Origin of the sequence: Chryseobacterium lathyri (genome assembly GCF_019970085.1) — a bacterium.
Classification (GTDB): Bacteria; Bacteroidota; Bacteroidia; order Flavobacteriales; family Weeksellaceae; genus Chryseobacterium; species Chryseobacterium lathyri.
Window position 1 is genome coordinate 288,357 of the sequence record NZ_JAHXYG010000006.1, and the last position, 57,671, is coordinate 346,027.

Sequence of the window (57,671 nt, forward strand, 5' to 3'; positions counted from 1 at the left end):
CTATTATTACGGTTTGGATAGATCTGATCTTACATATCAAATTATTTTCTCCTATCATGATCAGTATTATTGTTCTGTATATTGCCTATTCATTCAAATTTCTGAACAATTTTGGAAAATACGGAGATTTCACTTACGGTATTTATATCTTCCACTTTCCTATTATCAGGGTATTTGCTACGCTTGGACTGTTTGCCAACTACAATCCTTTTTTCATGAGCTTTTTGTGTATGCTGGTCGTTATCGGAGTAGGAATTGCATCGTGGCATCTTTATGAGAAAAAATTTTTATAATTTTACCCCAGTAAAAATGCAAATGAAAGACCTGGTCTCCATCATCACTCCCTGTTACAATTCTGCCGAATTCATCGAAGAAACGATACAATCTGTTCTAAACCAGACCTATGACAATTGGGAATGGCTGATCACCGATGACCTTTCCAAAGATAATACCGTAGAAATCATAAGAAAATACAATGATCCCAGGATAAAATTACAGGTCCTGGAGAAAAACGGCGGTGCCGGAAATGCCAGAAATAACAGCCTGGAAAGAGCCACTGGGCGATATATTGCTTTTCTGGATTCTGATGATTTCTGGTATCCTGAATATCTGGAAACGATGACAGATTATATGCAGGAAAATAATGCAGAACTGGTCTACTGCAATTATTCAAGATGTAATGAGCAGTTACAGCCTGTTTTAAAAGATTTCCTGGCAGATAAGGTGGTAACCTTCTCCAATCTTCTGAAAACCTGCAGACTGGCCCCGGTTTCTACCATGTACGATACCAAAAGGGTTGGGAAATTCTTATTTCCTATAAAAAGCAAGCGTGAAGATCACGTGATGTGGCTAAACCTATTAAAGGTAATTCCTGAAGGAATGCCTATCAATAAGACACTGGCAAAATACAGGATGCGTGAGAACAGTGTTTCCCGAAAGAAAAAAAACATCATCAAGGATCAGTATCTGGTCTACAAAGACTTTATGGGGTTTTCTACTGTAAAATCCTTTTATTATACGGCCAATTGGGCCATAAACGGATTTCTGAAATATTCTAAAATTTTCAATTAATGGAATATTCAAAAGAGTTTAAAGCTGCCTTAAGTGCTTTTTCCAGCATAGAAAAAGACCGGCTTATTTTCAGATTGCTGAAAAAAGATAAGCTTTTATCTAAAAAACTGTATTTTGAACTGATCGATCAGGAAACTACGGATGATAAGAGAAATGCGATGGAAGAGAATGTTGCAGAACAGGTTCTTCTGGCCTCAAAATATGTTGGAAACGCCAAATATTTTCTTACTATTATCCGAAAGCTGAGTGCAGAAATAACAGAGCACATCAAAATTACAACGGATAAATTCGGGGAAGTTTCTCTGAATCTTTTGCTGGTGAACAGAATTCTGGATTCCAACAGTGATTTCAGCAGACAGCGATTTGATAATGTGTACAAGCTCTACATTTATATCATTAATAAAGTGTTTAAGGCATTAGTATTAACAAAAAAGCTGGACGAAGATTACTGGATGGAAATTGATGAGCTCCTGAGAGAAACACGAAATAAAATCTCTGAAAATCATTATTTGCAGAAACTTTGCATCAATAATGGTCTGGATATTAACTGGCTTGAATCTGATAATATTCCGGAAAACATAGAGCAGATCATGAAAGACACAAAAAGTCAGGGATTTTTACGATAATATCTTCTGCAGGATAAGATTTGTGGCATCAGGCTTTTCTTTTATAAATTTTCTTGCATTTCCGGACATTTCCTGTAACTCTTCTTCATTATTAAGAAGAAACAATACAAAATCCGCTGCTGCATATTCTTCTGAAAAAGACTTTCCTCCGCCGGCTGCAATCAGATCGTCTGCCTCAGGATTCTTTTTATAATGATCCCCAAAAATCACAGGAGTCCCAAACGTAGCTGCTTCCAGAATATTATGCAGACCTGCATCATGAAAGCCTCCGCCTACCACCGCCACATCTGCATAAGAATATAGTTTTGACAACAAACCAATGCTGTCGATGATTAAAATCTGATGTCTGGAAACGGAAGGCTCCGTATTTCGTATTTCGCTATATAATAGGGCTTCGGGGAAAATATTCTTTAAATGCTCCACTCTTTTCAGATCATGGGGAGCAATAATCAGTTTCAAATCAGCATTCATTCTGAAAACTGTGGCAGCAATCTTTTCTTCAGCCTGCCACGAGCTTCCGAATACAACAGATTGATGCTCTCCTATAAAATCTGCAATAAATTCAACATGATTATCTCTTGCCCGGAGTTGTTTTACCCTGTCAAACCTTGTATCTCCTGCGACTGAAGAATTGACCAATCCAATACTCTTAGCTAATGCATAAGAAAAGGTGGTCTGATGAAAAAACCAGTCTACCTCTTTTTTGAGCTGCTTTACAAACCATTTTCCATAAGATGTAAAGAAAGCCTGGCTTTCATAAAACAAGGCAGAAATTACATAAATCTTAGCTCCATGCTCTTTAAGCTCTGCCAGGAGATGATACCAGTAGTCATATTTAACCGTAAAAAACAATTCTGTATCAAACCGGGAAATAAACTCTTTTACCTTACTTTTTTTATCAAAAGGAAGATAGCAGACTACATCTGCGATATGTTTCTTTTTTACAACATTTTCGTAGCCTGAAGGGGAAAAAAAAGTGATAAGAATCTTATGCTCCGGAAATTTTTCTTTCAACTTTTCCAAAACAGGAAGCCCCTGCTCATATTCGCCGAGACTGGCCGCATGCATCCAGATCACCTTGTCTGAGGGCGAAAATGCAGCTTTTACTTTGTGTAAAGACTGCTTTCTTCCTTCAACTCCTTTTTTAGTTTTATCATTAAACAAAGAGAAAACTTTCATTCCGAAAATGAGCAGGCTGACAAATATGTTGTATAAGAAAGACATTTAATTATTTTTCAATTTCAATTCGGTCGTTATGGGTAGATGGGCTGGAGATAACAAGAAACTCCACTTCATCCTGAGATTCGTTGGAAATAAAATGCTCTGATTTAGGTTGAATAGAAATACTTTCTCCCGTCTTAACAGAAAACTTTTCATTATTGATATACAATACAGCTTCCCCTTTTAAAATGTAAAAAACCTGTTCTGCCATTTCATGGAAATGCAGTTTTTCAGCAGTTCCGGCAGGCATTTTTTCCTGCTTTACGGAAAGATTTCGGGAATCATTCAGGATCCAGCTGTCACAGCCGTTTCCCCAGGTATAGTGTACTGAATTATCTTTAGAATATATCATTTGAATATCGCTACAAAAATAAAAACCACGATCAGGCTTCCTATTACCGATAAAATAGCTGTAGATAATGGAACTCTAGGCTTCACGCTTTCATCAAAGGAATAACGGAACATATAATCCTGACTATTCATAAAAATAAACATTATTAATACAAATAGCCATCTTATAAAAACTTCCATGATCAGGAATTGAGCATCCTTATTCTGGTCTGTGATTTCTACAGGAAAATTAGCGGTTTCCGGATGTCTTAAGGTATATACAAACATAAAATAGAAAGCCGTTCCCAGAATCGGTGTTAAAAAAGAAAAGGCTTTGTTTCCAAAATTATCAGCCTTTCCGTCAAAATCGAAATGTACCGGAATTCGTTTAGGAAGGGTTTTGTAATGTTTCAGGGTAAACCACCAGAAAAAAATCACCAATCCGAAATTAAAAATATCAAAAGCTGTGAAAATAATATTCTCCATTCAGACCGTATTTAGGGTTAGAGTACGTTTTTGATCACTCTCAGCTTATGGGTATGCTTATTCATTTCTTTGTTAAAGATGCCGGTAGAATCCAGGATATCTATTCTCACTTTTCCCGAAGCATGAATAATCTTCTGATTCTCAAGCATAATCCCCACGTGAATAATTTTACCTTCAGGGTTTTCAAAAAATGCTAAATCACCTGGCTGGCTTTCTTCAACGAAAGTTAAAGGGACACCTACTTCTGCCTGCTGATAAGTATCTCTAGGCAATTTAATATCATGGATCTTGTATACCAGCTGTGTAAAACCGGAACAGTCTACTGCAAAAAAACTCTTTCCGCCCCACAGGTAAGGAACGTTAAGGAATTCTCTGGCAGCTAAAGCTATACTCTCACGAAGATCGTGACTTCTTCTTGAAGCCACCGCAGGAAATTCTACTTCGGAACCCATTGACAGAAGGGTTTTTCCGTCATTCATTAACACTGAGGAAAAATCTTCAGTCACCACGGTAACCTTTCTTTTTGCCAACTCTTCCTCTGTTACAGGTTTCAGCTGTTTGGTATCCATCCATCCTTCATAGCCATCATAATGCATTTTTATTCTGGTCCAGTTTTTATTCACTTCCAGAATATCAGCGCTTTCCCCAAACAGTATTTCCGTAACAATTTCCGCTTTGTCAGAATTCTCTGCACGAACCGGTGCTACAGTAACATTACAAATTCCTTTATTCATTCATTCTAAATTAAAAGATTCAATGATTTAAAAATTAAAGAATTAGATTCCGTAAAATCTTTTATTTTTTTAATTTTTAAATCTTTTGCCTATTTTCTTCTCAGAAAATTCACTCCGTCACGCAAAGGTAAAATAAGATTTTCAAAATCATCGTCTTTTGCAATCAAATCATTGAGTTCCTTGATAACCTGTGTAGATCTCTGTTTCGGATTTTCCTCCAGCACTTTTCCGTACCATAAAACGTTATCAAACATCACTACCGAACCTGTTTTTGTTCTGGGCTTGATCAGCCTGAAGTATTCCGCATAATTTTCTTTATCAGCATCTATGAAAACAAGGTCAAAAACCTCATCAGTATCTCTTAAAAATTCTTTGGCATCCTGAAGCTTAAAATCGATCTGTCCGGCATATTCACTTTCTTCAAAATATTTTTTTGGAAGGTAAGCAAGATCTTCGTTCACATCCAGTGTGGTAATTTTCCCATCTTTGGCGAGTCCTGCTGTCAGGCATAGTGTCGCATATCCTGTAAAGGTTCCTATTTCCAGCACATTCTTAGGCTGTATCATTTGAGAAATAATAGTTAAAAGTCTTCCCTGCTGATATCCTGATATCATATGCGGCTGTGTAGTTTTCTGATAGGTCTCTCTTCTCAGTTTTTTCAGAATTTCAGGTTCCGAGGAAGCATGCGTTTCCAGATACCTGTCCATTTCAGGATTTTTTTCTTCAAAAAAGCTCATACTGCAATTCTTTTTTATGTTATTCAAAAGTACTTAAATATAAAGAAAAAATTATTATTGGTCGGCATTTTTCATCCGTTTCTCCGTAAAAAGCCCATTGAAAATACCGTGAAAATACGGATATGTTTGCCTGAAAGATAGTAATACATTTGCACAGAACAAAGGGTAAAAACACTAAGACAAAACAATGAATGCAGGAGGAAAACTAATTAACACAGAGAATCAGAAGACCGCAAGGCCAAATGGCAGTGCGGGTTCTTCGTCCAAAAAAACTAAGACAGAAATATCCAACTCATTTTTTCAACGAATTATTTCATTATTGAAAAAAGAAGAATTAATTTAATTAAAAAAAATCCCGAATGACTTCGGGATTTTTTTATGGGTATGTATGTTCAATTACTTCTTAGGAGCAATATCCATTAATTTCATGAATTCATCCAGCTTAGGCATAATGATGATTTCCGTTCTTCTGTTTTCCGCTCTTCCTGAAACACTCATATTGGTTGCTTTAGGATTGTATTCGGAACGTCCTCCCGCAGTAATTCTTGCTGGATCTACTCCGAACTGCGTCTGAAGAACCTTCGCAATTGCTGTACCTCTCAATGCAGAAAGATCCCAGTTATCTCTTGGCAGATTAGGTGAGCTTAATGGTGCATTATCTGTATTACCTTCAATCAATACAGAATATTTATCATAATCATTAATTACCTTAGCTACTTTTCCTAATACTTCCTGAGCAGCAGGCAGTACGTTATAATCTCCTGTTTTGTATAGCATTTTATCAGAAAGCGAGATCATTACCACTCCTTTCAACACTTTCACCTGTACGTCATCATCCGCTACATTATCAAGAGATCTTTTAAGCTTGTTGGACAGTGCCATATTCAGACTGTCATTTTTAGCATTGTTTGAAATCAGCTGTTTGATATATGAATTGGAAGCATTGATCTCCCCAACCAGTTTATCAATATTAGCTGAACTTTTTCCTGTATTTGAAAGACATGCATCCAGAGATGATTTCAAAGCATCATGCTGGCTTTTTAAAAGATTATTCTCACCTGACAATGCAGAATTCTGAGACTTTAAATCCTGGATCTCTCTTTGTCTTTCACCGATATTTTCAATACACTGCTTATAATTGGAGCTTAATGCATCATACTGCTTTTTACTGACACAAGAGGTCAATCCCAACGCCATTACAGTTACTCCTAAAATTTTAATAATCTTCATATGTAATCATTTTTAGACGAATCAAAGTTAGGAAAATTGAATTGAATTTTATGGATTATCTTTGCATAAAAGAAATCTTCAACATACCCTTTGGAAAAATTTAGTTTTAAAAATCAGCTTGAAAACCTTGTCAGAAATCCGGAAACTCACAGCTATCTTCTGGCTGTAAGCGGAGGTGCCGATTCTATAGTCCTGGCCTCTCTTTTTAAGGGTTTGGGGCTTAATTTCCAGATAGCTCATATCAACTATAAACTTCGGGGTGAAGATTCTGATCTGGATCAAAAAACGGTTCTGGATTTTTGTGAGAAAAATCATATTCGTTTTCACCTGTATGAAGTTTCGGAAAAAGATAATAAACCGGAAAATTCTATCCAGCTTTGGGCGAGAGAAATCCGCTACCGCTTTTTCAGGGAAATTCAGGAGCAGGAAAACCTTGAATTTCTTGTTACCGCCCATCATCTGAATGACCAGCTGGAAACTTTCATCATCAATCTTTCTAAAGCTTCTGGCATCAGTGGGCTGAGTGGTATTCCAGCAAATAAAAACAAGATAATCCGGCCTCTTCTTAACTTTTCAAAAAAAGAAATTTATGGGTACGCTGAGGAAAACAGAATTGACTTCCGGGAAGATCTCTCTAATAAAAAAAGTGATTATTTAAGAAACAAAATCAGAAATGAGATCACTCCCAAGCTTTTGGAAATCAATGAGCACTTTCTGGAAAATTTCAGAAAAAGCTCTTCTTATCTGAACCAAACCAGAGATTTTGTAGAAAAACGGATCGAGGAAATCGAAAATAAACTTACGGTATTTAACTCTGAGCACAAAATCTTATCCAAAGAAAAGCTGGATCAGGAAAGTGCTTTCGTACAGTTTGAGATTTTAAAGAAATACGGATTCGACAAGGAAGAAGAAATCTCCAAAATTTTTACAGCGGAAAACGGCAGTTCTTTTTTTTCAAAAGATTATCAGCTTATGATCAGCCGCGATGAATTAATTTTCATCAGTAAAAACCAAAGGCAAGAAACCAAAGATGAAATTATTTTGGTGGAAAATTTTGATTTTTCTGAAATCCAAATGGATATCAGTCTTGAAGATACAATTGAAAACATTGACGGAATCAATAACGGTTTTGAATGGGATTTTGATGCCGCAAAACTTCAGTTTCCATTACGTTTAAGAAAACAGCAGGATGGTGACGAGTTTTATCCGGCGGATTTTTCAGGCAAAAAGAAAGTTTCTAAGTTTTTTAGGGACGAAAAATTATCTATTTTAGCGAGGCCAAAAATTTGGATCCTGTGTGACAGTTACAATTCCGTACTTGGAATTATACCTCTCAGACAGGACAGACGATATGCAAGTGATGAGAAAACGCAAAGTATTCTCAAAATTTTTAATGAAAAGAAAAAATGAAATTTAGAAACTGGTTTTTAGCCGTACTACTGTTTTTAGCGGCAGGAATTAATGCACAGATCAAGAACCCTGTAAAGTTTAAGTTCACTGTCAACGATCTAGGGAACAACCAATATGAAGCAGTTTTAAATGCTACTATGGAAAACGGCTGGCATATCTATTCCAAAGATCTTCCTGAAGATACAGGAATTCCTACCGAGTATAAAGTTTCAGGGAAAAACATCGAACTGATCGGAAAGTTCACTGAAGTTGGTAAGAAACACGAAGAGTTTTCAGAAGCTTTTGGAGGGACGATTGTTTTTTATTCCAATTCTGCCGGTTTCAAGCAGAAATTTAAATTAAAAGACCCTACAAAACCAGCAGAGGTTATTTCTGAAATTACCTATCAGACTTGTGACGACAGAGTTTGTCTGGCTCCAAATACTTTAGAATTTAATCAAAAAGTAACTCCAAAAGGTGCTGTTGAGGAAACTGCAGAGGAAAAGACGGATGTTATAAAAGATTCTGCAAAAACTATAGAAACGGTTGCGATAACGCCTGTAAAAGGAGAATTACCCGTTGCAGAAACATCAAAACTGGATCCAAAACAGCTAAAAATAGCAACCATTGATTTCCAGAAGCCCTTGACCGATTGCGGAACAGCCGTGGAAGAAGTCGGAGAAAATTACTGGACTTATTTATTCTTAGGATTTGTAGGTGGCCTGATCGCTTTGCTGACACCTTGTGTTTTTCCTATGATCCCGCTGACTGTTTCTTTCTTTACAAAAGGGAATAAAAACAAAGCAAAGGGTAAAAGAGATGCACTGATCTATGGATTTTTCATCCTAATCATCTTTGTCCTTCTGAGCCTTCCTTTCCATCTGATCGATGGAATTGCCGGGAATATCTTCAATGAAATATCTACAAGTGTATGGCTGAATATTGCCTTCTTTATCATATTCATCTTCTTTGCAGGAAGCTTCTTCGGATACTATGATATCACGTTGCCGAGCTCCATTGCCAATAAGTCTTCGAAAGCAGAAGAAGCAGGAGGAATTATCGGTATTTTCTTCATGGCACTGACGCTGGTTATCGTTTCGTTCTCATGTACCGGACCTATTCTGGGAAGCTTACTGGGAAGCGCAGTGACAGGCTCTACCAATGTTCCTATGCTGCTGACATTCGCATTGGCAGGATTCGGACTGGCATGGGCTATTGTTTTTGGTTTGCTGGCTTTATTCCCGCAGGCATTACAGAGTCTTCCAAAATCCGGAGGATGGATGAATACCGTGAAAGTGGTTCTTGGTTTTGTAGAACTGGCTTTAGCTTTAAAATTCTTATCTAAGGCAGATTTAGTTTCTAAAACATTCTTATTAAAAAGAGAACTTTTCATTGCCATCTGGATCGTTATTGCTTTGGGACTGGCTCTTTATTTATTCGGAGTTATAAGATTTCCGCACGATGATAAAAAACCGAAGATTTCTATTACAAGAAAGATATTAGGCGCTTTGGGAATAGGTTTTGTGATCTATCTGATCCAGGGATTAATTCCGGCAGAACGTCCAAAACTACAGCTGTTAAGCGGAATTCTGCCTCCTTTGAATGTAAGTTATCTTCATGATGAAAAAGACGGAATTCTGGGAATGCATCCCGAGCATGATTTCTTTAAAGCTATTGAACTGGCTAAAAAGGAAAACAAACCAATTTTGATTGACTTCACAGGTTATGGCTGCGAAAACTGCCGAAAAATGGAGGAATTCGTATGGAGCGAGCCGGATATCCTTCCGATTTTACAGAATGATGTTGTATTGGCATCCCTATACGTAGATGATAAGGAAGAGCTTCCTGAAGATCAGAAAACAAAAATAGATCTTGGAAACGGACAGGTGAAAAAGGTAAAAACGATTGGTGACCGATGGAGTTTATTCCAGCAGGTGAATTTTAATAATAATTCCCAACCTCACTACGTTTTGATAACACCGGATGGAAAAGTAATCAATACACCGGTATCCGGATATATGCCGAAAGAAGATTTCAAAAAGTTCTTAGAATGCGGAGTTAATTACTATAAAACGACGAAGTAATTCTTAATTTAAACATAATAAAAAGCCTTATCATTATTTTGATAGGGCTTTTTTGATATTTATAAAAATAATCATATTCTTAAAAAGTCACAAAAGCTTGCGAATATAAAATATTGTACAGCTATTTTATGTCAACCATTCTATAAATTTTAAATTTTATTGACATTTATCAATTTTAGGTACAAACTTTGTATAGATTCCTTCAGATAAGTATCAATACTTTACTTTTTTAACCAAAACCGTTTAACATTTAAAAATATGAATTATGGCTGAAGTAATTGCACAAGAAAAACAGGGAGGAAGCAAACAAAGAAAAAAATTAATCCGGGTGGATATGACTCCAATGGTAGATTTAGGATTTCTATTGATCACCTTCTTTATGTTTACCACCAATTTTACAAAACCCAATGTAATGGATCTGGGGCTTCCGGCAAAAGATCCTAATCCTCACCCTATTACCGATGTAATTATGGATCAGAACCAGGTTACCTTCATTCTCGGAAAAAACGACAGGGTATTTTACCACCAAAGCAATGAGAAGGATCTGAATACAGCAAATCTGAAAGAAACCGATTTCAGCGGGGTGAAAATTTCCAAGATCATTTCTGAAGCTTATAAAAACGCTCCGGTGCCTGAAAATTTCACCGTCATTGTAAAGCCCACCGATGATGCCAACTATAAAAACTTCGTAGACATCCTGGACAATATCGCGATCTCTAAAAAAGAAAGATATGGCATTACTGATATAAAACCATGGGAAAAGAAAATTTATACCGAATTAACCCAATAGAATCGAAGAGCATTTTTACAATGCTCTTTTTTATTTAAATTTGAAGAAACAACTAAGATTATGCTGAATTTTGAAAGAAAAGGAAACGGGAAAGAAACTTTGGTACTGCTTCACGGCTTTATGGAAAACCTTTCCATCTGGAGTGATATGGAGCCACATCTTTCGCGAGATTTTTCACTGTTGAAAATAGATCTTCCGGGCCATGGACAATCTGATATTCTGGCCGAAGTTCACACCATGGAACTGATGGCTGATGAAGTGAAAAAAGTTTTAGATCATGAGAAGCTGGATAAAGTACATCTTTTAGGGCATTCCATGGGAGGGTACACCTCACTGGCTTTCGCAGAAAAATATCCTGAGACTCTCAAAAGCCTGACCTTATTCTTTTCCACCTATTTTCCTGACGATGAAGAGAAAAAACAGCAGCGGATTAAAAGCTATAGAATCATCAAGGATGCATTTCCCCATTATGTACGGGCTGGAATTCCGAATCTTTTCAATCCCAATGAAAGAGACATCCTGGAAGGCAAAATTGAAGCCGCGCTTGAAACTGCACTTTCTACCAACAATATGGGAGCTCTTGCCTGTGTAAAGGGTATGGTAGAAAGAACAGACAAAAAACATGTCATGGAAAGCCTGGAAGCGAAAATTTTAGTATTGGCAGGAAAGCATGACAACGCTGTAAAAACAGATATGATGATCAAACATCTTCCTGACAGAACGAATATAAAATCCTACATCCTGGACTGCGGGCATAACGGGCACTGGGAAAAGCCCGGCATCTGCGCAGAAATTATCAATACGGAACTTCTTCATAATCTTCCAAAAAAATTAGTCCTGTAATACCCGGCAATAGCTTTATTGCCCGGTCTATATCAAAATTTCTTGTATCTTAGTAAGGAATTATTACTTTCGATGGGTTTATTCTCTTTCAAAAAAAAGAAACCGCCGGTTATCGGCCTTACACTTTCCGGTGGAGGAATGCGTGGAATTGCCCATATCGCAGTACTGAAAGCACTGGAAGAATATAATCTGAAACCGCATATCATTTCAGGGACCAGCGCCGGCTCCATTGTGGGAGCATTTTATTCCTTCGGAAAATCACCGGATGAGATGATGGATATTGTAAAGCAAACAACATTCTTTTCAAGATCTTATCTGAAACTTTCTAAAAACGGTATTTTCAGCTCAAATTTCATCCTGAAACTTTTTAATGATCATTTTCCTGAGAATGATTTTAAAATCTTAAAAATCCCTGTTTACGTTACTGCCACGGAAATGACCCACGGAATTGTGGATTTCTTTTCGGAAGGTGAGCTTTTCGGCCCGCTTCTGGCTTCGTCAAGCGTTCCGTTTATTTTACCTCCTGTGAGAATGGGTGAAAAAATATATGTTGATGGAGGTGTTTTAGATAATCTTCCTATAGAGCCGATCATCGACAAATGTGATTTTTTAATTGCTTCTCACGTCAATTCTATAAGTTATGATGAATTAAGGAAAATGAGCCTGATGAAGGAATTTGACCGTATTCTCCATTTAGCCATTGCAAAATCGGTTTACTCCAAAGCAAAGTCCTGCGACATTTTTTTAGACCCTCCTAAAATGACAAAATTCAGCTTATTCAGTAAGAAAAACCTTGATGTCATGTTTCAGGAAGTTTATGAGTATACCTGTGAAGAACTCGAAAGCAAGGGATATACTAAAAATTTGAGTACCGAAGTGTAAGTGTTTGAATATATAAGCTTACTGTCCGAAAAATAGTCATGTACTAATTCCTTTACAGCTCTTCCTGCTCCAATCTTTTCTTGAATGTTTCGATGGTATCCGGAAGAGATTCATCAGATTTTCCACCCGCAGCATTGATGTGTCCGCCACCACTGAAATATTTTCTGGAAAACTGGTTCACATCCACATCATCCTTACTTCTGAAAGAGATCTTGATAAAATCATCGTACAGGTCTTCCATAAAGAAAGCTGCCATTTTTACTCCTGCAATGCTCAGTCCATAATTGACAAAACCTTCTGTATCTCCTTTCTGGAAACCAAATTCCTTCAGCTCGTTTCTTGTAAGTGACAGCACAGCTACTTTGCCATCATTCACGACTTCTATCCTTCCCAGCACGAGAGCAAGAAGGTGAAGACGGGAAACTGTGTTGGTATCCCATGTGTTCGAGGTTATAACGGAAGGATCAGCTCCTTTTTCTATCAGATTGGCAATAATCCTGTGAGTCGTTGCGCTTGTGGAACGAAAACGGAAACCGCCTGTATCCGTCATGATCCCAGTATAGAGGCATTCTGCAATATCCTGATTGACCAGCCTTTCATCTTCCATTGCTTCAATAAAATGATAAATCATCTGTGAGGTGGCTGGAATCACTGTGTCAGAATACACAAAGTCAAAATTTTCCGGTTGCTGGTGATGGTCGATAAGTATTTTTTTAGCTTTAGATTTAATCAGCCATTCTCCCAATAATCCTATTCTTGAAGGCGAATTAAAATCAAGACAAAAAATAACATCTGCCCCACTGATCAGATCAGATGCATACTTTCTTTTATACTCCCCGATGACCACCTTTTTGGATTCCGGCATCCATTTCAGAAATTTCGGAAAATCATTGGGAACAATCACTTCCACCGGAATTCCCTTTGCCCCAAGATAATGCTTTAATCCCAGACTGGAGCCTATAGCATCGCCATCCGGATTATAATGGGTAAGGATAATTATTTTATTTTCAGGCGTAAGTAATGTGTTGATATCTAAAAGTTCTGCTGGTGTAAACATCGTGTGTTTATTTTTCTTTAAATTTGAGTTTTCAAAGATAGAGCTTTTAAATAAATCAGCTAAATATTATTTCTTTGCACAAAATTTCGTTTCTTAATGCAGTTTATCAATATTGGTATAAAAAGCATTGTCAAATAATTTCTAAAAAAAGATAAGTAAAATTTGTAACTTTTAAAAATTTCTATATCTTTGCAACCTGAAAATTAATAGATTAATTACGATTTAAATATATAGTAATGAGTAAAAGAACATTCCAGCCATCAGAAAGAAAGAAAAGAAACAAACACGGTTTCAGAGAAAGAATGTCTACGCCAAATGGTAGAAGAGTTTTGGCAGCAAGAAGAGCTAAAGGCAGAAAGAGTTTAACTGTTAGTGCAGCCCGCGCTAAGAGATAATATCTCGAATTATCATATACAAATCATGCTTGAAAAGAAGTTTTTCAGGCATTTTTTGTTGTTAAAATTTCCTAAAGTTTAGGGTTTTTAAGCTTCTTTTCTCTATTTTTAAGATCTGAAAAAATATTTTAGAAATAGCACTATAAAATTGAATTATGCCGCATACACATATCTCCGGAGATAATATTATAAGCTTACAGCACGCAAAAATTGCGCAAAAAAACTTTACTGTTCTTTCTGACGTTAATCTTAACATCAAAAAGGGCAGATTCTGTTACCTTATCGGAAAAACAGGTTCCGGAAAAAGCTCGCTTCTGAAAACACTTTACGGACACATTCCTTTAGCATCAGGACATGGAGCTGTGGTAGGTTTTGAACTTGCCAAACTGAGACCATCTGATATTCCTAACCTGAGAAGAAAACTGGGGATTGTATTCCAGGATTTCCAGCTACTTTCTGACAGAACAGTTGAGAAAAATCTGAAATTCGTTCTTGAAGCAACAGGGTGGAGTGATAAAATAAAAATGGAAGACCGCATCAATGAAGTTCTGGGAAGTGTAAACATGAAAAGCAAAAAACACAAGATGCCGCATGAACTTTCAGGTGGGGAGCAGCAGCGTATCGCTATTGCAAGGGCTTTACTTAATCATCCGGATCTTATCCTTGCCGATGAGCCTACAGGAAACCTTGATCCGGAAACATCCAATGAAATCATGACGCTTCTGAAGCAGGTAGCCCTTGAAAACGGAGCCGCAGTAGTAATGGCGACACACGATTACCATATGATCCAGAACTTCCCTGGAGAAGCGATCAGGTGTGAAGACGGAAAAGTTTCCGTGCTGGATACTGCAGAGTTATTTGAATAAGATATAAGATAAAGAATTGCAAATTGGAGGTACAGACTGAATATGACCATCTAACTTCTAACCTCTAGTTTCTAGCTTCTACTTTTAAAGACATGAAACTCCTTCGTGAGTTCAAGATATTGGTCCGAGTATTGTCTCGGACTTTTTTCTATGACAAAATCAGATTCCTCAATAGCCCTTTCTATGAACGAAAATTCCAGAACTAATCTTTTCGTTTTTGAATTCTCAATCCCTTTAATATTAACTTTTCGTTTTAAGAACAATCGGTTTTCTGATGCTATATCAATAAAAACACTGCCGGCCTCAACAGGAATAATAACCGACAAAATACCATGATCAGACAGAAGTTTTGCAGAAACAGAAATAAGCTGCTGGAAATTCAGTTCTACAGTCTGACGTGCTATTTTATCTTTATCAGATCCGGATTCTTCAAAATAAGGAGGATTTGAAACAATAAGATCAAATTTATTTTCTGTATGAAAAGTTTTAAGATCCTGATGGATATTTTTCAGCCTTGAATGAAAAGGAGATTGTTCAAAATTCGTTTTAGTCAGCAGAGCAGCATCTGCATTGATATCAAGACCCAGAAAAGAAGCGTGACCATTTCTCTGAGCAAGCATTAACGAAATCAGGCCGGTTCCGGTTCCTATCTCCAAAACTTCCGAAGCACTCTTTACATCAGCCAGAATACCCAGTAAAACACCGTCTGTTCCTACACGAAAGACCTCTTTCGACTGTTGGATTTCAAAATATTTAAATTTAAAAGGCTTCACTATAGGTTCGTAGGTAGTGTAATGGTAAATGTAGACCCCTTCCCTACTTCTGATTTCACTGCAATCTCCCCTTTATAGTCTTCGATCATTTTTCTTACCATAGAAAGTCCAAGTCCCATACCGCTGTTTTTAGAGGTGAAATTAGGCTCAAATATTCTTTCATACATATTTTCAGGAATCCCGATTCCGTTATCCTGTATGGAAATCATTACCCTTCTCTGATGCTGTTCCACATCTACGTTGATGATCAGCTTACGTTCATCGCTTTGGGCCTGTTTTGCATTGGTTACAAGATTAGTAATGATCCTGGAAAGGTAAATCCTGTCCATATTGATCATAATATTACCTTTATTGGAATGCATAAAAATGCTGTCATCATTAAAAACACGCAGAATATCTTCCACTTCAGTATTAAGATTGATGATTTCATTATTTTTTTCAGGAAGTTTTGCAAATTCTGAGAAAGCTGAGGCAACAGTCGCAATCAGGTCAATCTGATCTACCATAGTCTTGCTCATCTGTTTTACTCTTTCTCTGATATTCGGGTCTTCAGGATCAAATTTTCTTTCAAAATTCTGAATGGTAAGCTTCATTGGAGTAAGAGGGTTTTTAACCTCATGAGCTACCTGTTTTGCCATTTCTCTCCAGGCTTCTTCAGAGGCTTTAAACCGTAGCCTTTCTTTCTGATCCTGGATCTGCAGAATCATTCTGTTATAAGCCCTTGCCAGTGCATTAAGCTCATCATTTTTATAGTACCTGATAGGCCGCATTTCATTTTCAAACAATGTAATACGGGTGATCATATCAGAAAATTTAGTAATATTTTTCGCCAGACTGTTGGACGTTACCCAACTTATCCAGACACTGAACAAAATAAGGAAAATATCTACCAGCAGAATATATTTTATATACTGATGAAGGACATCCAGATAGGCGGATTCATTATGATATAAAGGAATATATACAATTCCTATGGGTTCAAGCTCATTATTTTTTAAAAGGAGATACGATGAAGTACGTCCTGCGTCTTTGGTTTTGTCATATCCTTTAATATCAACTCTTGAATCGGTAGCCAGAATTTTATTGACAATATTGAGTGGGATGGTTTTCTGGTCAATAAGGCTTTCATCTTTATTGGAAAGAAGATAACTTCCTTTCAGATCATAAATCACAATATCATGCTGATTGATATCTGCTATTTCGAAAATCTTATTCCCCAAAACCTGTGGCAGATCCTTTGTCTCAACGAGGGTACGGCTCACAGCATAATCCAGATATCTCATCACGGCATTGGTCTTCTCCTGCATGTCGATATTACTCTGCTGCAGGGAATTATTCCTTAAAACAAAATAGGGAACCAGCGAGGTAGCAACAACACTTAAAAAACATACGAGTAAGAACCCGAAAAACACCCGGTTCCTTAAACTGTATCCTTTATATTTACTTATTGGCATCCTACTTTTTAATTAATCTAGCAATATACTTACCAATGATGTCAAATTCTAAATTAACTTTATCTCCGATTTTAAGATGCTGCATATTCGTAAACTCCCACGTATATGGAATAATAGCTACAGAAAACTGTGTATCTTCACTTTTTGCTACAGTAAGGCTTATTCCGTTTACCGTAATGGACCCCTGCGGAACAGTTACAAAACTACCGTTGTCTTCATATTTAATGGTAATAAAATAGCTTCCGTCTTTATTTTCAATTCCTGCTACTTCACCGGTTTTGTCAACATGTCCCTGTACAATGTGTCCGTCTAATCTTCCGTCCATCTTCATGCATCGCTCAAGATTTACCACAGTACCCACGTCCCATTTTCCAAGATTGGTCTTTTCCAGTGTTTCGTTGATTGCCGTTACTACATATTGATTCTCTTTAATCTCAACAACTGTAAGACAGCATCCGTTATGGGCAAGGCTTTGATCTATTTTTAGCTCGTTCGTAAAAGGGCATGTTAATGTAAAATCTATGTTGCTTCCTTTTTCTTCAATCTTTTCAATAATGCCAACTGCTTCAATAATTCCTGTGAACATATTATTTTTTGCTAAATTTGTAAATTATAATCTTCAAAGATAATCAAAATGAGCCCAAAAAACCATAAAGTACGAGTAGGAATTTCAATCGGTGATTTTAACGGCATCGGTCCGGAGATCATCATGAAATCCCTGAGTGACAAAACCATTACGGATTTTTTCACTCCGGTGATTTTTGGCTCGGGAAAGTTATTTACCTTTCAGAAAAATATTTTCAAACTGAATCTGAACTTCAACTACATTAATGAAGCATCGCAGGCTCAGGCAGGAAAACTGAATATGGTGAACCTCACCAAAGACAATGTGAATGTAGAACTAGGTGTTCCTACAGAAGAATCTACCAAAATGGCTATTGATTCCCTGGAACTGGCCACCGAAGCTTTAATGAAAGGAGAGATTGATGTGCTTGTTACAGCGCCTATCAATAAGGATGAAATGGTAAAAATGGGCTTTAAGCATGCAGGACACACAGGATATTTCGAGGAAAAATTCAGTAAAAAAGGACTGATGTTCCTGGTTACAGAAGATCTGAAAGTAGCTGTTTCTACCCATCACATCCCCATTGCCAGTGTTGCAGAAAATATTTCCAAAGAAAAAATAAAAAAACAGATCAGAGCCCTGAACCAAACATTAATAGAAGATTTCTGCATACAAAAACCAAAAATTGCAGTATTGGGGCTAAACCCTCACGCTGGAGACGGAGGTGTGATCGGAAAAGAAGAGATCGAGATTATAGAGCCAGCAATAAAAGAGCTTTCTGATAATGGAATATTAGCGTTTGGACCTTATCCTGCAGACAGTTTCTTCCAGCCTAATAAATACAAAAGCTTTGATGCTGTTTTAGCCATGTACCATGATCAGGGACTTGCCCCATTCAAAACATTAGCCTATGAAGAAGGCGTAAACTATACAGCAGGACTTCCGTTTATCAGGACGTCTCCGGACCACGGAGTGGCCTACGATATTGCAGGAAAAAACATTGCTGATGAGCAGAGTTTTACTGAAGCTATTTTCACTGCTATTAAGATTTTTAAGAACAGAAGCGAATATAATGACCTGATGAGCAATCGTATGCAGCCAAGAAAAATGGCTGTTGATAACGGAGTAGATGAAGATCTTCCTGATGAAAACGAAGGATAAATTGTTAAAACAAATTTTAAATTAATTTGTTATGTATTTTATTTGTTATTATAAAAAAATTGCATATTTTTGCACACTCATTTTATGGACAAGTTAAGAAACTATGACGTAAGCTTTTCCGGACTTAAAAACGGGAAGCACGTGTTCAAATTTGAGATAGATAAAACGTTCTTTCAATTATTTGACACTGAACAGGAATTTACAAATCCTAAAATAACAGCTGATGTTTTTCTTGAAAAGCATACTACATTTTTAGAATTTGAGATCAAAGTACATGGAACAGTAGAGCTTATTTGTGATATCACAAATGATGAATTCGACTACCCTATTGAAAACGAGATCGGAATTTTAGTGCATTTTGGCGAAGAATACGACGACAGCAATGAAGATGTCATTACCATCCCAGCCTCAGATCACGCATTCAATGTGGCACAGCTGATCTATGAAAATGTACAGCTTTCTATACCGATGAAGAAAATTTCACCGAATGTAAGCGATGAAGATCTGGAAATTCTGAACAGGTTCAGTCCAAAAGATATTGAGGAACCCGAAGAGGAAAATCATGAGAGCGATCCCAGATGGGACGCATTGAGAAAATTAAAAGACAATAATTAAATAAAATAATTTAAATATGATGAGATGATGAATCTCATCGCTCATCAATTAAAAAAGTTATTCAAAATGGCACATCCTAAGAGAAGACAGTCGTCCACAAGAAGAGATAAGAGAAGAACTCATTATAAAGCAGTAGTTCCTCAATTAGCGAAAGATGCAACAACTGGTGAACTTCACCTTTACCACAGAGCTCACTGGCATGAAGGAAAACTTTACTACAGAGGTAAAGTAGTATTGGAAAAAGAAGTAGCAACTACAGAAGAAAACTAAGAGTCGCTTTTCACTGAAAAAGCCTCATTTTAATACAAAAACCGCCCAATTTTGATAAAATTAGGCGGTTTTTTGTTGTTTTTTGTGTTTTTTTGGTATCTTTGGGACAAAATCAAATATCAAATTTATGGACATTAAAGACATACAAAATCTTATCAAGTTTGTATCTAAAGCTGAAGTTTCAGAAGTAAAATACAAAACTAAAGATTTCGAAATCACTATTAAAACTCCATTAGCCGGTAGCGATGCGGTTTATGCACAACCAGCAGTTTACCATACAGCTCCTCAGGCTGCAGCGGCTCCTGCTCCTGTAGCAGCTCAGGCAGCGGCTCCTGCTGAAAAAGCAGAAGCAGTATCTGATGACAGCAAATATGTGGCTATCAAATCTCCTATGATCGGTACTTTCTACAGAAAGCCTTCACCAGATAAAGATGTATTTGTAAATGTCGGTGACGAAGTTTCTGCAGGAAAAGTAGTTTGTGTAATCGAAGCAATGAAGTTATTCAACCAGATCGATTCTGAGATCAGCGGAAAAATCGTGAAGATCCTGGTAGACGATGCTACTCCGGTAGAATACGACCAGCCTTTATTCTTAGTAGATCCATCTTAATTTAGAAGTTAGATGTTAGACATTAGATGTTAGACTTAATTCTGCATTCAAAATAACATTACCTAATTTTCAAATTATCTAATTTTCAAATTGAAGAAGATGTTCAAAAAAATATTAATAGCCAATCGTGGCGAAATTGCAATGCGTATTTTACGTACATGCAAAGAAATGGGGATCAAAACCGTTGCAGTATATTCTACTGCCGACAAAGACAGTCTTCACGTAAGATTTGCTGATGAAGCGGTTTGTATAGGCCCTCCTATGAGTAAGGACTCTTACCTTAAAATCCCTAATATTATTGCTGCAGCAGAAATCACTAATGCTGACGCCATTCATCCAGGTTACGGATTCTTGTCTGAAAATGCTAATTTCTCAAGAATCTGCCAGAAAAATAACATCAAGTTTATTGGTGCTTCTCCTGAACAGATTGAAAAAATGGGCGATAAGGCAAACGCTAAAGCAACGATGAAAGCAGCAGGAGTACCATGTGTACCTGGTTCTGACGGGTTAATTGAATCTTACGAGCATGCCGTAAAAGTGGCTGAAGAAACAGGATATCCTGTCATGATCAAAGCTACCGCAGGCGGTGGTGGAAAAGGAATGAGAGCTGTATGGAAAGCTGAAGATCTTAAAGACCACTGGGAATCTGCGATTCAGGAAGCTGTAGCGGCCTTCGGGAATGGAGGAATGTACATGGAGAAACTGATTGAAGAGCCAAGACATATCGAGATTCAGGTTGCAGGTGACCAATTTGGTAAAGCATGCCACCTTTCTGAAAGAGATTGTTCCGTACAGAGAAGAAACCAGAAGTTAACTGAAGAAACACCTTCTCCATTTATGACTGACGAACTTCGTGAGAAAATGGGTGAAGCTGCTGTAAAAGCTGCAGAATTTATTGGGTATGAAGGAGTGGGAACTATTGAATTCCTTGTAGACAAGCACAGAAATTTCTATTTCATGGAGATGAATACAAGAATCCAGGTAGAACATCCTATCACTGAGCAGGTAATTGATTATGACCTGATCAGAGAGCAGATTCTTCTTGCTGCAGGAACGCCTATCTCGGGAATCAACTACTACCCGAAATTACACTCAATTGAGTGCAGAATCAATGCTGAAGATCCATATGCAGACTTCAGACCTTCTCCGGGGAAAATCACAGGATTAAATATCCCTGGCGGACACGGAATCAGAGTAGATACTCACGTATATTCGGGATACACAATTCCTTCCAACTATGACTCAATGATCGCTAAGCTTATCACTACGGCTCAAACCCGTGAGGAAGCTATCGCTAAAATGAGACGAGCATTAGAAGAATTCTATATTGAAGGGGTAAAAACAACTATTCCGTTCCACAGACAGCTGATGGATAATGAAGATTATCTGGTCGGAAACTATACGACAAAATTCATGGAAGATTTTGTAATGGATAGAAAATATGATAATCACTAAGATTATTGATCTATAAATTTTAAACTGCCTCAAACGAGGCAGTTTTTTTATACCCAATTTTGCAAAACTTCATTTTTTGAGAAAAATATTGATCTGCATTTCAAAATCCTTCCACTCGTCCTGTCTATCGGAAGTTAACAAACCCTTAATGTAAAAACCTATAAACAACTGATTACCAATAAACAAATAACCTAACAACTGTTAGTCGAAGAATTACGACACTTTTTAAAATTCTTTTAATTTTTTTTTCCTGATAATATAATTACTTCTAAATTTGGTGACATAAGATATCCAATCACACAATATTAACATTTAAAATTTACTAATCATGGCAGAAAGAAATTCAAGAGGAATTATAAAATTCAATGGCGGTGAAGGACAGAAGTTATTAAAACTTAACTACAGTGTATCCCGTTCTACAGATGTATCAGGAAGAGTAGCATCAGATCCTTCCAATGCTCTCATCAAAATCACAGTTGAAGCTACAGAAAAATCAGATATTCTGGAAAGTCTTCTGAACGGAAAATACAAACCTACAACCGGAGAAGTAACGTTCAACAAATCTCACGAAGAAGGAACACTGACTACTCTGAAATGGGAAAACGGATATGTAATTCAGCACGAAGTAGATTTTGACGCGGTAGATGACAACAGTATGTACATCAGCTTCGTCGTGAGTGCCGAGCATATTGATCTGGGTAATTCTTCTTATAGAGCAGAATGGCCTACATCTTAAGAATATAATTTCTATATCAAAAAACAGCGGACAGAATGGTAACCCGAAGTGAGGGATACTGTTCTGTCTTTTTTGTTGTATTGACTGTCACTATTTTAACCTAAAAAATATACCCTAAAAATGGTTAAGCTTATTTATAAAAACAAATAATGATCGCTAATATTTCTTTTAAATGAGTTCCCACAATATGATCCGAAAAACTTCCCGTACTTTATTAATATGATAATAACAACATCCTAAAAATAATAGAACCCATTCCGGAAAGATATAAAACCTACACCCCTTGATCAGGAAAAGAAATATTTTCTAGAAGAGCATAACATAGCCTTAAAATACACTTTAAATCCCCAGTTGTACTGTATTACGTTTTTGTTCATGCATCTCATTAATAATGCTTAAATTTGTCAAAAACCGAAACATATGTCAACAGCAGCAACAGCAAAAAACTCACAGTATTTTATTGACCTTGAAGACAAACATGGAGCACATAACTATCACCCTCTTCCAGTGGTTCTTGACCGCGGCGAAGGCGTTTTTGTATGGGACGTGGAAGGCAAAAAATATTATGATTTTCTTTCAGCATATTCTGCTGTGAACCAAGGACATTCCCACCCTAAAATTGTGGCAGCTTTGGTAGATCAGGCCCAGAAACTGGCCCTGACATCAAGAGCATTTTACAATTCAAAATTAGGCGAGTATGAGCAAAAAATCACTTCCCTTTTTGGATTTGATAAGGTACTTCCTATGAATTCCGGAGCTGAAGCCGTAGAAACAGCCGTAAAATTAGCCAGAAAATGGAGTTACGAAGTAAAAGGAATTTCAGAAAATGCAGCCAAGATCATCGTATGCGAAAATAATTTCCACGGAAGAACAACTACCATTGTTTCTTTCTCCAATGATCCTGATGCCAACCAGAACTATGGACCTTTCACACCCGGATTCATAAAAATCCCTTACAATGATACTGCAGTATTAGAAGAAGTTCTGAACAGAGAAGCAGGAAATATCGCTGCATTTTTAGTGGAGCCTATCCAGGGTGAAGCCGGTGTTTACGTTCCGGATGAAGGTTTCCTGAAAAACGCTTCTGAATTATGTAAAAAACATAACGTACTGTTTATTGCAGATGAGGTGCAGACCGGTATCGCAAGAACAGGGCAGCTTATTGCATGCCACCATGAAAATGTACAGCCTGATATTCTTATCTTAGGAAAGGCCCTTTCCGGAGGAATGTATCCTGTTTCCGCAGTATTGGCTAATGACAGCATCATGAATGTAATCAAGCCGGGACAGCACGGTTCTACCTTTGGAGGAAATCCTATTGCATGCGCCGTAGCCGTAGCAGCATTGGATGTGGTTGCCGATGAGAAACTGTCCGAAAGAGCCGAACAGCTGGGACAACTTTTCAGAGCCGAAATCGAAAAAATTATCGAAAAAAACAGTCTTATTACCAAAGTAAGAGGAAAAGGCCTTTTGAATGCTATTTTAATTAATGATACTCCGGACAGCTCTACAGCATGGAACCTTTGCCTGCAGTTAAAAGAAAATGGACTTTTGGCCAAACCTACCCACGGAAATATCATCAGACTGGCACCACCTTTGGTTATTACAGAAGAGCAGCTTTTAGACTGTGTCAGAATCATTGAAAAAACTATTACAGAATTTCGTTAATGAAGTTATCAGTCTGTTATATTGTTTTAAATGGAGAAAGAGTCATTGAAAAAAGCATCAGCAGCGTCTACGAGATTGCTGATGAGATAATAGTCGTTGATTCTTTTTCCACAGACAAAACTGAGGAAATCTGTATGGGGTTTCCGAAGGTAAAATTTATCAGAAAAAAATTTCACGGCTTCGGCTGTCAGAAAAACTATACCCTGTCTGAAGCTTCCGGAGAGTGGATCCTGTTTTTGGATTCCGATGAAGTTCCGGATAAAACGGCTGTTGATGCTATCAAAGAAATTTTAACCAGTTCCAATCCTTCCTATAACGTCTATGAGATCCATTTCAACAATATTCTGCTGAAGAAAACCATACAATATGGCGGCTGGGGTAATGTGTGGAGAGAAAGATTCTTCAGAAAAGGGCACGGAAAATATTCTGACGATTTGGTACATGAATGCTTTATTACACAGGATAAAAAAGGAAGGCTTCCCGGAAATATTGATCACTACACCTATAAAAGCATTGCCCATCATATTGAAAAGATCAATAATTACACACAGCTGATGGCAGAAAAAAAGGTTTTGAACGGGAAATCAGTGTCTCTTTTTAAAATTATATTTTCTCCTTTTTATGACTTCATGAAAACCTATTTTTTTAAACTGGGCTTTCTGGATGGCGTCGCCGGATTTTATATCTCAATCACCGGAGCATTTTACACCTTTCTGAAGTATATAAAAATTAACGAGATCCATAAATTCAAATAATTCTTCGGATTAAAACTAAACAGCCAGCTCAATTCTATTGCAGCCGGCTGTTCTGTTATATGATGCCGTAGATTTAATCATCTAATGCAGGTTGTTATAAAAAATAGCCGGATGGCCTCTATTTATCGCTTTATTGTCCTTACTTAATACTTCTTACTTAACTTTGTGATCAAGTTGTTTGCTAGCTTAAATCTTATTTTAAGCTATTTTTAAGTTAATGCGTTCAATATTTAATTAATTTTGAATCTTGTAACAGATGTCTTTTTTTGTAGACTCATACATTATTCAATCAGTTAGTCAGTAATAAACAATAGAATTATATAAACCGTAAATAATTTTATAGACAGCATTATATAAAACACGGTTTATACATTCATATAGCCATGCTCAGATTTATTAAAAGAACATTCGGATTCTCAGGAACAGAAAGTGTCCGCATTCTCATGTATCATAAAGTTTTGCCGGAGAAAAAAATTTCCGGCAAAGATTTGCTGACCGTTTCGGCAGAAGATCTGGAACAGCAGTTTAAGTACATTAAAAATAATTATAACACCTTATTTTTTAATGAACTGAAAACCAACATCCAGTTGAAAAACAAACTCATTCTCACTTTTGATGATGGCTACCTCAACAATCTTCAATACTTAGTTCCTTTGCTGGAAAAATACTGTTTGAAAGCCACCATCTTCATTCCAACCGAACTTATCCAGAAAAGCGAAGCGGATGAAAACCGCCAGCTCATGACATTTGACGAGATCAGATCGCTAAATCCTGAAATCGTTGAAATTGCGCTTCATAGCCACTCTCATAAGAACTTTTCTCAGATCTCACTTCAGGAAGCAGCAGATGATATTCATAAAAACATCCGTACCCTGGAAGAAAAAGCAATCCCTTTCACCAAGGTACTCGCCTACCCTTACGGCAAATTCCCTAAGAAAGGGGAACAAAAAAAAGAATTTTTCTCCCTACTCGAAAAAGCAGGAATTATTTCTGCAGTACGCATCGGTAACAATATTGCCTATTATCCCTGGAAAAATAAATTTGAGATTAAAAGAATTGATATCAGGGGAGGTGACAGTTTCGATGTATTTAAGTGGAAATTAAGGCTCGGAAAGATTAAACTTTAATTCAGTAGTTCATGGTAAAGCTTTTCATAAGCTCCTGCCATTTCCAGGTATCCGAATTTTAGGGCTCTCTGCTTTAACTGTACAGCATATTCATCCGTTCCGGAGCCGTAAGCCTGCATTCCGGATGCATAAACCTGCTGCATATGTTCCGCTGAAAAGTCATCAAAATAAAAAGCCAAATCTCCCCCTATCTCAGGAAGGCTTGTTAATGTGCTTAAAAAAACAGGCTTTCCAAAATACATGGCTTCCACAGGAGGAATACCAAAACCTTCTGCCAATGAAGGATGGCAATATGATTCGCAATGCTGAAGAAGAAAATATTTTTCGTTATTATCTATATTTTCCAGGATGTGCACTTTATCTTCCAGTCCCAGAGTTTTTATTTTCTCTAAAAATTTCTCTTTATAGGCAGATTTTGCAGATGAAGTTACCAATACCAGGTCTCTGTCATTTTTTGAAATAAGATCCAGAAGTACATCCTGATTTTTTTTGGGGAAAAGCACTCCGATATTTAAAATATATTTCTTCCCGATGAAACTGTACCTGTTCTTAGAAGTGAACTCCGTGGTTTCGGGAAAAATGAGTCCGTTATAGACTACTGTTACTTTAACGTCATTTTTTAAAGTAAAAAGCTTCCTGTTCTTAAGAAAATCTTCTTTTACAAATTCTGAGATACAAACGATGGCATCTGCATTACCTATATTTTTCTGAACCAGCTTTGTGTCTTTTTTCACTTTTTGTTCCAGGCTTCCATCGTGAAGAAAATTAAGATCATGAAGCGTTACTACCTTTTTTTGTCCTTTTTTTACGGTATGAAAATATTTGGAAAGCTGATGAGCGGTATGAATCAGAGAAAAAGGCTGAGTATTTATAGAAAATTTCTTCTGCCAGAACTTCCAGTCGATAATATTAAAGTTTTTTTTCGTCTCTGGAATATTTTTTTTAGGCCCGTAAAAAGTATACTCAAAATCAGAGGTTTTCTCGTCCAGACCCTTTATTAATGAAACACATACGTTGGCAATCCCCGACTTCGGGTACTTTAATCTTTCGACATCAATAAGAATTTTCTTTTGCATTCCGGTCAGGCTTTTCATCAAAAATATAAATTTAAATATGAAATTTTTATTTTTGCATTATGAAAATTTGTTTAATCAGCTTCGATTTCTGGAATTATGATGAACACATAGTGGAAAAACTGAGTGATAAAGGCATTGAAGCATGCCACATCAACATCGGAGCCTTTACCCACAAAAATACCGGAGAGCGTATAAAAAACACGTTCAGCAAGATTTTTCTGGGCAAAAATCCAAAATATCACAAAAGACAAAGTTTCATACTGGAGTCTCTGGAAAAAATAGGACGACAGGATCAAATCCTGGTCATCAATCCTGAGGCTATTGACGAAAGCATCCATCAGAAGATCAGAGAATATACAGACCGGAACATTGCCTATCTGTATGACAGCATGGCGCGGAACCCGGCTACCCATCTTCTACATTATTTTGATACAATATTTTCTTTTGATGATGAAGATGTAAAGAACTTCGGATTCGAAAAGATTACCAATTATAATTACTTGGACCATATTCCGGCATCCAAGCAGCGTCCGAAGCTGGACCTGTTTTACATCACATCGTATGACCAAAAAAGGCTTTCTGCCCTAAATATGTTGATCAACCGTATACATCCAATGAAAATAAAATTTGAGGTGTATATGGTTGGAAAAAAGGGCTGGAAAAATAAACTGAACCAGATCATTGATAAAAAGAATATTGATATTTTAAAGTTCGGAAGAAAAAAGATACCTCATCACGTACTTCCCGCCTATTATAAGAATACCAAAGTTATCCTTGACCTGATGCGGGCCGACCAGACCGGACTCAGCTTCAGAATATTTGAAGCCATGGCTCTGGAAAAGAAAATTATTACTGATAACCCCACCATCAAAACGTATGATTTTTATAATCCCAATAACATTTTGGTGCTGGATAAGAATTTCCGTAATCTGAAAAAAGATTTTTTCACTACACCATACGAAAAACTGCCTGAAGAAGTTTATTATAAGTATACTCTCGACCATTGGGTGAACACTGTATTTAAACTGAATTCATGAAAGAAATAAAAAATGTACTTATTGTAACCCGGGAATACAAATCTTCCCGAACTCCTAAAGTAGGCGGAACAGGCGTTTTTTATAAAAATTTATGCGCAGAACTTGTAAAGAGAGGGATCTCAGTACATGTTTTCCTGATTTCAAAATATGTATTTGATATAGAGGAAAACGGTGTAAAGATCCATTCAATCAAAGATATTTTCAAAGCCAATCCTCTTCTTGAACTGCTGAGGTCTTTTACCGGAAAGCTGAAAATTCTTGAGCAGATTCATTTTAAAACCTATTTATACGAGAAAAAAAGCATCTCTAATCAGATCAGTTCCTGGATCAGTAAGAATAATCTTCATTTTGACATTGCAGAAACCCATGACTTTGACGGTCTGGCACTTTCCATCCCTAAAGAAATTCCTTATGTGATCAGATGCCATGGCTCATGGTCTGTTCTGGAAAAATATTTTGGCTATAAAAAAGTGCATAAGGGAAGAATCTTCTGTGAAAAAGCTGCCTTTAAAAGTTCCGAAAATATTATTACGATATCCCGGTATAATGAGAAGATCAATAAGAATCTGTTTGGTATCAAAGATCCGAAACTCATTTACAACGGCATTGATGAACAGTTCTACAAACCTGTAGAAAATGTAGAAATCATTCCCAAATCTGTATTTTTTCTGGGAAATGTTTCTTTTGAAAAAGGGGCAGAAACTCTGATCAGTGCTTTTATTAAGCTCAAAAAAAAATATCCTGAAGCATCGCTTCATTTCATAGGAAAGCCCAATCATTATCCGGCCTATATCACTGAGAACATCCCTGATATGGAGACCCGGAATTCAATCCATTTCTATGGCAATAAACCGGGAGAGGAAATTGTACAGCTCATCGGCAAAGCAGAGGTGGTGTGTTTCCCCTCTAAAGGTGAAAATTTTAGCTTATCTTTGCTCGAGGTAATGGCCATGCAGAAACCTATTGTATGTTCTGCGATAGATTCCTTTAAAGAAATCATAGAGGAACCTGCGAATGGGCTGATTGCCGGGGAAGGAAACTTCCACGAAAAAATAAGTCTTATTTTTGAAGACGATGAGCTGAGAAACAGGATATCAGTCAATGCACGAAAATTAATAGAATCTAAATTCGGCATTGATATGATGGTGGATGAAACCATAAGTTATTATACAGAAATTATAGAAAAATACAAACTGTAATATTTCCGGAAATAACGAACGAGCTTCTTAGTTCATCCTAAGTTTTAGAATATGAATGCGAAGGAACAAATTGAAAATTTAGAAAAGCAGCTTAAAGCACTTAGAAAAAAATATTATATCAAGTCTTTTTTCAGAAAAGCCAAAAGACTTGTAACCGATTTTTTACCGCTAGATTCCATCCCTTCTGAATACTGTACGGAAAGAATTACAATCAGTGACAAAGAAGAGTCAGAATTGTTTCTGCCTAAAACGTTTGATACTACGACTCAAGCTTCTATAAAAACACCTAAAAATGCCATAGAGATTTTTGCCCTTCAGAATGTTTTCTGTATTCCCAATTCCACTTATTTTTTGGATCTGAAAAAAGAGAAGATCTACTATGAAAAATGGCATGACGATGACAGAATCACGTATGTCTACAATACCAACAATCTTTTGCAGCATTCAATGACTCTTGCCAAGGTGAAGAACTATAAAGAGGTTTATTATGACGAGGAAGCTATTTTCATGGGTGGAACGTTTACTTTCAATTATTATCATTTCCTGGTAGATATCCTGTCCAAAGTTGAGTATTTCAAACATATTCCTGATGCAAAAAATAAGCTGATCATCATAGATGAAGATGTACAGAAGGTTGAAAATCTGAAGGACCTGCTTATGTTCTTTTTGAAGGATTATAAAATTATGTTCCTCAGCCACGAAAAAAATTATTACCGCTTTAAAAAGCTGTGGCATATCACCAGCAACAATTATGCAGTCCCGAATATTATGCCGGGTATGACCTATGAGGCCGGGTTTACAAAACTATCAAAATCGTCGCTCCAATATCTCCGAAAAACAGCCTTTGACAATCTGGATCTCGCCAAAGTCCGCATTCAGCCAGTTAAAAGAATATTTATCTCCAGAAGATCTCAGTATAGAAAATATAATGAAGAAGAAATCCTGGCTTTGGTACAAAAGCATGGGTTTGAAGAAGTCTTTTTTGAAGATCTGAACATCCATGAACAAATCTACCTGGTCAACAATGCCGAATATATTATTGGCCCCAGTGGTGCAGCCTGGACGAATGTGTTATTTGCCAACCAAGGTGCTAAAGGCCTGAGTTGGTTCAGTTCCGTATGGGGAGATTTTGCAATTTTTTCTACCTTAGCTAAGCAAGTAGGCTTCGATCTTTATTTTTATATTTACCCGCAGGATTATGAAGGTTTCCATGAAGATTACAGACTGGATCCTGAGGTTTTTAGTCAGTACTTGGATAAGCTAATCAATATGCAAGAAGTCACGGATTAAACAGATCACGATTACAAAATATGAATTTAGTACCCAATTATAATAAAAATCAGATTTTCTCCTACGGAATACTATTTTTATCAGGTTTATATTTTGCGTTTATAAGTGTTTATTCCATTAATCAGGTTGACTTAGGGTTTCAGCTGTCTGCAGTAGAAAGATTAAAAGCCGGGCAGATTATTTACAAGGATTTCGATTTTATCCGTCCTTTTTTCGGAGTCATTTTTTGGGATTACCTGCTCAAGTTTATTCCGCTGCAGTTTGATTATTTAATTCTAATTTCCCGGTTTTTTGTTATTATAGAAAGCTTTGTCATTTGTTATACCATACAGAAGCTTATTTTTGAGAGGAAGGATCTACAGACTACCGTATTTCTGGTATTATGTTTTCTTCATACCTTCCCCATTATGCCCTGGCATACTATAGACGGAATTTTCTTTGCCGTCCTTGCGCTGCTGTTTTATAAAGAAAAATGGTATCTGAGTTCACTCCTTTTTATTGTATTCGCTTCTCTTACCAAGCAATCGTTTATGATTTTCGGACTGGGAGCATCAGTAATTATCCTTTTTGATCTGTTTAAAAAATTGGTGATTACAAAAAAAGACCTGTACCTCTTTATTTCTTCTTTTTTATTTTTAATTGCAGTATTGTTTCAGTATCGGATTATTGAAAATTTCAGCTTATTTATAGATCAGGTTTTACAGTCTGCATCGCCATCTTATCTTTACGAAGGTTGTATAGCTCCTTATTTTTCTTTTGAAAAAAACTTTCACACCATACTCTATATTCTTTCATTGTCCTTGATCTATTTTATAAATATTAATAGAAAAGTATTTGAAATAGCATTAATGGCTGTATTGCCGGTCTTTATCATATATCCTTTTTTTAATGATGGTCAATTCAGGGGAGCTTATGTTTTGTATGTTCTCTTATTCATCTTATTTCTAAAGTATGAACGGCAAAATAAATTTATATTTTTATTGCTGTTTCTCGGATGGTGCTCTTCTATATCGTGGGGATATAATACACCTGCTTTTTTTATTTTGATTCTTCTTTATAGGTTTATAGAAAAGCAGAACAAATTTTTTATACTTTTATGGGGAGTTATATTAACCGTCTTTTCAATATATAGAAGCAAATATCCTTATGCTTCCGAAAGTCTTGCCTCTAAACATGTCTTTATTAAAAACATCCCGGCAGTTTCAGGTCTATTGGTCTCGGAAAAAGAATATTCTTATATCCTGGAAGCACAAAGGATACATAAAGTGCATAAAAATATTATATTCTTACCCGCTTCACCTCTTTTGGATATTATTAACACCAGTTTTTTGAACCGTGCGTCATGGGAAATGGACATTGAATACCCAAGCTGGAAATCTGAGCTTCAAAAATTAAAAACAAACCCAATAGCAGTAGATAACAATCTCTTTCATTACTATAAAAAAGGCTTCTTTGTCAGTTCAATAACCCTTGAACTTATGAAACAAAAAAAGGCGATCAGGAAGACAGAATATTTTACCATTTATAGCAATTAAACTCATCCTATCTAAAATCAGTATCTTTAAACAATGAACAACCCGCCGCTTGTAAGCCTCATCATCATCACCATGAACCATGAAAAGTTCATTGAACAGGCATGCTTGTCCGCCATTTCGCAGACCTACCGCAATTATGAAATTATTCTTTTGGATAATGCCTCGCAAGACAAGACATTTGAAAATGCAGAACAGGCTCTTTCAGAGTTTGACAAGCACTACAAAATCATCAGAAATACAGAAAGCTTCGGCGTAGCAAAAAACATTAATATTGCAGTTTCTCATGCATCGGGAGAATATATCTCTCTGCTTTCGGGAGACGACTGGTATACAGAAGACCATCTTTCAGAAAAAGTATCATATATTGAGAAGAATCCTGTAGACTTTATTCTTTCGGACGGTTATAAATATTATCAGTCGGAAGAGAAAATGACAGATGCCTATACTCCGAAAGAGAAAAAACAGATCATGGACACGCTTAATAATTTTTTCCATGAAAATGTTTCGGAAAACAAAACAGCCAATGTAGGAACATTTGTAAAAAGAGAACTTCTTGTAAAATATCCATTTGATGAAAACATCAATACCGAAGACTGGGATATGAATCTGAGACTGACTTCCAAAGGCTATAAAATTGGATTCATTGATAAGAAACTATTCTATTACAGAATCCTGTCCACCAGCCTTTCCAGAAACTGGAAGCTGATGAAAGATTCTTATGAAAAAGTGACTCATAAATACATTGATTACATAAAAGCCGATCAGGAACTTTATAAAAAATACAGGCTTAAGCTCATTCATTTCAAATACGAAATCCTATTATCAGAAACAGATTCTGAATCTGAAAAAGAAAGGCTGCAAACAGAGTGGAAAAAAGAAAAGTACAGAATTAAGTACAAAAATCCTGTCTTATTCTTCAAACTGCTGATGCTTAAATAAGATAGGAAGTTTGAAGACGGAAGAAAGAAGTTATATCAACCCCAACAGGAACTTCCAACCTCCCTCTTCAAGCTTCCGGCCCTTTAATCTTAATTTTCTTCACCTGAACTCGGGTAATTTTAAGTAAATTTGCACAAAATTTTTATTGAAATGGGGAAAGTAAGAGTTCGTTTTGCTCCAAGTCCTACCGGACCTTTGCATTTGGGAGGCGTAAGAACCGCATTATATGATTATCTTTTTGCCAAAAACCAGGGTGGTGAATTTGTACTTCGAATCGAAGATACAGATACGGCTAGATATGTAGAAGGAGCTGAAGACTATATCGAAGAAGCTTTAGAATGGTGCGGAATCGTTCCTGATGAAAGTCCTAAGAAAGGAGGGAAGTTTGCCCCTTACAGACAGTCTGAAAGAAGAGACATCTACGACAGATACACAGCGCAGATCCTGAAAACAGATTATGCCTATATCGCTTTTGATACTCCTGAAGAACTGGATGCCATCCGTGCTGAATTTGAAGCCAACGGTGAGGTTTTCTCTTATGATAATAAAACCAGAAACCGTCTCAGAAACAGTGTCGCACTTTCCGAAGAGGAAGTTCAGAAGTTACTGGATGAAAAAACACCTTATGTGGTAAGATTTAAAATGCCGGTTGACAGAACATTAAACCTTCAGGATATCATCCGAGGAAATTCTTCTGTGAATACCAATACACTGGATGATAAAGTCCTTGTAAAGAACGATGGAATGCCTACTTATCATTTTGCCAACATCATTGATGACCACGAAATGGAAATTTCCCACGTGATCCGTGGTGAAGAATGGCTGCCATCTTTAGGACTTCACACTTTATTATACGAAGCGATGGGATGGGAAGCGCCTCAGTTTGCCCACCTTTCCTTAATCCTGAAGCCTGATGTATCAACTTTAATTAATAAAGATAATATTGACAGCATCATAAAATCTTTTGCAGAAGAATTCGTTTTGAAAAACAGCCAGTTTTCTTTTGATGAATCAGCAGAGCTTATTAAATCTTTCTTTGCAGAAGTAAAAAGCCCGAGATTTAAATCAATGCTGGGCGAAAATGATAAAGATAATCCGTTAACCGCTTCTGTAAAACAGTTTTTAAAGAAAGGTCTTTCCGGAAAATTAAGCAAAAGAGACGGTGATAAGTTTGGATTCCCTGTATTTCCGCTGGACTTCAAAGATCCTTCAACGGGAGCTGTTTCTAAAGGATACAGAGAAAACGGATATCTTCCTGATGCATTTATCAATATGGTCGCTTTGCTAGGCTGGACTCCTTCAGATGATAAAGAAATCTTATCACTGGAAGAAATGGGTAAAGAATTTGATCTTCATAAAGTACATAAAGCAGGTGCCAGATTCAGCAAGGAGAAATCCGAATGGTTCAACCATCAGTATATCCAGATGAAATCGGACGACGAGCTTCTGCAGCTGTTAAAAAATACAGACATTGACCTTTCCGGTGTTTCTGATGAAAAGTTAGTAAAGATCATCGGTTTGATGAAAGAAAGAGCTACCTTTCCTAAAGATATTTATGAAAACGGAAAATTTTTCTTTAAAGCTCCGGTTTCTTACGATGAAAAAGCATCAAAAAAAGCATGGAACGAGGAAACTTCAGCTGTTTTAGGGGAATTATCTGAAAATCTTACTGCCACTGAATTTAGCTCAGAAATCCTGAAGCAAGCAGTTCACGATTTCGCGGAAAACAAAGGCCTGGGCATGGGAAAAGTAATGATGCCGCTGCGTTTATCTTTAGTAGGAGAACTAAAAGGTCCTGACGTTCCGGATATCATGGAACTGATTGGAAAAGAGGAAACTATCTCCCGAATAAACAATGCTATCAATAATTTTAAATAGTTTTTCATAATTTTTCATAAATTTGAAAGATTTAATTTACTTCAAGAAATGGAATATTTAAGTTTCGAACTTCCTATAAAAGATCTGATGGATCAACTTCAGACTTGTTCTTTAGTAGGAGAAGAAAGTGGTGTTGATGTAAAATTAGCATGCAGCCAGATTGAGGACAAGATTTTGGAAAAGAAAAAAGAAATCTACGAAAATCTTACCCCCTGGCAAAGAGTACAACTATCCCGCCATCCTGATCGTCCTTATACAATTGACTATATCAACGGAATGGTAGATAAAGGGAGTTTTCTGGAGCTTCACGGTGACAGAAATTTCGCAGATGACCCTGCAATGATCGGCGGTTTAGCAACATTGGATGGCCAGAAAATAATGATCATAGGAACCCAGAAAGGGAGAACCACTAAAGAAAGACAGTACAGAAGATTCGGAATGCCAAATCCTGAAGGATACAGAAAAGCTTTACGACTAATGAAGCTTGCTGAAAAATTCAAAATCCCTGTAGTGACTTTAGTAGATACACCGGGAGCTTATCCTGGATTAGAAGCTGAAGAAAGAGGACAGGGAGAAGCGATTGCCAGAAATATTTTTGAAATGGTTCAACTTAAAACTCCTATTTTCACTTATATTATCGGTGAAGGAGCAAGTGGCGGAGCTTTGGGAATAGGAGTCGGAAATAAAGTATACATGCTTGAAAATACATGGTACACTGTAATCGCACCGGAAAGCTGCTCTTCTATTTTATGGAGAAACTGGGATCATAAGGAAGATGCAGCCAATGCATTAAACCTTACCCCGAAAGATGCTTTAAGAGAAAAATTCATCGACGGTATTATTGAAGAACCCCTTGGAGGTGCTCAATATGATCCTGAAGTAGCTTATCTGAACCTTAAGCATTCTATTTTACAGAATATTAAAGCTTTTTCAAAGTTCTCAGGACAGGAACTTGAAACCCAAAGGCAGGAGAAATTCATTGCAATGGGACAGTTTAAAGGATAAAATAAAAAACGGTTAAGAAAATTTCTTAACCGTTTTTACTTATAGTTTAGTTTTAATTGATCTTAATCAGCTACGTTGAGTGCAATTTCAATATCCTGAGTAACTTTCTTGATCGAAGAATATTTTGCATCACACACCATTGTAGTCAGTACATACTCCCCTTTATCTATCAGAATAAAATTCTGTCCCTTGGCGGGAACCGTTAGATTATAATATTTTTTTCCACTTATTTTTACGATCAGATTACAGCTTGATCTGTTCTTGATATTGACATAAGCCTCATTCTTATTCATATCATTATTAAAAATGTGGGTAAGCATTGCTGCCGTTTTTTTATGGGCTTCACTAGCTTCTGATTTGGCAACCCCGGCAGTTTTGGCGGAACTTGCGGAACCAACACTTGCCAGTCTCTCTTCTTTCAAAGCATTTATAGCATCATTTATCTTATCCGTGTTCTTATTTTCAACAGATGTTTTATTATTGGCCGCTATCACTTTACCGCTGTTAAGCTCATTATTCTGAACAATTTTTTCTATTTTCTCTTTACTGATCGGCTTAATCGTAGGTTTGGCTTCAGGAGAATTATCGGCCATAATCATTTCAATCAATTTTCTTTTAAAATAATCAGTTTTGGCATGTCCGGGGTTTTGTTTCAGAAAACCGGCGATCACTCTGGCCTCTTTAGAAGCTTCGGCATCCTGCTCTGTATAGATGATTACCGTTTCTTTTTCTACAACAGCCTTAGATTTCGATTTTTTCTTTTTTTGGGAGAAACCTAAGGTAAAAATGCATAGAAATATAAGTAGAAAGATTTTTTTCATTAATCAGGTCTTTAAAATAGTATTAAATATATCAATAACGTGAAAAGTCATTTTTTAGTTTATCATTAAAATCATTATCTTTGCACTGCTTTAAAATTAAGCTAAAAATTAATACTAATCTTAAATAAAAAAATAATACATATTATGTCTTATACACCAGCTGCTGCAGACGTAGCAAAATTAAGAAACCAAACAGGTGCAGGTATGATGGACTGCAAGAAAGCTTTAGTTGAAGCAGAAGGAGACTTCGAAAAAGCAGTAGATATCCTTAGAAAAAAAGGACAGAAAGTTGCTGCAAACAGAGCTGACAGAGAATCTTCTGAAGGTGCAGTAATCGCCAGAGTAAACGAGGATAACACTTTAGGGGTGATCATCTCTCTAAACTGCGAAACTGACTTCGTTGCTAAAAACGAAGCTTTCATCGAGCTTGCTTACGAATTAGCTGAAATGGCTATTTTCGCAGCTACTAAAGAAGAACTTTTAGCTACAGATTTCCACGGACTTACTGTTGCTGATAAATTAATCGAGCAGACAGGAGTTATCGGTGAGAAAATCGAGATCGGAGCATTCGAAAGAATTGAAGGGCCTTACCTTGGAGCTTACATCCACGCTGGAAACAAAATCGCTGCTATCACTGCCCTTTCTGCTAAGGTAGACGGAGCTGACGAAGTGGCTAAAGCTGTTTCTATGCAGGCTGCTGCAATGAACCCAATCGCTCTTGACGAAACCAGAGTTTCTCAGGAAACTATCGACAAAGAATTGGAAATTGAAAGACATAAACTTACTGAAGAAGGTAAGCCTGCAAACATTATCGACAATATCCTGAAAGGTAAAATGCAGAGATTCTACAAAGACAACACTTTGGTACACCAGGATTTCATCAAAGACAGCTCTATTTCTGTAGCTGACTATGTAAAATCTGTAAATGCAGACCTTAAAGTAACAGGTTTTGTAAGAGTAAGCTTAGCTTAATCATCTTTCAAAGAATAATACAGGTCCCGGTGAAATTCACCGGGATTTTTTATGTGTTATGCCAGTTAAAACAATAGAGAGAAAATTAAACGGAAGAAATCTTCCGCTGATATTTACCGGGATGTGATCATCTGTACAGAGGCTGATACGAAATTAGCAGTTTTATATTACGGATGGCTTTTAATTAAAAATCATGATTAATTTTTAACTTTTGTTATATTTATTTAACACTATTTCAAATATTATTTTAAATTTGTATAAATCCTAATTCCAGACACATGAAAAGATTTCTACTCAGCTTAGTATTAGTTCTTTTATCAATTAACACGCTCTTTGCACAAAGAGATACAGAGCATTGGTTTGCACCTATGGCAGCAAAACCCTCCGCTTTGCTCAGTCCTAAACAGGCTTTATATTTTTCTACAGACTCAGTAACGCCTTTCCCTGTAGAAATTTACAGCAATGGTGCACTGCTTGGAACAGTAACCATTATGAAAGGTGATCCTAAAGTGTATGAGCTTACAACGGATAAAATGATCACTTCTGCTCCGTCTGAAATGTTCACCCCCATTGGTAAAGGAATTTACACTAAAGGGACAAAACCATATTATGTAAATTTCAGATTTAGTGTTACCAGCCATGGAGAAATATTAACCTCTAAGGGGAAAGCAGGAATCGGGAAGAAATTCTATGCTGCTTCTACTCCAATGACCGGACAGTCTATTACTTATGTAAATTTCACTGCAGGGGTTCTAGCTACTGAGGACAATACTCACGTTACAGTTTCAGGCTATAATGCAGGCCTTCAGTTTACCAACGGTACTACAGGAACCACAAATCCAACAATGACATTTACCCTTAATAAAGGGCAGGCATATATTATCGAAGGCCGGGATAATACGGGTGCTAATGCCACTGGCTTTATCGGTGCCAAAATAGAATCCGACAAACCTATATCACTTACAAACGGAAATTTTAATGGTCAGTTTGCCCTGCCTCCAAGCGCAGGATCCGGAGGTTCTGATATTATTATGGACCAATCCGTTCCTGTAGATAGGCTAGGAAATGAATTCGTTCTTGTAAAAGGAAACGGAGACAACAATGACGGGGATGAAGACGCAATGATTATCGCAACTGAAAATGATACTCAGGTTTTTCTTAACGGATCTACCACTCCTATCCAAACCCTGAATGAAGGAGAATGGGTAAGAGTAGGCCAGGGACCAAACAATACCTATGTATTCCCATACATTGATCAGGGAAGTTCCCACTTCAATATGCACATCAAAACCTCTAAAAATGCATATGTTTATCAGCTTTTGGCTGGTCTTCCAAACAGTACGGCAACAGAAGGATTCAATTACATCCCACCTTTGAACTGTTTCCTTCCAAAAAAAATCGATGAGATAGGATTGATCAATGAACTCCCTGAAACTTTTTCCAGTGGTACAAAAAACGTGAAACTAAACATACTTACTGAGACAGGAGCGACTGTAACCGTAAATGGAGTCATCCCTCCAACTACACAGGGTCCTTTCTCCGCAACAGGAACTACAGCATGGGTATCTTATTCTATTCCTAATATTACAGGGAACGTTACTGTTATTTCAACAAAAGCAGTTACCGCAGGTATTTCTGCAGGAAGTGGTGCTGTAGGATATGGTGGGTATTTTGCGGGATTCTCTTCAATTCCGGTAATTACCAAGCGTTCCGGAGAATGTGCTCCCGGTATTGTACTTGAAGTGGATGATACTTATGAAGGGTACCAGTGGTTCCTGAACGGAACAGCTATCGCGGGGGCAACGACCAATACATTTTCCCCTACAACTTCTGGAAACTATACGGTAAAAGTAACAATGGGTACATGTCCCCCTGTTACTACCCCAATCTATAAGGTATTTACCTGTTTAAAACTTACGACACAAACACTGAATGCATGTTCTACGAAGGTTATTACACCGGCATTCACATCTTCAACACAGACTCCTGTACCAGGTACACTGGTGATTATTACTCCGCCAGCACATGGTACAGCTGTAATAAATTCAAACGGAACGATTACCTACACTCCTACGGCCAACTATTATGGTGCAGATCAGATCGTTTATAAATTCTGTGGTAATGCTACTGAATTTATAGATTGTGAGCAGGTTACTTTAAATCTTACCGTAGTCCCTTTCGTAGTGAGAGATGCAATACTCAAGGCATGTCAATATGATGTAGATCCATATGCTTATTTTGATCTTACTAAAGCCAGCGTTACTGACTATAATGCAGTAGTTAAAAAATACTATCCTACATTGGCCGATCTTACTGCAGGAACTAACGAGATCACAGTCCCTCAGAACTATCCGTCTGCTGGAGGATTTGTGTATGTAAAAGTTACCACTAACGAAGGGTGTACAGCGAATGCAAAAATTCAGCTGATTGCTCTTCCTATAAAAAAATCGCCAATTCTTGTTGACCAGTATATCTGTGCGGACGGAACAACAAGTCTGGATGCAGGTCCTGGATATGACTCTTATCTATGGAGTACCGGAGCAACAACGCCTTCCATTCAAAATGTAGGTATTGGAGAATATACTGTAGTTCTGGGCAAAAACGGATGCCTGCTGCCACAGATTGTAAGAGTAAAAAAAGCTGAAGATCCGGTAATTACCAAGATCGAAATTTCTAACACTACAGCAACAGTGGTTATAAACGGAGGAAAAGCCCCATACAAATTTGCGGTAGATTCGCCATCCAACTGGCAGGATTCTAATGTATTCACAGGACTAACAAGAGGCCAACATACTTTCTACGTGAAGGACGCTTACAATTGCGATCCTACATCAGTAGAAGTAACGGTTCCTAATTTATTAAACGCCATTACTCCTAATGGTGATAATAAAAATGACTTTATTGACTATAGTGATTTAGCTTATAAGGAAAACCTTTCTTTTGTAATTTATGACAGATACGGAAATATGGTATTTACCGGAAACAAATTCAATAATTACAAATGGGATGGAAAACATTATGACAAAAAGCTGGTAACAGGAACCTATTGGTATCATATCAACTGGAATGAAACCAACAAAGAAAAAACTCCTATTCACTATACAGGATGGATTTTAGTAAAAAACATTGAATAAACCATTTTAAACAATAAATAATTAACCGCGATTTGAAATCGCGGTTTTTTTTGATCAAAAATCAATATTTTATACATATTTTATAATTCCAAATGAAATATTCTCCTATTTTTGCGACAATCCTAATTCCCATATAAATGAAAATATTTTTACTAACTTTTCTATTGCTGTTTATAACAGCTAATCCACTTTTTGCACAAAGAGATACGGAGCATTGGTTTGCTCCGATGGCGGCACGGAGCACCAATGTTGTCAATCCACAGCAGGCTTTATATTTCTCCACGGATTCTACCACTCCATTTCCTGTGGAAATTTACAGTAATAACGTCCTGCTGGGAACAGTAACGGTTTCCAAAGGGGCCCCTCAGACATTTATCATTCCTTTAGGGAGCATTATTACCAGCAATACTTCTGAACTTTTCGTTCCGGTAAGCAAAGGGATATATACAAAAGGTACAAAACCTTATTTCGCCACCTTAAGGTTTTCCGTAAGCAGTCATGGAGAAATCCTGACATCTAAAGGAAAAGCAGGGATCGGCAAGAAATTTTATGCGGTAGTTTCGCCCATAGAAAATCCTATAGTTGCACTGAATTTTACTACCGGTGTGATGGCTACAGAGGATAATACTATCGTTACTGTTTCGGATTACTCTCCCGACGTTATATTTACCAACGGATGGACGGGTGTAAGCAATCCAACTCTGACTTTTACCCTCAATAAAGGCCAGTCTTATATCATTGAAGGGATTGGCGATAGAGCCGGAAATAAAGAAGGTTTTATCGGTGCCAAAATAGAGGCTGATAAACCGATTTCTGTAACTAACGGAAATTTTAATGGCCAATTCGCTATTATTCCGCCGGGTGGTTTTTTTGATGGAGCAGATATTGTCATGGACCAATCTGTTCCTACAGACAGACTGGGAAATGAATTCGTTCTTGTAAAAGGAAACGGAGATATCAGTGAAAGAATGGAGGATGCGTTAATTGTTGCTACAGAAGGCGGTACCCAGGTATTCATTAACAATGGCGCAACTCCGGTAATCACATTGAATGAAGGAGAAAGCTACAGAGTGAATAAGTTATCCAATACCAATTACATCAATCAGGGTAATAACCACTACAATATGTACATTAAAACAACAAAAAATGTTTACGTGTACCAGCTATTAGCAGGTGTTGCAACAAGTAACGCAACAATTGGATTCAATTATATCCCACCTTTGAACTGCTATCTTCCAAGAAGAATTGATGAAATAGGAAATATTAACATCCTTCCCCCTACAACCAACAATGTTAAATTAAATATCCTGACAGAAACAGGAGCCGCAGTTACTGTTAACGGTGCTACCCCTCCTGCTGCTCAGGGACCCTATCCTGTCTCTGGAACTTCATCATGGGTATCTTATTCTGTACCGAATGTTACAGGAAACGTAACAATAACCTCTTCAAAAGCTGTAACAGCAGGAATCTCCGGAGGAAGTGGCGTGGTAGGATATGGTGGATATTTCGCAGGATTTTCCTCCATTCCGGTTATTGCCAAACAGACCGGCGACTGTATTCCTGGAATTGTTCTGGAAGTGGATGACAGCTTTGATTCTTACCAGTGGTACAGAGATAGCACTCCCATTACCGGAGCTGTAGCCAACTCTTATATTCCGACACAATCGGGTAACTATACTGTAAAGATCACGGTAGGCTCATGTCCGCCAATAACTACTCCCGTGTATAAAGTATTTACTTGCCTTACGGAAACTACATTGAATGAAACGGTTTGCGACGGCGTTAAGCTGATTGTTCCAACATTTACAAATTCAACACAATCTGTGGTACCAGGCAGTGTAATCATCGTTACACCTCCTGTTAATGGTAATGCTGTAGTTGACCCCGTGACAGGGGTGATAAGCTATGCCCCTGCCTATACTTATGTAGGACCGGACTCATTTGTTTATAAGTTTTGTGGAAATAATCCTGACTTTACAGATTGTGAGGAGGTAACATTAAATTTAACGGTTTCTGAGAGTCCTATTGTTAATAATGCTTCTTTAAGAACCTGTTATCTGGAAGCGAATCCAGCGACAGGATTATTTAACCTTACTAACGCTTCAGTAACTGTACAGCCGGGAGTAACCAAGAAATATTATCCTTCTCCTACAGATGCGGACAACAGTACGAATGAAATCTTAAATCCAGCAACTTATATTGCTCCTACCGGAGTTGCGTATGTAAAAGTAATCAATGCAAACGGTTGCTACAGAATTGCAGAGGTTTCACTTACCGTTCTTCCCCCTGTAAAGTCTACTGTTCTTGTTGATAAGATTATTTGTATAGAAGACAAAACAACATTGGATGCCGGACCTGGTTTCAATGGCTACGAATGGAGCACAGGTGCTACAACACAGTCCATCCAGAATGTTGGTGTAGGAACTTATTGGGTAAAATTGAAAACGGGCGATTGTGTAACGCTTCAGACTGTGAAGGTGTATGCTTCCGAACAGCCGGTTGTTTCCAATATTGACATTTCAAATACCACAGTTACCGTTTATGCAATAAGCGGAACTCCTCCATACCAGTACTCACTGGACAATATCCAATGGCAGGATACCAACATATTCACAGATGTGGCAAGAGGGACACCTGCAGTATATGTGAAAGACAGTTATAACTGCGATCCAATAAAAGTAGAAATTACCATTCCTAATCTGATCAATGCTATTACCCCTAATGAAGACGGGGTCAATGATGTCCTCGATTATTCATTATTATCAGGCAAAAAGAATTTGGAATTCACCATTTTTGACCGATATGGAAGCAAAATATTCCAGGGAGATAAATCAAATGGCTATAAATGGAACGGAACTTTAGGCGGAAGCAAAAGAGTTTCTACCGGAAATTACTGGTTTGAGATCCATTGGAATGAACCTGCTGGCAAACAGACTGCTGTAAAATATACAGGTTGGATTCTTGTCAAAAGCAGAGAGTAAACGCTGAAAAATACAACTTCCCAAACCGCGGTTTTATCATCGCGGTTTTTTTATTACTTTTTCGACGTATAAATCCATTTTATTATTAAATTTGTGTTAAACTCCCTCTGCTGAATGAAAAAAAATTTATCTTTTTTGTTTATATTTTGTTTTTTCGCCTTTGCCTTCGCACAGTTGGACAGGGAACATTGGTTTGCACCCATGATGGATAGAAGCATAAGTTCTAATCCATATCAGAAATTATACTTATCGACAAACAGAACAACTCCTTTCCCAGTAAATATTTATAATAACAATGTACTTATCGGTACGGTAACCATCAGTAAAAATAATCCCCAGAAATTTGATGTATTAAGGAAATATATTATCACTACCCTTCAGGCAGATCTGTTTACTCCTACAACGAAAGGACTATATCTAAAAGCAGAATTTCCTTTTTATGCTAATCTCAGGTTTTCTGTATTCAACCATGCTGAAATTATTACTTCTAAAGGAATACCTTCTACAGGAAAAAATTTTTACGTGGCAAATGCTCCTATTACAGTCAGTAATTATATCTTAAACTTTATGGCCAGCGTCCTTGCAACAGAGGACAATACAATAGTTACAGTCAGTGGATATAAGCCAACCGTACAGTTCTCGAACGGTACTACCGGAACCACAAACCCTACAATGACTTTTACTCTTAATAAAGGACAGTCATACATTATAGACGGGGTGGGTACAATAAACACTGACGGTTTCATTGGAGCTAAGATCACTGCCAATAAACCAGTCAATATTACCAACGGAAATTTCAACGGTCAATATGCAGGAAACTACCCTTCAAGCTCTGATATTTTAATGGATCAGGCTGTTCCTGTCGAAAGGCTTGGAACTGAGTTTGCTTTGGTAAAGGGAAACGGCAGAATTGGGTCCCATATGGAAGGAGCTATTGTTATTGCTACTGAGAATAATACACAGATCTTTGTCAATGATGAAATTCCTCCCCTTACTACTATAAATGCAGGACAATATTTTATTATTCCTGATTCAAAGTTTAAACTACAGGCAGGCGTCCATTATAACCTTTACCTTAAAACATCCAAAAATGCTTATGTCTATCAGATTCTTGCCGGAGATTCCGTTTCAGGAAGTGAAGTAGCAACCGGCGGATTCAATTTTATTCCGGCACTGAACTGCTATCTTCCCAAACAGATTAATGAATTAGGTTTTATTGATGAGAATTTTGTTCATTCAACCGCCAACCCTTCAGGAATCCTTAATATTCCAACAAAGCTGAATCTTATTACAGAAAAAGGAGCCAATGTCACGGTAAACGGCGCTGTTCCACCGGCAACAACAGGTCCGTTCAATATGACAGGCACCGCCAACTGGGTTACATACGGTATTCCTAATGTTACCGGCACAATCACTATAGTTTCTGACAAGGCAATCACCGCGGGAATTAATGCAGGGAGTAATGCTGTAGGATATGGAGGTTTTTTTGCAGGCTTTCCTACACAGCCCGTTATTTTAAGCTCAGGAGGAGGCTGTGCTCCCGGCATTGTACTTACGGTAGATCCTGTTATTTACGATACTTATCAGTGGTATGTAAACGGAACTCTTATTCCCGGAGCCACAGGATCATCCATTAGCCCCACACAGTCCGGATATTACACCTGTTCTGTGACGATGGGGAAATGTGCACCTTTGGTGACAGAACAGTTTAAAGTACTTAATTGCACCAAACTGACTGCCACCACCTATAATGTCTGCAGCACAAAAACGATAACCCCTACATTCAGCAGCTCTGCACAAACACCCGTCCCTTCTACGGTAGCCATTGTGAATGCTCCTACACTGGGAACAGCTGTAATCGATCCTGTAACCGGAATCATTACTTATACTGTTAATACTCCAGGAAGTACGGGGACAGATACTTTTACCTATACTTTCTGTGGAGATGATCCTGTTTTTACGGACTGTGAAACAGTAACCGTCACCGTTAATGTTCTGGCTCTTATCGTAACAAATGCTACATTACATGCCTGTAATATTAATGGCCAGGGAACTTTTAACCTTACTTCCGCCAATGTAACCAATAACTCACCGGTAACTATTACCTATTACCCTACCTTAGCTGATGCGCAGACAGAAAACCCGGGAGCCCTTATCACTTCGACGAATGCCTATACCGCACCAGACGGCACCATTGTATATGCTGTCGTAAAAAATAATCTGGGCTGTAAAAGTATTGCCCAAATCACCCTTTCTTTATATAACGTAGCTATTGTACCGAACAATTATAACGGTATTTTCTGTGATGACAATATGGATGGAACTGTCACCGTTACTTTATCCAGTATAACAGGCATTGTACTGAATAATCCCAGTTACTTTACCAACGTAAGATATTACGCATCTCTTGCTGATGCCAATGCAGGAAACAACAATACCCTTCCTAATAACTGGAGCTATACAGCCACAACAACCATTTACATCAGGGTTGAATCTCCTGATGGCTGTGCTGTTGTTGTGAAACCTTTACAGTTCAGCATAGGAGCCCGTATTCCTTTATTAACACATACAGCCGTAACAAGCATTTGTGATGATGATCTTGACGGAATAAAGGCGATTGATCTTGCACAGTTTATTCCACAGTTTACAGCAGATCCAAATGTAACTTATACTTTCCATGGAAGTTTAGCTGATGCCCAGAATGACACTAATCCTATATCAGCAACCGTTAATATTACAGGTACCCAGACCTTTTATATCAGATTTGAGAAAAATGGGGTCTGTCCTGAGGTTGGTTCTATTAAAATCACCGTTAAAGCCCCTAAGAAATCTGATATTTTAAAAGACAAGATCATCTGTCTAAAAGCTACCACTACATTAGATGCAGGTCCCGGGTTTGAAAAATACCTCTGGAGTACGGGAGCCACTTCTCCTTCTATTTCCAATGTTCCTGTGGGGAACTACTGGGTGGAGCTTACATTCAATGGTTGTGTTTACAAGCAATATGTTAATGTTATAGAATCACCTCTCCCGGTTATTACCTCTCTTGAAATCAACGGATCTACAGTAACGGTGGGTGTAAGCGGCGGTGTACCTCCATATGAATATTCTCTGGACGGAGTAAGCTGGCAGAGCTCAAATGTGTTCAACAATGTGCCAAGAGGAGCTCACAAGGTCTTTGTAAGAGACTCTAAGCTGTGTGGTGAAGTAGAAAAAGCATTTGCCATCATCAATCTCATCAATACCATTACTCCTAACAGTGACGGACACAATGATGTGATAGACTATTCCGCTTTAATGAGTAATACGAACCTGGAATTCAGAATATTTGACCGTTATGGGGCAGAAATCTTCAGAGGAAGCCCAAGCAACCGGTATACCTGGGACGGAACCATGGGCGGAAGGCCTGTACCAACCGCTACCTACTGGTATTTCATATCCTGGACAGAATTTGGCACCTCTATTCCTATAAAATATACAAGCTGGCTACTGGTAAAACGTAAATAACGAAATGATTTTAGTTCAAATTTCATGATATCGTTTTTTATTTATGATTATTTATAACATTCATTAACAGTTAAGTATTAAAGTTTAATATAACTTTAACCTGTAATCACTATCTTAATAGGTATAAATTGCCGTATTTCTACGTAATTTTGCCCTAATTATATGAAGAAGCTAATTACCCTATTGATGCTGGTTTTTCTGGCAAAAATCAATGCACAGACATATTCCGGAGAGGTATTTTTAAGAGACAACTCAATCTTGTATCTTAACCAGGTTTACGTAACCAATCTGAATACCCAGAAAACGGTACTTACTGATTATAACGGTACTTATAATATACCTGCCGTTCCCGGAGATGTGATCCGTTTTACTTCTATCGTCACAGAACGAAAAGATGTAAAGCTTACTCCCCAGATGATGCAGCAGAAAAATTTAATTGAATTGAAAATTGCTTATTACGAGATACAGGAAATTGTATTGAGCAGGTTCAAGCCTACGGGAAATCTTAGGTATGACGTAAATTCTATAAGAAAAGAAGATAAAGGACTGGCTATCAAAAAAGTGATTGGACTGCCTGAGCCTAAGGGTGACGGAACCTCTCCTGAACTTCCGGTTGCGGGATTAAGAGACGGCGGACTTACTTTCAGCCTGGAAAGCATCTATGATATCCTTTCGGGAGACAGAAAGAAAAAACAACGTTATATGGCCTATGAAAGAATGAATAATTCTGTGGCCCAAATTAAGAATTATCTCGGTAAAGATTATTTTGCCAAGTTCAAAATCCCTGACAACCTTATTGATAATTTCCTTCAGTTTGTTTATACTTCAGAAAATATTGAAGCGTATGTCCTGTCCGGTAATTTTGAGGCGATAAAAATTCCTATCGAAAAGTACCTCCCGATCTATCAGAAAAGGCTTAAGACTTCAAATCTTCAGGAAGTCATTAAATAAACTTTTATATTTTAGGAAATGTATACTATTTAATAATTTATAGTATACATTTCTTTTTTTATTTAAAAATATGTTTAATTTTATCTCACAATGACGTATCTAAAATAAAAACAATTGTATTTCGTTATTGTAATAAACTAATGACCCAAAAACACAAATTAAGAAAGAACATCAGCTTTTAACTTAATATTTGTTAATGAAAAAATTACTTTTACTATTTGTTTCTGTTCTGTTTTTTAACTTATCTGCCCAAAAAAGAGGGAAAGACTACACGAATATTTTAAAAAGTAAAAACATCTATGAGATCAATGCTTTTCTCAGAGATGCCCACCCCGATGATCCCCGCCGGTCTGTATTGAAACCCAGAGTGATGGAAATGATGACGCAATACATTAAAGATGCTCATCCTGCAGACCAAAAAGTAAAAGACATGCAGGAAATGCTTGCTTTGCTGAAAAGAAGACCGTCTACAAAGATCAGTTTTGATGAAATGAACGCTATTATCAAACAGAAACAGATCGCCAAATATAAAGCAGAACTTGCTGCCAAACAATCTACGGTGGTGTATACGCCAAGTACCACTCAAAATGCTTTTGTCGTTAATACATCCGTCAATGTCGCTGTTCCGAATGCCGAAGCTGAGGAGTTTAATCTACTGATGGCTGTAAATCCGGTAGAGCACAAAAATAAAACGGTCAAAATATTAAATTCCCTGTTCGACAACGATCCAAACAGCAAAACAAGTATAGTTCTGATCAAAAACAATTCTGACTGTAATATCATTGTGAGAATGGAAGGTGTTGGAACTACCAAATACAGGCTTGCCGTTCCTGCCCATGATGACAGTACGATTGTTATAGATAAGGGCCAGTATCTTTTCACAAGTCTCGTTTGTGGCGCTCAGTATGCTTCTCAAAAAACAATCGAAAAAGCTATAATGGTTACATTGGGAAGTTCTCCAACTCAGTAAGCATTCCTAAAATCTGTCGAGACCTGCCTTTTATGTCTAAAAGGCAGGGTAATCTATGTAAAAATTGCTATTTTTGCAGGATTTTATAAATGACTCGATGGGCAAAAATAAATTAGCAAGATTCGCTGAAAACAAGATTTTACCAAATGTTATCCAACCTACAAGAGAGGATGCACTCAATGGTTTTCCGCTTAAAGGCAACTGGAGAAAGGATTTCTTTAAGAACGAAAATCCAATCGTACTTGAGTTGGGTTGCGGAAAAGGAGAATATTCTGTAGGGCTTGCTAAAACATTCCCTGAAAAAAACTTCATCGGAATAGATATTAAAGGAGCCAGATTCTGGTTCGGAGCCAAGGAAGCTGTGGATAGCGGAATGAATAATGTAGCATTTCTCAGAACACAAATTGAGCTTGTAGATCATTTTTTTGCAGAAAATGAGGTTGACGAAATATGGATCACGTTCCCTGATCCTCAGATCAAATACAAACGTACAAAGCACAGGCTTACTCATCCTGACTTTTTAGAACGATACAAAAAATTCCTGAAGCCAGGTGGAATCATCCATCTGAAAACGGATTCAGAATTTCTGCATGGCTATACATTAGGCTATTTGCAGGGTGCCGGTTATGAAATCATTACAGCCCACCACGACATTTATGGCGCTCCTGAGTACGATCCGAATACGGAGCATCTCAGAGACATAAAAACCTACTATGAAGAGCTTTTCTCTGCTAAAGGAAAAACAATAACTTATATAAAATTCCGGATAAGCTAATGGAATAACACAACAAATTGATGAAAAAAATTTTAACGACCCTCCTCTTCTTTTTCCTGGTTTCGGGTTCCGCTTCGGCGCAGAAAAAACACAAGGATATCCTAAAAAGCACAAATACAAAGGAAATTGAAGACTACCTTAAGAATGCACACCCTGATGACCCTAAAAGATATGTGCTAAAACCTAAACTTATTGCCTTAAAGAATTCCAACTGGACAAAAGGTGCTAAAACCGCAAAACCAATGGAAGCCAGGCCGGTAATGACTGATATTCCGAACAGATTTTTGAGAAACTCCAACTCTAATGATGCGGAAGAGTTTAAAAGACTCATCGCCGAAACTTCTGATCAGCATAAAGATAAAACGGTAAAACTTCTGAATGCGATGTTTGATGAAGATATTACCAGTAAAGAGGCTGTGCTTCTATTTAGAAATAATTCGGACTGCAATATCATCCTGAGAATTGAAGGAAAAAATTTCTACAACCTGGCAGTTCCTGCACATGGTGAGAATTTTATCATTCTCAATAAGGGTTCTTATACCCTGAACAGTAATGTCTGTGATGTAAAATACTCCTCTCAGAAAGACATAAAAAAAAGTATATTTGTAGTGATTGAAAATCCCGGTACACCCAGGCCTGATGCCAATAAAGATGCAGCAAAAGATCAAAAGGAAACTGTACCTGTGAAACCTTCAAAAAAGAAAAGATCAAAAAAATAAACTGAATGAAAAAGCTAGCCACTTTCTCCGGAATTTCACTTATCCTTATAAGCTGCAGTGCCAGCTACAGCAGTTATCCCAGCTATCCTATAAGAACTCCTTCAAGTACGGGAAGCACTGTGATGAGTACGGAAAGAGAATATGCAGAGCTTATTAAGACCTATAAACCTGAAACAGCAGATGTTTTAACAGATCTCCTTAATGAGGATTCTCCCAGCAATCCCAGAACTTCTATTTCGGTGGAAAATAAATCTCCCTGCAATATGGTCCTTACTGTGAGCAGCACCGGCTTCCTTAAAAAGATCCCGATAGGCTCCGGTAAAGTGGGTTATACAATGGTGCCTAAAAACCGGAACTACAGACTCTCCGGAATGCTCTGTAACTCCTCTTATGATTCTACAAAGTATATTACCACATCTTATGCTATAAAGATCAGCAATTAAAATAAACCCCTCTCAAGTTGAGCGGGGTTCTCTTATATATCAGGATATGAAAACACAAAAAACGCTGGATTTCTATCCAGCGTTTTTCCTATATTAAAGAAAATCTTTAATTATTCAGCATCGAAATCAGTATCTGTTTCAGCAGATACTTTTTCTCCTTCTTCTTTAGATTTTTCTTTATCAGCTTTTCTTTGAGACTGTCCTTCTTTGATAGAATCAGAAACAATGTTCAGGATCATATCGATAGATTTAGAAGCATCATCGTTTCCTGGGATAACGAAATCTACTTTTCTAGGATCAGAGTTTGTATCAACAATACCGAAAACTGGAATACCTAATTTCTTAGCTTCAGTTACAGCGATGTGTTCTCTCATGATATCTACAACGAAGATTGCAGAAGGAAGACGAACCATGTCAGAGATAGAACCTAAGTTTTTCTCTAGGTTAGCTCTTTGTCTGTCAACCTGTAATCTTTCTTTTTTAGATAAAGTTTCGAACGTACCGTCTTTTTTCATTTTGTCGATATGGTTCATCTTCTTTACAGCCTTTCTGATTGTAACGAAGTTCGTTAGCATACCTCCAGGCCATCTTTCTGTAATATAAGGCATATTAAGTTCAGAAGCGTGTTTTGCAACCACTTCTTTCGCTTGCTTCTTAGTAGCTACGAAAAGAACTTTTTTACCTGCAGAAGTTAATTTTTCTAAAGCACTACAAGCTTCATCTAATTTAACTGCTGTTTTATGTAAGTCTACAATGTGAATACCGTTTTTCTCCATAAAAATGTATGGAGCCATATTTGGATTCCACTTTCTGGTCATGTGACCGAAGTGTACGCCAGCCTCTAAAAGGTCTTTTACATTTGCTTTTGCCATGTTTTCTGTTTTTGTTAGTTTACTTTCCGTCTTTTAAACAATCAACAACTTCTTTAGATGGGAGAAGTGTTTGGATGCTAAACGTAACGGGCAATTTTTTTGTTTTGATAAATAGATATTAGATACAAGACCACAAACCGAATATATTCTGAAATTTGAAATCTTGAATCTGAAGTCTGAAAATTAACGTTTTGAGAATTGGAATCTCTTTCTTGCTTTTTTCTGACCTGGCTTCTTTCTTTCCACCATTCTTGCGTCTCTTGTAAGTAAACCAGCTGGCTTCAAAGCTAATCTGAATTCAGCATTGATTTCACATAAAGCTCTTGAAATACCTAATCTGATAGCTTCTGCCTGACCTGTATTACCACCACCGAAAACATTTACGGTAACGTCATACTGACCAACAGTTTCAGAAAGGATAAACGGTTGGTTCAACTTGTAAACCATCACGTCTGTAGAGAAATAAGTTGCAGCATCTTTACCGTTTACTGTAATAACACCAGAACCTGGTCTTACATAAACTCTTGCTACAGAAGTTTTTCTTCTTCCGATTTTGTGAACTATAGACATAATTAATTATTTAAATTCGTTAACATTAATTGTTTTAGGCTGTTGAGCTTCATGTTTGTGCTCAGTTCCTTCATATAGATAAAGGTTCTTCAATAAAGCAGATCCTAATCTGTTCTTTGGCAACATACCTTTTACAGATTTCTCCAATACTTTTAAAGAATCTTTCTTCTGAAGTTCAGCCGCAGTCATAGACTTCTGTCCACCAGGGTAACCTGTATGCCAGATGTAAGTCTTATCAGCCCACTTATTTCCGGAAAGCGTAATTTTCCCAGCATTCAAAACGATTACGTTATCACCACAATCTACGTGAGGTGTAAAGTTCGTTTTGTGCTTACCTCTCAAAATCTTTGCAACCGTAGAAGCTAGTCTTCCTAACGGCTGTCCTTCAGCGTCTACCACAACCCATTCTTTATTAGCAGTAGCTTTGTTCGCTGAAACAGTTTTGTAACTTAATGTATTCACACGTTTTAGTTAAAGATTAAACATAATTTTCCCCTAAAAGGGTGTGCAAAGGTACAAATTATTTTCGTAACCCAAAAACATATTTTATTTAATCTGTACTATCTCCAGATTTCAATTCCTTTTAATTGATTATCAACCATTGACTTTACATATAGCTTGTAAAATGATGTCTGATGAAAACATTTCAAAAAATTCTAAAAACGCAAAGAGTTTAGAAATTAACTCGTTCTTTATTAACTTTACTTTAAAGATTTTCCTTAAAGCTTATTAATATGATTATTTATTTCGCGAAATATTTATATTTGTGCCCAAAGTTCTAACTATCCATGAGCCACGGAAAAATAAGAGAAGATAAAACCTGCCTGAACTGCGGGCACCAGGTTGAAGAAAAATTCTGCCCGCACTGCGGACAGCAAAATATAGAAAGCCGCCATCCTTTTTACTATCTGTTCACTCACTTTTTTGAAGACTTCACACATTATGACGGCCAGTTTTGGGGAACTATGAAAAATCTGCTTTTTAAGCCTGGAAGACTTACAAAGGTGTATCTCGAAGGAAAAAGACAGCAGTTTGTCCCGCCGGTGAAGCTTTACATCTTTATCAGTTTTATAACATTTCTCTTTATTTCATTTCAGATAACAGATTTAAATTTCGGAAAGGAAAATTCCCGCCAGGCAAAAGAAATCAATAAAGAGATTCAAAAAGAAGCCGCTAAAAATAAAGCTGTAAATGAGGCTTTACAGTCTCCGGAAGCACTAAAGGCGGATTCCCTTACCGGCGGAATGCTGACTCGTGCATTAGATTCCAGCCAAGTTAAAAATACAGCTCAAGATGATGTAGATGTTGAAAATATATTTAAAGAGAATAAGAGCATTACAAAATCTTTAGGACTGCAGTCTATGAAGGATTTTGATAAGAAAGATCAAAAGAACGGACACAAATATCAGACTTTTCGCCCTTTCGTAGCTAAAATCTTTGAATTGGAAGAAAAAGGCCATTCTCCTAGTGAGATTATCAATCTTTTTATTAAGAGTTCGGTTCACAATTTACCAAAAGCTCTTTTCATATACCTTCCTCTGTTTGCTTTTCTGCTATGGATATTTCACAGTAAAAAAAAGTGGTGGTATTTTGACCATGGTGTTTTTACTCTCCATTATTTTTCCTTTTTATTATTGCTGACCCTTCTTCTTTTTGTACTGAATAAAGTGTTTAGCTATTTTGATGAAACAAGCAGCTTTGCCATTATTATGAAATGGTTGCTGACTACAGGAGCTACTGTTTATGCAGGATGTTATTTTTTTGTAGCTCATTATAAGACCTACCGCACGCACCCTGCCCTGACTATTTTAGTAGGTGCTATTCTATTCTTTATCAACACCGTTTTATTTACATTCTTATTAATGGGCTTGGGAATCGTTAGCTTTTTATTAATGCATTAACTACGCAGGGACTTGTTTGCCCTAAAACTAGCAATAAGATAATAGGCTACAAAAACCGTGGAAAACTTAAGTATTGAAGGAATTGCAAGCTCAAGGCTGAATATGAATGTTCCGATGAGCACCAAAATGCCCATTGCAACAAAGGAAATACCTAATTTTTGCGGCAATGTAAAATTGGGCGTATCCAGATAATAAGCAATTCCCCATGCTATCCCAAAAGACAGGGCATAATATATATCAAGACCTACATTATCAGAACTGTAAAAAAAATAATTAATCAGGAAACTAAGAACGGTTCCTAAAGCAAAGTACATCAAAGCCTTTTTCATACTCTATATATTAATGGTGCAAAAATAAAGAATTTACTTGTCATTATTAAACGAATGATTGTTAAGTTGGGAAAATAACAACCCGCCACCTGCAATCAACTCTCTTAAAATCAAACCATTAAACAAAACCAAAAGGTTCTTATTTTATTATTATATTTGAAAATTCAGAAATTTTCTAGATTTTTTTATGGAAACCCAAAAATATACTCCAACCAACAAAGTGAGAATCGTAACAGCGGCGTCATTATTTGACGGACACGATGCTGCGATCAATATCATGCGCCGCGTGATCCAGGGAACAGGATGTGAAGTGATCCACCTGGGACACGACAAATCAGCTGAGGAAGTTGTTAACACAGCGATCCAGGAAGATGCCAATGCTATTGCATTAACCTCATACCAAGGCGGCCACAATGAATATTTCAAATATATCTACGACCTTTTAAGAGAAAAAAACTCCCCGCAGATCAAAATTTTTGGCGGTGGCGGCGGTGTAATTCTGCCGGAAGAAATTGAGGATATCATGTCTTACGGAATCGACAGAATTTATTCTCCGGATGACGGCCGTGAACTTGGCCTGCAGGGCATGATCGATGATTTGGTTAAAAGATCGGATTTCGCGACAGGAAAAGATATAACCGCTGGTGATCTGGATTCAATCAGTTTTGAAAATTCCACAAGCATTGCTAAAGTCATTTCCGCCGTCGAAAACTTCTCAGAAGAAAAACCTGAACTGGTAAAAGCAATTGACGAAAAATCAAAAGATCTAAATATTCCTATCATTGGTATCACAGGTACTGGTGGAGCGGGAAAATCTTCATTAACAGATGAACTGGTAAGACGTTTTATCCGTTCAAATCCTGATAAAAAAATCGCCATCATTTCCATTGACCCTTCTAAAAAGAAAACAGGAGGTGCTCTTTTGGGAGACAGAATCCGTATGAATGCGATCAATGATCCTAGAGTTTATATGCGTTCGATGGCCACAAGAGAAAACAATGTTTCCGTTTCACCGTTCATTCATTCTGCACTGAATGTTTTGAAACTGGCTCATCCTGATGTTATCATTCTGGAAACTTCGGGTATTGGTCAATCAGGTTCGGAGGTATCTGATTTTGCGGATGTTTCAATGTACGTGATGACTCCTGAATACGGAGCTTCTACGCAGTTGGAGAAAATTGACATGCTAGATTATGCTGATTTAGTGGCATTAAATAAATCTGATAAACGTGGGGCTCTTGATGCCCTTCAAGCCGTTAGAAAACAGTTTCAGAGAAACCATCTGTTATGGGAACAGCAGTTGGATGATATGCCTGTTTATGCAACAAAAGCATCTCAGTTCAATGATCATGGAACAACTGAATTATACAATAGATTAGTTGCAAAAGTAAATGATAAATTCTCCGGTTTAAACTTACAAGGTTTTGTTGAACAGGAAATTACAGACGAAGTAACCATCATTCCTCCAAAAAGAGTTCGTTATTTATCTGAAATCGTTGAAAACAACAGACAATATGACGCCAACGTTGAAAAGCAGGCTGAATTAGCCAGAAAAATGTATCATATTGAAGGGGTAAAAAGCTTCCTTTCGAATGAAACCCTGGACGCTGAATATCAAAAAGCAGAAAAAGATCTTCAGCAGGAAAATATCGACTTCTTAAAAACCTGGGATGATACGAAAAAAGCTTTTCACGAAGAGTTTTATTCTTATTTTGTAAGAGGAAAGGAAATTAAAGTGGAAACTTCAACGGAATCTTTATCCCACTTAAGAATTCCAAAGATTGCTTTACCAAAATACACAGACTGGGGTGATCTGATCAAATGGAAGGGTCAGGAAAATCTTCCCGGAGGATTCCCGTACACTGCAGGAATTTATCCTTTCAAAAGAACAGGAGAAGATCCGACAAGAATGTTCGCCGGAGAAGGTGGACCAGAAAGAACCAACAGAAGATTCCATTACGTTTCTGCGGAAATGGATGCAAAACGTCTATCTACAGCGTTTGACTCTGTAACTTTATACGGACAAGATCCAGCTTTACCACCAGATATTTATGGTAAAATCGGAAATGCGGGAGTTTCTATCGCAACATTAGATGATGCTAAAAAGCTGTATTCAGGTTTTGATCTGGTAAATGCGATGACTTCGGTTTCTATGACCATCAACGGTCCTGCTCCAATGCTGCTGGCTTTCTTTATGAATGCAGCGATTGATCAGAATGTTGAAAAATATATTGCCGAGCATAATCTTGAGGCGAATGTTGAAAAAGCTCTAAAAGCAAAATTTGATGATAGAGGCTTAGAAAGACCAAAATACAACGGTGAACTTCCTCCTTCCAACAATGGTTTAGGATTAAAATTATTAGGAATAACAGGAGATGAAGTGATTCCTGCTGAAGCTTATGCCGAAATTAAGGCTAAAACCATTGCAACAGTTCGTGGAACGGTTCAGGCTGATATTTTAAAAGAAGACCAGGCTCAGAATACCTGTATTTTCTCTACTGAATTTGCCCTTCGTTTGATGGGCGACGTTCAGGAATATTTTATCACGGAAAAAGTTAGGAACTTCTACTCCGTTTCTATTTCAGGATATCACATTGCAGAAGCGGGCGCGAATCCGGTTTCCCAGCTGGCATTTACTTTGGCAAATGGTTTCACGTACGTGGAATATTATTTGTCAAGAGGAATGGATATCAATGATTTTGCCCCGAATTTGTCATTCTTTTTCTCTAACGGTATCGACCCTGAATATTCAGTGATCGGCCGTGTAGCAAGAAGAATATGGGCAAAAGCTATGAAGCTGAAATACGGAGCAGACGAAAGAAGCCAGATGCTGAAAT

General features: G+C 37.3%; 53 protein-coding genes (2 of these 53 cut by a window edge). 37 read left to right on the forward strand and 16 right to left on the reverse strand.

What is annotated here, in order from left to right; translation table 11 throughout:
* The 3 genes in view from LC418_RS19630 to LC418_RS19640 are tightly spaced (at most 22 nt apart) and all read left to right on the forward strand, a layout consistent with a single transcriptional unit that may run on beyond the window.
* Positions 1 to 293: the 3' portion of an acyltransferase family protein gene (locus tag LC418_RS19630; protein WP_111955520.1), read on the forward strand. It extends 685 nt beyond the left edge of the window; the window shows 293 of its 978 coding nt (coding positions 686-978); its start codon lies off the left edge, out of view; the stop codon is at positions 291 to 293.
* 22 nt (positions 294 to 315) lie between these two features.
* Complete coding sequence (locus LC418_RS19635) at positions 316 to 1,071, forward strand: glycosyltransferase family 2 protein (protein WP_223560434.1); 756 nt, start codon at positions 316 to 318, stop codon at positions 1,069 to 1,071.
* Complete coding sequence (locus LC418_RS19640) at positions 1,071 to 1,697, forward strand: deoxyuridine 5'-triphosphate nucleotidohydrolase (protein WP_111955522.1); 627 nt, start codon at positions 1,071 to 1,073, stop codon at positions 1,695 to 1,697. Before LC418_RS19635 ends, LC418_RS19640 begins: the two co-directional genes overlap by 1 nt.
* On the opposite strand, the gene LC418_RS19645 is transcribed toward LC418_RS19640, so the two are convergent.
* The 6 genes from LC418_RS19645 to LC418_RS19670 all read right to left on the reverse strand — a co-directional run bounded on the left by LC418_RS19645 (position 1,689) and on the right by LC418_RS19670 (position 6,435).
* Positions 1,689 to 2,921 (reverse strand): 3-deoxy-D-manno-octulosonic acid transferase, encoded by a 1,233-nt coding sequence (locus LC418_RS19645; RefSeq protein ID WP_223560364.1) that lies wholly within the window; start codon positions 2,919 to 2,921, stop codon positions 1,689 to 1,691. The genes LC418_RS19640 and LC418_RS19645 overlap by 9 nt on opposite strands.
* A 4-nt stretch (positions 2,922 to 2,925) precedes the next feature.
* On the reverse strand, positions 2,926 to 3,270 hold the full coding sequence (locus LC418_RS19650) for a cupin domain-containing protein (RefSeq protein ID WP_223560365.1): 345 nt from the start codon (positions 3,268 to 3,270) through the stop codon (positions 2,926 to 2,928).
* On the reverse strand, positions 3,267 to 3,734 hold the full coding sequence (locus LC418_RS19655) for a DUF1648 domain-containing protein (protein ID WP_223560366.1): 468 nt from the start codon (positions 3,732 to 3,734) through the stop codon (positions 3,267 to 3,269). The genes LC418_RS19650 and LC418_RS19655 overlap by 4 nt, the downstream gene beginning before the upstream one ends.
* 17 nt (positions 3,735 to 3,751) lie before the next feature.
* Positions 3,752 to 4,468 (reverse strand): C40 family peptidase, encoded by a 717-nt coding sequence (locus LC418_RS19660; RefSeq protein ID WP_111955530.1) that lies wholly within the window; start codon positions 4,466 to 4,468, stop codon positions 3,752 to 3,754.
* Positions 4,469 to 4,557: 89 nt separating this feature from the next.
* Complete coding sequence (locus LC418_RS19665; protein ID WP_116014267.1) at positions 4,558 to 5,205, reverse strand: O-methyltransferase; 648 nt, start codon at positions 5,203 to 5,205, stop codon at positions 4,558 to 4,560.
* A 396-nt stretch (positions 5,206 to 5,601) separates the two neighbouring features.
* Entirely contained in the window at positions 5,602 to 6,435 is an 834-nt protein-coding gene (locus tag LC418_RS19670; protein WP_223560367.1) for an OmpA family protein, read from the reverse strand.
* Between the two features lie 90 nt (positions 6,436 to 6,525).
* On the opposite strand from LC418_RS19670, the gene tilS reads away from it, so the two are divergent.
* The 5 genes from tilS to LC418_RS19695 all read left to right on the forward strand — a co-directional run bounded on the left by tilS (position 6,526) and on the right by LC418_RS19695 (position 12,423).
* Complete coding sequence (gene tilS / locus LC418_RS19675; protein ID WP_223560368.1) at positions 6,526 to 7,845, forward strand: tRNA lysidine(34) synthetase TilS; 1,320 nt, start codon at positions 6,526 to 6,528, stop codon at positions 7,843 to 7,845.
* A complete protein-coding gene (locus LC418_RS19680; RefSeq protein WP_223560369.1) occupies positions 7,842 to 9,908 on the forward strand; it encodes a protein-disulfide reductase DsbD family protein in 2,067 nt (688 codons plus the stop codon). Before tilS ends, LC418_RS19680 begins: the two co-directional genes overlap by 4 nt.
* A gap of 265 nt (positions 9,909 to 10,173) precedes the next feature.
* Positions 10,174 to 10,698 (forward strand): biopolymer transporter ExbD, encoded by a 525-nt coding sequence (locus tag LC418_RS19685; protein WP_223560370.1) that lies wholly within the window; start codon positions 10,174 to 10,176, stop codon positions 10,696 to 10,698.
* Positions 10,699 to 10,758: 60 nt separating this feature from the next.
* Positions 10,759 to 11,541, forward strand: a complete 783-nt coding sequence (locus LC418_RS19690; RefSeq protein ID WP_223560371.1) for an alpha/beta fold hydrolase — start codon at positions 10,759 to 10,761, stop codon at positions 11,539 to 11,541.
* Positions 11,542 to 11,583: 42 nt separating this feature from the next.
* A complete protein-coding gene (locus tag LC418_RS19695) occupies positions 11,584 to 12,423 on the forward strand; it encodes a patatin-like phospholipase family protein (protein ID WP_223560372.1) in 840 nt (279 codons plus the stop codon).
* A 52-nt stretch (positions 12,424 to 12,475) separates the two neighbouring features.
* Here LC418_RS19695 and LC418_RS19700 read toward each other — a convergent pair whose 3' ends face one another.
* Positions 12,476 to 13,480 carry a DHH family phosphoesterase gene (locus LC418_RS19700; RefSeq protein WP_111955546.1) on the reverse strand — a complete coding sequence of 335 codons (1,005 nt, stop codon included), beginning with the start codon at positions 13,478 to 13,480 and terminating at the stop codon, positions 12,476 to 12,478.
* Positions 13,481 to 13,716: 236 nt separating this feature from the next.
* Between LC418_RS19700 and rpmH the strand changes: the two genes are divergently transcribed.
* Complete coding sequence (rpmH, locus tag LC418_RS19705) at positions 13,717 to 13,875, forward strand: 50S ribosomal protein L34 (RefSeq protein WP_034701860.1); 159 nt, start codon at positions 13,717 to 13,719, stop codon at positions 13,873 to 13,875.
* 155 nt (positions 13,876 to 14,030) lie between these two features.
* A complete protein-coding gene (locus LC418_RS19710) occupies positions 14,031 to 14,741 on the forward strand; it encodes a cell division ATP-binding protein FtsE (RefSeq protein WP_111955548.1) in 711 nt (236 codons plus the stop codon).
* Between the two features lie 71 nt (positions 14,742 to 14,812).
* Here the strand turns inward: LC418_RS19710 and LC418_RS19715 are convergent, their stop codons facing one another.
* Genes LC418_RS19715 through LC418_RS19725 form a run of 3 tightly spaced genes read right to left on the reverse strand, consistent with a single transcriptional unit; the run spans position 14,813 to position 17,554 of the window.
* On the reverse strand, positions 14,813 to 15,514 hold the full coding sequence (locus LC418_RS19715) for a tRNA1(Val) (adenine(37)-N6)-methyltransferase (RefSeq protein WP_223560373.1): 702 nt from the start codon (positions 15,512 to 15,514) through the stop codon (positions 14,813 to 14,815).
* Entirely contained in the window at positions 15,514 to 16,968 is a 1,455-nt protein-coding gene (locus LC418_RS19720; protein ID WP_223560374.1) for a sensor histidine kinase, read from the reverse strand. Before LC418_RS19720 ends, LC418_RS19715 begins: the two co-directional genes overlap by 1 nt.
* A gap of 1 nt (position 16,969) precedes the next feature.
* Positions 16,970 to 17,554: a riboflavin synthase gene (locus LC418_RS19725; protein WP_223560375.1), complete on the reverse strand. Its 585-nt coding sequence runs from the start codon at positions 17,552 to 17,554 to the stop codon at positions 16,970 to 16,972.
* Between the two features lie 48 nt (positions 17,555 to 17,602).
* Between LC418_RS19725 and pdxA the strand changes: the two genes are divergently transcribed.
* The 9 genes from pdxA (at position 17,603) to LC418_RS19770 (ending at position 25,930) form a co-directional block, all read left to right on the forward strand.
* Positions 17,603 to 18,694 (forward strand): 4-hydroxythreonine-4-phosphate dehydrogenase PdxA, encoded by a 1,092-nt coding sequence (gene pdxA / locus LC418_RS19730; protein WP_111955556.1) that lies wholly within the window; start codon positions 17,603 to 17,605, stop codon positions 18,692 to 18,694.
* Positions 18,695 to 18,778: 84 nt separating this feature from the next.
* A complete protein-coding gene (locus tag LC418_RS19735) occupies positions 18,779 to 19,309 on the forward strand; it encodes a YceD family protein (protein ID WP_111955558.1) in 531 nt (176 codons plus the stop codon).
* A 66-nt stretch (positions 19,310 to 19,375) separates the two neighbouring features.
* Positions 19,376 to 19,579 carry a 50S ribosomal protein L32 gene (rpmF, locus tag LC418_RS19740; protein WP_007843326.1) on the forward strand — a complete coding sequence of 68 codons (204 nt, stop codon included), beginning with the start codon at positions 19,376 to 19,378 and terminating at the stop codon, positions 19,577 to 19,579.
* Positions 19,580 to 19,706: 127 nt separating this feature from the next.
* Entirely contained in the window at positions 19,707 to 20,189 is a 483-nt protein-coding gene (accB, locus tag LC418_RS19745) for an acetyl-CoA carboxylase biotin carboxyl carrier protein (RefSeq protein WP_111955560.1), read from the forward strand.
* Between the two features lie 99 nt (positions 20,190 to 20,288).
* The gene (accC, locus tag LC418_RS19750; protein WP_223560376.1) at positions 20,289 to 21,644 is read left to right on the forward strand and encodes an acetyl-CoA carboxylase biotin carboxylase subunit; all 1,356 of its coding nucleotides are present in this window, start codon (positions 20,289 to 20,291) and stop codon (positions 21,642 to 21,644) included.
* A gap of 328 nt (positions 21,645 to 21,972) precedes the next feature.
* Positions 21,973 to 22,380 (forward strand): type VI secretion system tube protein TssD, encoded by a 408-nt coding sequence (gene tssD / locus LC418_RS19755; RefSeq protein WP_223560377.1) that lies wholly within the window; start codon positions 21,973 to 21,975, stop codon positions 22,378 to 22,380.
* Positions 22,381 to 22,800: 420 nt separating this feature from the next.
* Positions 22,801 to 24,048, forward strand: a complete 1,248-nt coding sequence (gene rocD / locus LC418_RS19760) for an ornithine--oxo-acid transaminase (RefSeq protein ID WP_223560378.1) — start codon at positions 22,801 to 22,803, stop codon at positions 24,046 to 24,048.
* Positions 24,048 to 24,803: a glycosyltransferase family 2 protein gene (locus tag LC418_RS19765; RefSeq protein ID WP_223560379.1), complete on the forward strand. Its 756-nt coding sequence runs from the start codon at positions 24,048 to 24,050 to the stop codon at positions 24,801 to 24,803. The genes rocD and LC418_RS19765 overlap by 1 nt, the downstream gene beginning before the upstream one ends.
* Before the next feature lie 383 nt (positions 24,804 to 25,186).
* The gene (locus LC418_RS19770; protein ID WP_223560380.1) at positions 25,187 to 25,930 is read left to right on the forward strand and encodes a polysaccharide deacetylase family protein; all 744 of its coding nucleotides are present in this window, start codon (positions 25,187 to 25,189) and stop codon (positions 25,928 to 25,930) included.
* On the opposite strand, the gene LC418_RS19775 is transcribed toward LC418_RS19770, so the two are convergent.
* Positions 25,927 to 27,024, reverse strand: a complete 1,098-nt coding sequence (locus tag LC418_RS19775) for a glycosyltransferase family 4 protein (RefSeq protein WP_223560381.1) — start codon at positions 27,022 to 27,024, stop codon at positions 25,927 to 25,929. The two genes, LC418_RS19770 and LC418_RS19775, sit on opposite strands and share 4 nt — an antisense overlap.
* Before the next feature lie 41 nt (positions 27,025 to 27,065).
* Here LC418_RS19775 and LC418_RS19780 point away from each other — a divergent pair, with 41 nt between their 5' ends.
* From LC418_RS19780 to LC418_RS19810, 7 genes are all read left to right on the forward strand, one after another.
* Positions 27,066 to 28,043: a WaaS/CpsH family glycosyltransferase gene (locus LC418_RS19780; RefSeq protein WP_223560382.1), complete on the forward strand. Its 978-nt coding sequence runs from the start codon at positions 27,066 to 27,068 to the stop codon at positions 28,041 to 28,043.
* A complete protein-coding gene (locus LC418_RS19785; protein WP_223560383.1) occupies positions 28,040 to 29,242 on the forward strand; it encodes a glycosyltransferase family 4 protein in 1,203 nt (400 codons plus the stop codon). The genes LC418_RS19780 and LC418_RS19785 overlap by 4 nt, the downstream gene beginning before the upstream one ends.
* Positions 29,243 to 29,293: 51 nt before the next feature.
* Complete coding sequence (locus LC418_RS19790; protein WP_111955576.1) at positions 29,294 to 30,532, forward strand: glycosyltransferase family 61 protein; 1,239 nt, start codon at positions 29,294 to 29,296, stop codon at positions 30,530 to 30,532.
* Between the two features lie 20 nt (positions 30,533 to 30,552).
* On the forward strand, positions 30,553 to 32,067 hold the full coding sequence (locus tag LC418_RS19795; protein WP_223560384.1) for a hypothetical protein: 1,515 nt from the start codon (positions 30,553 to 30,555) through the stop codon (positions 32,065 to 32,067).
* 33 nt (positions 32,068 to 32,100) lie between these two features.
* Positions 32,101 to 33,006 carry a glycosyltransferase family 2 protein gene (locus tag LC418_RS19800; RefSeq protein ID WP_223560385.1) on the forward strand — a complete coding sequence of 302 codons (906 nt, stop codon included), beginning with the start codon at positions 32,101 to 32,103 and terminating at the stop codon, positions 33,004 to 33,006.
* Between the two features lie 150 nt (positions 33,007 to 33,156).
* Positions 33,157 to 34,884, forward strand: a complete 1,728-nt coding sequence (gene gltX, locus LC418_RS19805; protein ID WP_223560386.1) for a glutamate--tRNA ligase — start codon at positions 33,157 to 33,159, stop codon at positions 34,882 to 34,884.
* A gap of 48 nt (positions 34,885 to 34,932) precedes the next feature.
* Complete coding sequence (locus LC418_RS19810) at positions 34,933 to 35,889, forward strand: acetyl-CoA carboxylase carboxyltransferase subunit alpha (RefSeq protein ID WP_111955584.1); 957 nt, start codon at positions 34,933 to 34,935, stop codon at positions 35,887 to 35,889.
* A 62-nt stretch (positions 35,890 to 35,951) separates the two neighbouring features.
* Here LC418_RS19810 and LC418_RS19815 read toward each other — a convergent pair whose 3' ends face one another.
* Positions 35,952 to 36,710, reverse strand: a complete 759-nt coding sequence (locus LC418_RS19815) for a DUF6759 domain-containing protein (protein WP_111955586.1) — start codon at positions 36,708 to 36,710, stop codon at positions 35,952 to 35,954.
* Positions 36,711 to 36,854: 144 nt separating this feature from the next.
* Here LC418_RS19815 and tsf point away from each other — a divergent pair, with 144 nt between their 5' ends.
* The 9 genes from tsf (at position 36,855) to LC418_RS19860 (ending at position 51,162) form a co-directional block, all read left to right on the forward strand.
* Positions 36,855 to 37,682, forward strand: coding sequence for a translation elongation factor Ts (gene tsf, locus LC418_RS19820; RefSeq protein WP_111955588.1), 828 nt, complete (start codon positions 36,855 to 36,857; stop codon positions 37,680 to 37,682).
* A gap of 278 nt (positions 37,683 to 37,960) precedes the next feature.
* Positions 37,961 to 40,816 (forward strand): T9SS type B sorting domain-containing protein, encoded by a 2,856-nt coding sequence (locus tag LC418_RS19825; protein WP_223560387.1) that lies wholly within the window; start codon positions 37,961 to 37,963, stop codon positions 40,814 to 40,816.
* A 137-nt stretch (positions 40,817 to 40,953) separates the two neighbouring features.
* Positions 40,954 to 43,797, forward strand: a complete 2,844-nt coding sequence (locus tag LC418_RS19830) for a T9SS type B sorting domain-containing protein (RefSeq protein ID WP_223560388.1) — start codon at positions 40,954 to 40,956, stop codon at positions 43,795 to 43,797.
* Between the two features lie 114 nt (positions 43,798 to 43,911).
* A complete protein-coding gene (locus tag LC418_RS19835; RefSeq protein ID WP_223560389.1) occupies positions 43,912 to 47,304 on the forward strand; it encodes a T9SS type B sorting domain-containing protein in 3,393 nt (1,130 codons plus the stop codon).
* A gap of 162 nt (positions 47,305 to 47,466) precedes the next feature.
* Positions 47,467 to 48,255: a hypothetical protein gene (locus LC418_RS19840; protein ID WP_111955596.1), complete on the forward strand. Its 789-nt coding sequence runs from the start codon at positions 47,467 to 47,469 to the stop codon at positions 48,253 to 48,255.
* Positions 48,256 to 48,451: 196 nt separating this feature from the next.
* The gene (locus LC418_RS19845) at positions 48,452 to 49,225 is read left to right on the forward strand and encodes a DUF6759 domain-containing protein (protein ID WP_223560390.1); all 774 of its coding nucleotides are present in this window, start codon (positions 48,452 to 48,454) and stop codon (positions 49,223 to 49,225) included.
* 97 nt (positions 49,226 to 49,322) lie between these two features.
* A complete protein-coding gene (trmB, locus tag LC418_RS19850) occupies positions 49,323 to 50,000 on the forward strand; it encodes a tRNA (guanosine(46)-N7)-methyltransferase TrmB (protein ID WP_111955600.1) in 678 nt (225 codons plus the stop codon).
* Positions 50,001 to 50,020: 20 nt separating this feature from the next.
* Positions 50,021 to 50,719: a DUF6759 domain-containing protein gene (locus LC418_RS19855; RefSeq protein ID WP_223560391.1), complete on the forward strand. Its 699-nt coding sequence runs from the start codon at positions 50,021 to 50,023 to the stop codon at positions 50,717 to 50,719.
* A 5-nt stretch (positions 50,720 to 50,724) separates the two neighbouring features.
* Positions 50,725 to 51,162: a DUF6759 domain-containing protein gene (locus LC418_RS19860; protein ID WP_223560392.1), complete on the forward strand. Its 438-nt coding sequence runs from the start codon at positions 50,725 to 50,727 to the stop codon at positions 51,160 to 51,162.
* Between the two features lie 110 nt (positions 51,163 to 51,272).
* Here LC418_RS19860 and rpsB read toward each other — a convergent pair whose 3' ends face one another.
* The 3 genes from rpsB to rplM all read right to left on the reverse strand — a co-directional run bounded on the left by rpsB (position 51,273) and on the right by rplM (position 53,066).
* Positions 51,273 to 52,034: a 30S ribosomal protein S2 gene (gene rpsB, locus LC418_RS19865; RefSeq protein ID WP_111955604.1), complete on the reverse strand. Its 762-nt coding sequence runs from the start codon at positions 52,032 to 52,034 to the stop codon at positions 51,273 to 51,275.
* A 183-nt stretch (positions 52,035 to 52,217) separates the two neighbouring features.
* Entirely contained in the window at positions 52,218 to 52,604 is a 387-nt protein-coding gene (gene rpsI / locus LC418_RS19870; protein WP_045501218.1) for a 30S ribosomal protein S9, read from the reverse strand.
* Between the two features lie 6 nt (positions 52,605 to 52,610).
* Entirely contained in the window at positions 52,611 to 53,066 is a 456-nt protein-coding gene (gene rplM, locus LC418_RS19875) for a 50S ribosomal protein L13 (RefSeq protein ID WP_034706094.1), read from the reverse strand.
* Positions 53,067 to 53,392: 326 nt separating this feature from the next.
* On the opposite strand from rplM, the gene LC418_RS19880 reads away from it, so the two are divergent.
* Positions 53,393 to 54,505, forward strand: a complete 1,113-nt coding sequence (locus LC418_RS19880) for a DUF3667 domain-containing protein (protein WP_223560393.1) — start codon at positions 53,393 to 53,395, stop codon at positions 54,503 to 54,505.
* On the opposite strand, the gene LC418_RS19885 is transcribed toward LC418_RS19880, so the two are convergent.
* Positions 54,502 to 54,834, reverse strand: a complete 333-nt coding sequence (locus LC418_RS19885) for a hypothetical protein (RefSeq protein ID WP_223560394.1) — start codon at positions 54,832 to 54,834, stop codon at positions 54,502 to 54,504. The two genes, LC418_RS19880 and LC418_RS19885, sit on opposite strands and share 4 nt — an antisense overlap.
* A 187-nt stretch (positions 54,835 to 55,021) precedes the next feature.
* Between LC418_RS19885 and LC418_RS19890 the strand changes: the two genes are divergently transcribed.
* A protein-coding gene (locus LC418_RS19890; protein WP_111955610.1) for a methylmalonyl-CoA mutase family protein crosses the window boundary here: on the forward strand, positions 55,022 to 57,671 show its 5' portion. The gene runs 698 nt beyond the window's last position; only the first 2,650 of its 3,348 coding nucleotides appear in the window; it begins with the start codon at positions 55,022 to 55,024; the stop codon falls past the right edge of the window.

What these genes read in the sequence shown, in the direction of transcription:
- LC418_RS19815 (WP_111955586.1), bottom strand. Translation starts at nt 36,710, where the DNA reads ATGAAAAAAATCTTTCTACTTATATTTCTATGCATTTTTACCTTAGGT.
- rpmF (WP_007843326.1), top strand. Translation starts at nt 19,376, where the DNA reads ATGGCACATCCTAAGAGAAGACAGTCGTCCACAAGAAGAGATAAGAGA.
- LC418_RS19655 (WP_223560366.1), bottom strand. Translation starts at nt 3,734, where the DNA reads ATGGAGAATATTATTTTCACAGCTTTTGATATTTTTAATTTCGGATTG.
- LC418_RS19855 (WP_223560391.1), top strand. Translation starts at nt 50,021, where the DNA reads ATGAAAAAAATTTTAACGACCCTCCTCTTCTTTTTCCTGGTTTCGGGT.
- gltX (WP_223560386.1), top strand. Translation starts at nt 33,157, where the DNA reads ATGGGGAAAGTAAGAGTTCGTTTTGCTCCAAGTCCTACCGGACCTTTG.
- LC418_RS19685 (WP_223560370.1), top strand. Translation starts at nt 10,174, where the DNA reads ATGGCTGAAGTAATTGCACAAGAAAAACAGGGAGGAAGCAAACAAAGA.
- rpsI (WP_045501218.1), bottom strand. Translation starts at nt 52,604, where the DNA reads ATGTCTATAGTTCACAAAATCGGAAGAAGAAAAACTTCTGTAGCAAGA.
- trmB (WP_111955600.1), top strand. Translation starts at nt 49,323, where the DNA reads ATGGGCAAAAATAAATTAGCAAGATTCGCTGAAAACAAGATTTTACCA.
- tsf (WP_111955588.1), top strand. Translation starts at nt 36,855, where the DNA reads ATGTCTTATACACCAGCTGCTGCAGACGTAGCAAAATTAAGAAACCAA.
- LC418_RS19635 (WP_223560434.1), top strand. Translation starts at nt 316, where the DNA reads ATGAAAGACCTGGTCTCCATCATCACTCCCTGTTACAATTCTGCCGAA.
- rpsB (WP_111955604.1), bottom strand. Translation starts at nt 52,034, where the DNA reads ATGGCAAAAGCAAATGTAAAAGACCTTTTAGAGGCTGGCGTACACTTC.
- LC418_RS19845 (WP_223560390.1), top strand. Translation starts at nt 48,452, where the DNA reads ATGAAAAAATTACTTTTACTATTTGTTTCTGTTCTGTTTTTTAACTTA.
- LC418_RS19800 (WP_223560385.1), top strand. Translation starts at nt 32,101, where the DNA reads ATGAACAACCCGCCGCTTGTAAGCCTCATCATCATCACCATGAACCAT.
- LC418_RS19650 (WP_223560365.1), bottom strand. Translation starts at nt 3,270, where the DNA reads ATGATATATTCTAAAGATAATTCAGTACACTATACCTGGGGAAACGGC.
- LC418_RS19860 (WP_223560392.1), top strand. Translation starts at nt 50,725, where the DNA reads ATGAAAAAGCTAGCCACTTTCTCCGGAATTTCACTTATCCTTATAAGC.
- LC418_RS19700 (WP_111955546.1), bottom strand. Translation starts at nt 13,480, where the DNA reads ATGTTTACACCAGCAGAACTTTTAGATATCAACACATTACTTACGCCT.
- LC418_RS19790 (WP_111955576.1), top strand. Translation starts at nt 29,294, where the DNA reads ATGAATGCGAAGGAACAAATTGAAAATTTAGAAAAGCAGCTTAAAGCA.
- LC418_RS19645 (WP_223560364.1), bottom strand. Translation starts at nt 2,921, where the DNA reads ATGTCTTTCTTATACAACATATTTGTCAGCCTGCTCATTTTCGGAATG.
- tssD (WP_223560377.1), top strand. Translation starts at nt 21,973, where the DNA reads ATGGCAGAAAGAAATTCAAGAGGAATTATAAAATTCAATGGCGGTGAA.
- accC (WP_223560376.1), top strand. Translation starts at nt 20,289, where the DNA reads ATGTTCAAAAAAATATTAATAGCCAATCGTGGCGAAATTGCAATGCGT.
- LC418_RS19765 (WP_223560379.1), top strand. Translation starts at nt 24,048, where the DNA reads ATGAAGTTATCAGTCTGTTATATTGTTTTAAATGGAGAAAGAGTCATT.
- LC418_RS19840 (WP_111955596.1), top strand. Translation starts at nt 47,467, where the DNA reads ATGAAGAAGCTAATTACCCTATTGATGCTGGTTTTTCTGGCAAAAATC.
- LC418_RS19835 (WP_223560389.1), top strand. Translation starts at nt 43,912, where the DNA reads ATGAAAAAAAATTTATCTTTTTTGTTTATATTTTGTTTTTTCGCCTTT.
- LC418_RS19660 (WP_111955530.1), bottom strand. Translation starts at nt 4,468, where the DNA reads ATGAATAAAGGAATTTGTAATGTTACTGTAGCACCGGTTCGTGCAGAG.
- LC418_RS19735 (WP_111955558.1), top strand. Translation starts at nt 18,779, where the DNA reads ATGGACAAGTTAAGAAACTATGACGTAAGCTTTTCCGGACTTAAAAAC.
- LC418_RS19785 (WP_223560383.1), top strand. Translation starts at nt 28,040, where the DNA reads ATGAAAGAAATAAAAAATGTACTTATTGTAACCCGGGAATACAAATCT.
- LC418_RS19725 (WP_223560375.1), bottom strand. Translation starts at nt 17,554, where the DNA reads ATGTTCACAGGAATTATTGAAGCAGTTGGCATTATTGAAAAGATTGAA.
- LC418_RS19880 (WP_223560393.1), top strand. Translation starts at nt 53,393, where the DNA reads ATGAGCCACGGAAAAATAAGAGAAGATAAAACCTGCCTGAACTGCGGG.
- LC418_RS19885 (WP_223560394.1), bottom strand. Translation starts at nt 54,834, where the DNA reads ATGAAAAAGGCTTTGATGTACTTTGCTTTAGGAACCGTTCTTAGTTTC.
- LC418_RS19640 (WP_111955522.1), top strand. Translation starts at nt 1,071, where the DNA reads ATGGAATATTCAAAAGAGTTTAAAGCTGCCTTAAGTGCTTTTTCCAGC.
- LC418_RS19780 (WP_223560382.1), top strand. Translation starts at nt 27,066, where the DNA reads ATGAAAATTTGTTTAATCAGCTTCGATTTCTGGAATTATGATGAACAC.
- LC418_RS19670 (WP_223560367.1), bottom strand. Translation starts at nt 6,435, where the DNA reads ATGAAGATTATTAAAATTTTAGGAGTAACTGTAATGGCGTTGGGATTG.
- LC418_RS19810 (WP_111955584.1), top strand. Translation starts at nt 34,933, where the DNA reads ATGGAATATTTAAGTTTCGAACTTCCTATAAAAGATCTGATGGATCAA.
- LC418_RS19830 (WP_223560388.1), top strand. Translation starts at nt 40,954, where the DNA reads ATGAAAATATTTTTACTAACTTTTCTATTGCTGTTTATAACAGCTAAT.
- rocD (WP_223560378.1), top strand. Translation starts at nt 22,801, where the DNA reads ATGTCAACAGCAGCAACAGCAAAAAACTCACAGTATTTTATTGACCTT.
- LC418_RS19795 (WP_223560384.1), top strand. Translation starts at nt 30,553, where the DNA reads ATGAATTTAGTACCCAATTATAATAAAAATCAGATTTTCTCCTACGGA.
- LC418_RS19680 (WP_223560369.1), top strand. Translation starts at nt 7,842, where the DNA reads ATGAAATTTAGAAACTGGTTTTTAGCCGTACTACTGTTTTTAGCGGCA.
- pdxA (WP_111955556.1), top strand. Translation starts at nt 17,603, where the DNA reads ATGAGCCCAAAAAACCATAAAGTACGAGTAGGAATTTCAATCGGTGAT.
- accB (WP_111955560.1), top strand. Translation starts at nt 19,707, where the DNA reads ATGGACATTAAAGACATACAAAATCTTATCAAGTTTGTATCTAAAGCT.
- rpmH (WP_034701860.1), top strand. Translation starts at nt 13,717, where the DNA reads ATGAGTAAAAGAACATTCCAGCCATCAGAAAGAAAGAAAAGAAACAAA.
- LC418_RS19770 (WP_223560380.1), top strand. Translation starts at nt 25,187, where the DNA reads ATGCTCAGATTTATTAAAAGAACATTCGGATTCTCAGGAACAGAAAGT.
- LC418_RS19775 (WP_223560381.1), bottom strand. Translation starts at nt 27,024, where the DNA reads ATGAAAAGCCTGACCGGAATGCAAAAGAAAATTCTTATTGATGTCGAA.
- LC418_RS19665 (WP_116014267.1), bottom strand. Translation starts at nt 5,205, where the DNA reads ATGAGCTTTTTTGAAGAAAAAAATCCTGAAATGGACAGGTATCTGGAA.
- LC418_RS19710 (WP_111955548.1), top strand. Translation starts at nt 14,031, where the DNA reads ATGCCGCATACACATATCTCCGGAGATAATATTATAAGCTTACAGCAC.
- LC418_RS19720 (WP_223560374.1), bottom strand. Translation starts at nt 16,968, where the DNA reads ATGCCAATAAGTAAATATAAAGGATACAGTTTAAGGAACCGGGTGTTT.
- LC418_RS19690 (WP_223560371.1), top strand. Translation starts at nt 10,759, where the DNA reads ATGCTGAATTTTGAAAGAAAAGGAAACGGGAAAGAAACTTTGGTACTG.
- LC418_RS19825 (WP_223560387.1), top strand. Translation starts at nt 37,961, where the DNA reads ATGAAAAGATTTCTACTCAGCTTAGTATTAGTTCTTTTATCAATTAAC.